Source organism: Actinokineospora fastidiosa (genome assembly GCF_014648415.1).
Classification (GTDB): domain Bacteria; phylum Actinomycetota; class Actinomycetes; order Mycobacteriales; family Pseudonocardiaceae; genus Actinokineospora; species Actinokineospora fastidiosa.
Genome location: NZ_BMRB01000005.1, coordinates 230,429 through 285,464 on the forward strand (window position 1 = coordinate 230,429; position 55,036 = coordinate 285,464).

At 73.6% G+C, this 55,036-nt stretch carries 62 protein-coding genes (2 of these 62 cut by a window edge); 39 read left to right on the forward strand and 23 right to left on the reverse strand.

What is annotated here, in order from left to right; all coding sequences use genetic code 11:
* Positions 1–419, forward strand: partial view of an ArsR/SmtB family transcription factor gene (locus IEY98_RS25465; protein WP_229787431.1) — the 3' portion only. 94 nt of this gene lie to the left of the window's left edge; only the last 419 of its 513 coding nucleotides appear in the window; its start codon lies beyond the left edge, outside the window; the stop codon is at positions 417–419.
* A 132-nt stretch (positions 420–551) separates the two neighbouring features.
* On the opposite strand, the gene IEY98_RS25470 is transcribed toward IEY98_RS25465, so the two are convergent.
* The 3 genes from IEY98_RS25470 to IEY98_RS25480 all read right to left on the reverse strand — a co-directional run bounded on the left by IEY98_RS25470 (position 552) and on the right by IEY98_RS25480 (position 4,681).
* Complete coding sequence (locus tag IEY98_RS25470; protein WP_189213153.1) at positions 552–2,414, reverse strand: ABC transporter ATP-binding protein; 1,863 nt, start codon at positions 2,412–2,414, stop codon at positions 552–554.
* Between the two features lie 241 nt (positions 2,415–2,655).
* On the reverse strand, positions 2,656–2,865 hold the full coding sequence (locus IEY98_RS25475; protein ID WP_189213154.1) for a helix-turn-helix domain-containing protein: 210 nt from the start codon (positions 2,863–2,865) through the stop codon (positions 2,656–2,658).
* Between the two features lie 187 nt (positions 2,866–3,052).
* Positions 3,053–4,681, reverse strand: a complete 1,629-nt coding sequence (locus tag IEY98_RS25480; protein ID WP_189213155.1) for an ABC-F family ATP-binding cassette domain-containing protein — start codon at positions 4,679–4,681, stop codon at positions 3,053–3,055.
* Between the two features lie 176 nt (positions 4,682–4,857).
* On the opposite strand from IEY98_RS25480, the gene IEY98_RS25485 reads away from it, so the two are divergent.
* On the forward strand, positions 4,858–5,628 hold the full coding sequence (locus tag IEY98_RS25485) for an SDR family oxidoreductase (protein WP_189213156.1): 771 nt from the start codon (positions 4,858–4,860) through the stop codon (positions 5,626–5,628).
* 431 nt (positions 5,629–6,059) lie between these two features.
* Here IEY98_RS25485 and IEY98_RS25490 read toward each other — a convergent pair whose 3' ends face one another.
* Positions 6,060–7,181 (reverse strand): M23 family metallopeptidase, encoded by a 1,122-nt coding sequence (locus IEY98_RS25490; protein ID WP_229787433.1) that lies wholly within the window; start codon positions 7,179–7,181, stop codon positions 6,060–6,062.
* 103 nt (positions 7,182–7,284) lie between these two features.
* A complete protein-coding gene (locus IEY98_RS25495) occupies positions 7,285–8,208 on the reverse strand; it encodes a hypothetical protein (protein ID WP_189213158.1) in 924 nt (307 codons plus the stop codon).
* Positions 8,209–8,272: 64 nt separating this feature from the next.
* On the opposite strand from IEY98_RS25495, the gene IEY98_RS25500 reads away from it, so the two are divergent.
* Complete coding sequence (locus IEY98_RS25500; RefSeq protein WP_189213159.1) at positions 8,273–8,824, forward strand: sigma-70 family RNA polymerase sigma factor; 552 nt, start codon at positions 8,273–8,275, stop codon at positions 8,822–8,824.
* A gap of 163 nt (positions 8,825–8,987) precedes the next feature.
* On the opposite strand, the gene IEY98_RS25505 is transcribed toward IEY98_RS25500, so the two are convergent.
* Both IEY98_RS25505 and IEY98_RS33195 read right to left on the reverse strand, forming a co-directional pair.
* Positions 8,988–10,571 carry a putative PEP-binding protein gene (locus IEY98_RS25505; protein ID WP_229787435.1) on the reverse strand — a complete coding sequence of 528 codons (1,584 nt, stop codon included), beginning with the start codon at positions 10,569–10,571 and terminating at the stop codon, positions 8,988–8,990.
* Positions 10,565–10,696 (reverse strand): hypothetical protein, encoded by a 132-nt coding sequence (locus tag IEY98_RS33195; RefSeq protein WP_258906644.1) that lies wholly within the window; start codon positions 10,694–10,696, stop codon positions 10,565–10,567. Before IEY98_RS33195 ends, IEY98_RS25505 begins: the two co-directional genes overlap by 7 nt.
* Before the next feature lie 190 nt (positions 10,697–10,886).
* On the opposite strand from IEY98_RS33195, the gene IEY98_RS25510 reads away from it, so the two are divergent.
* A complete protein-coding gene (locus IEY98_RS25510) occupies positions 10,887–11,396 on the forward strand; it encodes a cupin domain-containing protein (protein WP_189213161.1) in 510 nt (169 codons plus the stop codon).
* Entirely contained in the window at positions 11,393–12,142 is a 750-nt protein-coding gene (locus IEY98_RS25515) for an SDR family NAD(P)-dependent oxidoreductase (RefSeq protein ID WP_189213162.1), read from the forward strand. The genes IEY98_RS25510 and IEY98_RS25515 overlap by 4 nt, the downstream gene beginning before the upstream one ends.
* A gap of 1 nt (position 12,143) precedes the next feature.
* On the opposite strand, the gene IEY98_RS25520 is transcribed toward IEY98_RS25515, so the two are convergent.
* From IEY98_RS25520 to IEY98_RS25535, 4 genes are all read right to left on the reverse strand, one after another.
* A complete protein-coding gene (locus IEY98_RS25520) occupies positions 12,144–13,844 on the reverse strand; it encodes an ABC transporter ATP-binding protein (protein ID WP_189213163.1) in 1,701 nt (566 codons plus the stop codon).
* Positions 13,844–15,496 (reverse strand): ABC transporter transmembrane domain-containing protein, encoded by a 1,653-nt coding sequence (locus tag IEY98_RS25525; RefSeq protein WP_189213164.1) that lies wholly within the window; start codon positions 15,494–15,496, stop codon positions 13,844–13,846. Before IEY98_RS25525 ends, IEY98_RS25520 begins: the two co-directional genes overlap by 1 nt.
* Before the next feature lie 117 nt (positions 15,497–15,613).
* Complete coding sequence (locus tag IEY98_RS25530) at positions 15,614–15,814, reverse strand: DUF397 domain-containing protein (protein ID WP_189213165.1); 201 nt, start codon at positions 15,812–15,814, stop codon at positions 15,614–15,616.
* 2 nt (positions 15,815–15,816) lie between these two features.
* Positions 15,817–16,677, reverse strand: a complete 861-nt coding sequence (locus tag IEY98_RS25535) for a helix-turn-helix domain-containing protein (RefSeq protein WP_189213166.1) — start codon at positions 16,675–16,677, stop codon at positions 15,817–15,819.
* Positions 16,678–17,051: 374 nt separating this feature from the next.
* On the opposite strand from IEY98_RS25535, the gene IEY98_RS25540 reads away from it, so the two are divergent.
* From IEY98_RS25540 to IEY98_RS25555, 4 genes are all read left to right on the forward strand, one after another.
* On the forward strand, positions 17,052–17,333 hold the full coding sequence (locus tag IEY98_RS25540; protein ID WP_189213167.1) for a hypothetical protein: 282 nt from the start codon (positions 17,052–17,054) through the stop codon (positions 17,331–17,333).
* Between the two features lie 77 nt (positions 17,334–17,410).
* On the forward strand, positions 17,411–19,651 hold the full coding sequence (locus IEY98_RS25545) for a glycosyl hydrolase family 18 protein (RefSeq protein WP_189213168.1): 2,241 nt from the start codon (positions 17,411–17,413) through the stop codon (positions 19,649–19,651).
* A gap of 38 nt (positions 19,652–19,689) precedes the next feature.
* On the forward strand, positions 19,690–20,022 hold the full coding sequence (locus IEY98_RS25550; RefSeq protein WP_189213169.1) for an ArsR/SmtB family transcription factor: 333 nt from the start codon (positions 19,690–19,692) through the stop codon (positions 20,020–20,022).
* Positions 20,019–20,651, forward strand: coding sequence for an SRPBCC family protein (locus IEY98_RS25555; RefSeq protein ID WP_189213170.1), 633 nt, complete (start codon positions 20,019–20,021; stop codon positions 20,649–20,651). The genes IEY98_RS25550 and IEY98_RS25555 overlap by 4 nt, the downstream gene beginning before the upstream one ends.
* Here the strand turns inward: IEY98_RS25555 and IEY98_RS25560 are convergent.
* Entirely contained in the window at positions 20,633–21,016 is a 384-nt protein-coding gene (locus IEY98_RS25560; RefSeq protein WP_189213171.1) for a VOC family protein, read from the reverse strand. The two genes, IEY98_RS25555 and IEY98_RS25560, sit on opposite strands and share 19 nt — an antisense overlap.
* Positions 21,017–21,122: 106 nt before the next feature.
* Here IEY98_RS25560 and IEY98_RS25565 point away from each other — a divergent pair, with 106 nt between their 5' ends.
* Both IEY98_RS25565 and IEY98_RS25570 read left to right on the forward strand, forming a co-directional pair.
* On the forward strand, positions 21,123–21,680 hold the full coding sequence (locus IEY98_RS25565) for a phosphatase PAP2 family protein (RefSeq protein ID WP_189213172.1): 558 nt from the start codon (positions 21,123–21,125) through the stop codon (positions 21,678–21,680).
* Positions 21,681–21,796: 116 nt separating this feature from the next.
* Positions 21,797–21,958, forward strand: a complete 162-nt coding sequence (locus tag IEY98_RS25570) for a hypothetical protein (protein WP_189213173.1) — start codon at positions 21,797–21,799, stop codon at positions 21,956–21,958.
* Here IEY98_RS25570 and zapE read toward each other — a convergent pair.
* Positions 21,955–22,971, reverse strand: coding sequence for a cell division protein ZapE (zapE, locus tag IEY98_RS25575; protein WP_189213174.1), 1,017 nt, complete (start codon positions 22,969–22,971; stop codon positions 21,955–21,957). The genes IEY98_RS25570 and zapE overlap by 4 nt on opposite strands.
* Before the next feature lie 87 nt (positions 22,972–23,058).
* Between zapE and IEY98_RS25580 the strand changes: the two genes are divergently transcribed.
* From IEY98_RS25580 to IEY98_RS25630, 11 genes are all read left to right on the forward strand, one after another.
* Complete coding sequence (locus IEY98_RS25580; protein ID WP_189213175.1) at positions 23,059–23,775, forward strand: pyrimidine reductase family protein; 717 nt, start codon at positions 23,059–23,061, stop codon at positions 23,773–23,775.
* 2 nt (positions 23,776–23,777) lie between these two features.
* Complete coding sequence (locus tag IEY98_RS25585; RefSeq protein WP_373292464.1) at positions 23,778–24,305, forward strand: RNA polymerase sigma factor; 528 nt, start codon at positions 23,778–23,780, stop codon at positions 24,303–24,305.
* Positions 24,302–24,832, forward strand: coding sequence for a hypothetical protein (locus tag IEY98_RS25590; RefSeq protein ID WP_189213177.1), 531 nt, complete (start codon positions 24,302–24,304; stop codon positions 24,830–24,832). The genes IEY98_RS25585 and IEY98_RS25590 overlap by 4 nt, the downstream gene beginning before the upstream one ends.
* A gap of 103 nt (positions 24,833–24,935) precedes the next feature.
* Complete coding sequence (locus IEY98_RS25595) at positions 24,936–25,430, forward strand: Asp23/Gls24 family envelope stress response protein (protein WP_189213178.1); 495 nt, start codon at positions 24,936–24,938, stop codon at positions 25,428–25,430.
* Entirely contained in the window at positions 25,430–25,705 is a 276-nt protein-coding gene (locus IEY98_RS25600; protein WP_189213179.1) for a hypothetical protein, read from the forward strand. Before IEY98_RS25595 ends, IEY98_RS25600 begins: the two co-directional genes overlap by 1 nt.
* A complete protein-coding gene (locus IEY98_RS25605; RefSeq protein WP_189213180.1) occupies positions 25,702–25,929 on the forward strand; it encodes a hypothetical protein in 228 nt (75 codons plus the stop codon). The genes IEY98_RS25600 and IEY98_RS25605 overlap by 4 nt, the downstream gene beginning before the upstream one ends.
* A 16-nt stretch (positions 25,930–25,945) precedes the next feature.
* Positions 25,946–26,125, forward strand: a complete 180-nt coding sequence (locus IEY98_RS25610; protein WP_189213181.1) for a hypothetical protein — start codon at positions 25,946–25,948, stop codon at positions 26,123–26,125.
* Positions 26,122–26,457 (forward strand): Asp23/Gls24 family envelope stress response protein, encoded by a 336-nt coding sequence (locus tag IEY98_RS25615; RefSeq protein WP_189213182.1) that lies wholly within the window; start codon positions 26,122–26,124, stop codon positions 26,455–26,457. The genes IEY98_RS25610 and IEY98_RS25615 overlap by 4 nt, the downstream gene beginning before the upstream one ends.
* A 3-nt stretch (positions 26,458–26,460) precedes the next feature.
* Positions 26,461–26,997: a DUF6286 domain-containing protein gene (locus tag IEY98_RS25620; protein WP_189213183.1), complete on the forward strand. Its 537-nt coding sequence runs from the start codon at positions 26,461–26,463 to the stop codon at positions 26,995–26,997.
* 133 nt (positions 26,998–27,130) lie between these two features.
* The gene (locus IEY98_RS25625; RefSeq protein ID WP_189213184.1) at positions 27,131–27,712 is read left to right on the forward strand and encodes an alkaline shock response membrane anchor protein AmaP; all 582 of its coding nucleotides are present in this window, start codon (positions 27,131–27,133) and stop codon (positions 27,710–27,712) included.
* Positions 27,713–27,729: 17 nt separating this feature from the next.
* Positions 27,730–28,821, forward strand: a complete 1,092-nt coding sequence (locus tag IEY98_RS25630; RefSeq protein ID WP_189213185.1) for an ATP-dependent DNA ligase — start codon at positions 27,730–27,732, stop codon at positions 28,819–28,821.
* On the opposite strand, the gene IEY98_RS25635 is transcribed toward IEY98_RS25630, so the two are convergent.
* Entirely contained in the window at positions 28,818–29,534 is a 717-nt protein-coding gene (locus IEY98_RS25635) for an EamA family transporter (protein WP_373292458.1), read from the reverse strand. The genes IEY98_RS25630 and IEY98_RS25635 overlap by 4 nt on opposite strands.
* A gap of 751 nt (positions 29,535–30,285) precedes the next feature.
* On the opposite strand from IEY98_RS25635, the gene IEY98_RS25640 reads away from it, so the two are divergent.
* The gene (locus tag IEY98_RS25640) at positions 30,286–31,614 is read left to right on the forward strand and encodes an alpha/beta fold hydrolase (protein ID WP_189213186.1); all 1,329 of its coding nucleotides are present in this window, start codon (positions 30,286–30,288) and stop codon (positions 31,612–31,614) included.
* A gap of 25 nt (positions 31,615–31,639) precedes the next feature.
* Here IEY98_RS25640 and IEY98_RS25645 read toward each other — a convergent pair whose 3' ends face one another.
* Both IEY98_RS25645 and ligD read right to left on the reverse strand, forming a co-directional pair.
* On the reverse strand, positions 31,640–31,843 hold the full coding sequence (locus tag IEY98_RS25645; RefSeq protein ID WP_189213187.1) for a DUF8847 domain-containing protein: 204 nt from the start codon (positions 31,841–31,843) through the stop codon (positions 31,640–31,642).
* A gap of 105 nt (positions 31,844–31,948) precedes the next feature.
* A complete protein-coding gene (ligD, locus tag IEY98_RS25650) occupies positions 31,949–32,992 on the reverse strand; it encodes a non-homologous end-joining DNA ligase (RefSeq protein WP_189213188.1) in 1,044 nt (347 codons plus the stop codon).
* A gap of 116 nt (positions 32,993–33,108) precedes the next feature.
* Here ligD and IEY98_RS25655 point away from each other — a divergent pair, with 116 nt between their 5' ends.
* From IEY98_RS25655 to IEY98_RS25685, 7 genes are all read left to right on the forward strand, one after another.
* Entirely contained in the window at positions 33,109–33,399 is a 291-nt protein-coding gene (locus IEY98_RS25655; RefSeq protein ID WP_189213189.1) for a hypothetical protein, read from the forward strand.
* Positions 33,400–33,409: 10 nt separating this feature from the next.
* On the forward strand, positions 33,410–33,835 hold the full coding sequence (gene msrB / locus IEY98_RS25660; protein WP_189213190.1) for a peptide-methionine (R)-S-oxide reductase MsrB: 426 nt from the start codon (positions 33,410–33,412) through the stop codon (positions 33,833–33,835).
* A gap of 26 nt (positions 33,836–33,861) precedes the next feature.
* Complete coding sequence (locus IEY98_RS25665) at positions 33,862–34,164, forward strand: type II toxin-antitoxin system Phd/YefM family antitoxin (RefSeq protein WP_229787437.1); 303 nt, start codon at positions 33,862–33,864, stop codon at positions 34,162–34,164.
* Positions 34,165–34,578, forward strand: coding sequence for a type II toxin-antitoxin system VapC family toxin (locus IEY98_RS25670; RefSeq protein WP_189213191.1), 414 nt, complete (start codon positions 34,165–34,167; stop codon positions 34,576–34,578).
* A gap of 255 nt (positions 34,579–34,833) precedes the next feature.
* Complete coding sequence (locus IEY98_RS25675; RefSeq protein ID WP_189213192.1) at positions 34,834–35,733, forward strand: TIGR04222 domain-containing membrane protein; 900 nt, start codon at positions 34,834–34,836, stop codon at positions 35,731–35,733.
* Between the two features lie 28 nt (positions 35,734–35,761).
* Positions 35,762–36,562 (forward strand): MbnB/TglH/ChrH family RiPP precursor modification enzyme, encoded by an 801-nt coding sequence (locus IEY98_RS25680; protein WP_189213193.1) that lies wholly within the window; start codon positions 35,762–35,764, stop codon positions 36,560–36,562.
* Complete coding sequence (locus IEY98_RS25685; RefSeq protein ID WP_189213194.1) at positions 36,559–36,885, forward strand: SCO6045 C-terminal-like domain-containing protein; 327 nt, start codon at positions 36,559–36,561, stop codon at positions 36,883–36,885. Before IEY98_RS25680 ends, IEY98_RS25685 begins: the two co-directional genes overlap by 4 nt.
* 161 nt (positions 36,886–37,046) lie before the next feature.
* On the opposite strand, the gene IEY98_RS25690 is transcribed toward IEY98_RS25685, so the two are convergent.
* From IEY98_RS25690 to hemE, 4 genes are all read right to left on the reverse strand, one after another.
* On the reverse strand, positions 37,047–37,802 hold the full coding sequence (locus IEY98_RS25690; RefSeq protein WP_189213195.1) for a VOC family protein: 756 nt from the start codon (positions 37,800–37,802) through the stop codon (positions 37,047–37,049).
* A 74-nt stretch (positions 37,803–37,876) separates the two neighbouring features.
* A complete protein-coding gene (gene hemQ / locus IEY98_RS25695) occupies positions 37,877–38,569 on the reverse strand; it encodes a hydrogen peroxide-dependent heme synthase (protein ID WP_189213196.1) in 693 nt (230 codons plus the stop codon).
* Between the two features lie 18 nt (positions 38,570–38,587).
* Positions 38,588–39,976: a protoporphyrinogen oxidase gene (gene hemG / locus IEY98_RS25700; RefSeq protein WP_189213197.1), complete on the reverse strand. Its 1,389-nt coding sequence runs from the start codon at positions 39,974–39,976 to the stop codon at positions 38,588–38,590.
* Positions 39,973–41,073 (reverse strand): uroporphyrinogen decarboxylase, encoded by a 1,101-nt coding sequence (gene hemE / locus IEY98_RS25705; protein ID WP_189213198.1) that lies wholly within the window; start codon positions 41,071–41,073, stop codon positions 39,973–39,975. The genes hemG and hemE overlap by 4 nt, the downstream gene beginning before the upstream one ends.
* 117 nt (positions 41,074–41,190) lie before the next feature.
* Between hemE and IEY98_RS25710 the strand changes: the two genes are divergently transcribed.
* Together IEY98_RS25710 and IEY98_RS25715 are read left to right on the forward strand one after the other, a co-directional pair.
* Complete coding sequence (locus tag IEY98_RS25710; RefSeq protein ID WP_229787438.1) at positions 41,191–41,751, forward strand: DUF3000 domain-containing protein; 561 nt, start codon at positions 41,191–41,193, stop codon at positions 41,749–41,751.
* Positions 41,752–41,782: 31 nt separating this feature from the next.
* On the forward strand, positions 41,783–42,415 hold the full coding sequence (locus IEY98_RS25715) for a type 1 glutamine amidotransferase family protein (protein WP_189213199.1): 633 nt from the start codon (positions 41,783–41,785) through the stop codon (positions 42,413–42,415).
* A gap of 48 nt (positions 42,416–42,463) precedes the next feature.
* Here IEY98_RS25715 and IEY98_RS25720 read toward each other — a convergent pair whose 3' ends face one another.
* Positions 42,464–44,881: a M14 family zinc carboxypeptidase gene (locus IEY98_RS25720; protein ID WP_189213303.1), complete on the reverse strand. Its 2,418-nt coding sequence runs from the start codon at positions 44,879–44,881 to the stop codon at positions 42,464–42,466.
* A 178-nt stretch (positions 44,882–45,059) separates the two neighbouring features.
* Positions 45,060–46,121, reverse strand: a complete 1,062-nt coding sequence (locus IEY98_RS25725) for a dipeptidase (protein WP_189213200.1) — start codon at positions 46,119–46,121, stop codon at positions 45,060–45,062.
* A 257-nt stretch (positions 46,122–46,378) separates the two neighbouring features.
* Here IEY98_RS25725 and IEY98_RS25730 point away from each other — a divergent pair, with 257 nt between their 5' ends.
* From IEY98_RS25730 to IEY98_RS25745, 4 genes are all read left to right on the forward strand, one after another.
* Entirely contained in the window at positions 46,379–47,095 is a 717-nt protein-coding gene (locus tag IEY98_RS25730; protein ID WP_035282988.1) for a response regulator, read from the forward strand.
* Positions 47,096–47,193: 98 nt separating this feature from the next.
* The gene (locus tag IEY98_RS25735) at positions 47,194–48,423 is read left to right on the forward strand and encodes an HRDC domain-containing protein (RefSeq protein WP_229787439.1); all 1,230 of its coding nucleotides are present in this window, start codon (positions 47,194–47,196) and stop codon (positions 48,421–48,423) included.
* A 559-nt stretch (positions 48,424–48,982) separates the two neighbouring features.
* Positions 48,983–50,362: a Gfo/Idh/MocA family protein gene (locus IEY98_RS25740; RefSeq protein ID WP_189213201.1), complete on the forward strand. Its 1,380-nt coding sequence runs from the start codon at positions 48,983–48,985 to the stop codon at positions 50,360–50,362.
* A gap of 11 nt (positions 50,363–50,373) precedes the next feature.
* Positions 50,374–51,327, forward strand: a complete 954-nt coding sequence (locus tag IEY98_RS25745) for an NEW3 domain-containing protein (RefSeq protein ID WP_189213202.1) — start codon at positions 50,374–50,376, stop codon at positions 51,325–51,327.
* A 204-nt stretch (positions 51,328–51,531) separates the two neighbouring features.
* On the opposite strand, the gene IEY98_RS25750 is transcribed toward IEY98_RS25745, so the two are convergent.
* Complete coding sequence (locus IEY98_RS25750; RefSeq protein WP_189213203.1) at positions 51,532–51,966, reverse strand: nitroreductase family deazaflavin-dependent oxidoreductase; 435 nt, start codon at positions 51,964–51,966, stop codon at positions 51,532–51,534.
* A gap of 102 nt (positions 51,967–52,068) precedes the next feature.
* On the opposite strand from IEY98_RS25750, the gene IEY98_RS25755 reads away from it, so the two are divergent.
* The 3 genes from IEY98_RS25755 to IEY98_RS25765 all read left to right on the forward strand — a co-directional run.
* Positions 52,069–52,734 (forward strand): TetR/AcrR family transcriptional regulator, encoded by a 666-nt coding sequence (locus IEY98_RS25755; protein WP_189213204.1) that lies wholly within the window; start codon positions 52,069–52,071, stop codon positions 52,732–52,734.
* Positions 52,735–52,832: 98 nt separating this feature from the next.
* Positions 52,833–54,053, forward strand: a complete 1,221-nt coding sequence (locus IEY98_RS25760) for a thiolase family protein (RefSeq protein WP_189213205.1) — start codon at positions 52,833–52,835, stop codon at positions 54,051–54,053.
* Positions 54,053–55,036, forward strand: partial view of a 3-hydroxyacyl-CoA dehydrogenase NAD-binding domain-containing protein gene (locus IEY98_RS25765; protein ID WP_373292460.1) — the start only. The gene runs 1,122 nt beyond the window's last position; 984 of the gene's 2,106 nt are visible here — the first part of the coding sequence; its start codon is at positions 54,053–54,055; its stop codon lies off the right edge, out of view. The genes IEY98_RS25760 and IEY98_RS25765 overlap by 1 nt, the downstream gene beginning before the upstream one ends.

The window sequence follows — 55,036 nt, forward strand, 5'->3', positions numbered from 1 at the left end:
TGACCAACAAGCAGCTCGCCGACCGGCTCGGCCGCGATCCCGGCACCGTCCTGTTCCACGTCCGCACGCTCATCAACGCGGGCCTGTTGGAGCAGGCCCCCGTCCGGACCGGCGAGAGCGGGGCGCTGGAGAAGCCCTACCGCGCCAAGGCGCGCTCCTGGTGGCTGGACGACCCAGCGGACACCGGCGCCGACGCCGCCTTCGCCCCCATCGACGCGCTCCAGGAGGAACTGCGCGCCGCCGGACCGGAGTCGGTCAGCACCTTCGCGCGGTTCGCCCTGCACCTCTCCCCCGCCGACGCCGCCGAACTGGACCGCCGCATCCGCGCGCTCCTCGACGAGTACGTCACCACCGACGACGAGCGCCGCGACCAGCCCGCCCACGGCGGCGTGATCGTCATCCACCGCCTCGCCGAGTAGGCGGGCGAGCGCCGCCACGCCCGCATCGGGTGGTCGCGCACGCGAATCGGGATGCCCGGTCACGGGCGCCGAGGTGACCGCGGGTGCACCCGGGACCTGCTCTCCTCCCGCGTCGCGTGGCGGGACGGCTGGCTAGGCGGCGGCGTCCTCGGCGAACTGGGTGCGGTACAGCTCGGCGTAGCGGGCGTCGGCGGCCAGGAGGTCGTCGTGCGTGCCCTGCTCGACGATCCGGCCGTCCTCGACCACCAGGATCTTGTCGGCGGCCCGGATGGTCGACAGGCGGTGGGCGATCACCAGGGCGGTGCGCCCGCGCAGGGCGTCGGCGAGGGCGGCCTGGACTGCGGCCTCCGACGACGAGTCCAGGTGGGCCGTCGCCTCGTCCAGGATCACCACGCGCGGCTGGGCCAGCAGCAGGCGGGCGATGGTCAGCCGCTGGCGCTCGCCGCCGGACAACCGGTAGCCGCGCTCCCCGACGACCGTGTCCAGCCCGTCCGGCAGGGACGCGATGAGCGCGTCGAGGCGGGCCCCGCGCAGGGCGTCCCACAGCTCGTCGTCGCCAGCGGACGGGCACGCGTACGCCAGGTTCGCCCGGATGGTGTCGTGGAACAGGTGCCCGTCCTGGGTGACCACGCCGACGGCCTCCCGCAGGGACGCGAACGACAGCTCGCGGACGTCCACCCCGGACAGCCGCACCGCGCCGGAGTCCACGTCGTACAGCCGGGGCACCAGGGTCGCGATCGTCGACTTGCCCGCCCCTGAGGACCCGACCAGCGCGACCATCTCCCCCGGCTCGGCCGTGAACGAGACCCCGTGCAGCACCTCGACCCCGCCGCGCCGGTCGAGCACGGCGACCTCCTCCAGCGACGCCAGCGACACCTTCTCCGCCGCCGGGTAGCCGAAGCGCACGTCGGCGAACTCGACCGACACCGGCCCGGGCGGCAGCGCGACCGGGTCCGGCCGCTCCTCGATCATCGGCCGCAGGTCCAGCACCTCGAAGACGCGCTCGAACGACACCAGCGCCGTCATCATGTCCACACGCGCGTTCGCCAGCGCCGTCAGCGGGGTGTAGAGGCGGGTCAGCAGCAGCGCGAGCGCCACCACCGTCCCCGGCGCCAGCTCACCGCGCAGCGCGAGGTAGCCGCCGAGCCCGTACACCAGCGCCTGGGCCAGCGCGGACACCAGCTGCAGGCCGGTCATGAACCACCGGGTCGCCATCGCCGTGCGCACGCCGATGTCGCGGACGCGGCCCGCCCGCTCGGCGAAGTCGGCCGACTCCGCGTCCGGGCGGCCGAACAGCTTGACCAGCGTCGCGCCCGGGGCGGAGAAGCGCTCGGTCATCTGGGTGTTCATCGCCGCGCTCAGGCCCGCCGCCTCGCGCTGCAGGTCGGCCATCCGGCGGCCCATCCGGCGCGCGGGCAGCACGAAGACCGGCAGCAGGACCAGCGCGAGCGCCGTGACCTGCCACGACAGCGTCATCATCACGGCGAGGGACAGCACCAGCTGGATGACGTTCGTGACCAGCCCCGCCAGGGTCGACGTGAACGCCCGCTGTGCCCCAAGCACGTCGTTGTTGAGCCTGCTGACCAGCGCGCCGGTGCGCGTCCTGGTGAAGAACGCGACCGGCATCCGCTGGACGTGCTCGAACACCGCCCGGCGCAGGTCGTAGATCAGGCCCTCGCCGATCCGCGCCGACTGCCAGCGCTCGGCCACGCCCAGTCCCGCCGCCACCACGGCCAGCGCGGCGATCACCACGGCCAGCCAGACCACGGTGGACGTCGACGACCCCGCCACGATCGCGTCGACGACCCGGCCCGCCAGCAGCGGGGTGGTCACGGTCAGCACCGCCGACAGCACGGTCAGCGCGAGGAACCACACCAACCGGCCCCGGTGCTGCCTGCTGAAGACCAGCACCCGGCGCAGCGTCCCGGTCCGCAGAGCCTTCGGCGTGTCCGCGGCCCGCATCGAGCCGCGCAGGAAACTGCGCGCGTTGTCCATCGGCCGACTCCCCTCGCCCCGACTCGACTGCGACGCCGGGAGCGCCTGGAATCATCCCAGGACCCCCGGGCCCGGCCCGGGGTGCGGGGGAGCCGGTCCACACCGAGCCGGCGGGGACCGGGGAACGATCATGCGGTTTCGGCTCGCGGATTCCGACTCCGATTCGACTGATCGAACCGGTTTCCGCAGCGGATTCCGATGCCGGCACCACACCGGGAACCCGCAGCGCGGCCCTCGCGGGCTACTTCTTCTTCGTCCGGGTGGCCCCGCCCCGACCCCGCAGGGTCACGCCCGACTCGGAGAGCACGCGGTGCACGAATCCATAGGACCGGCCCGTGCTTTCCGCGAGGGCGCGGATGCTCGCGCCCTTCTCGTACTTCTTCTTCAAGTCGGTGGCCAGCTTGTCGCGCATGGCGCCGGTGATCCGCGCGCCTTTCTTGAGGTCAGCCACGTTGTCCGCCTTCCGTCGCGAGTGGTGGGGGCCACGGATGACCCCTACCGCCGCAATGATCGAACACGGTGGCGCGGAATGCCAGACGAGATGACTAAAACGTGTCTAACCTGGCGATCACGGCGGATACCGAAGTGGGGACGGTGCGTGATCCGGCTTTTACACCCGCCCAGGAAAACGGCGATTTTCACGCAAGTTGCACGAGTTCGAGGTACTCCGGCGACCAGTGATCCTCGGTCCCGTCGGGCAGCAGGATCACCCGCTCGGGTTGGAGCGCCTCCACCGCGCCGGGGTCGTGCGTGACCAGGACGACGGCGCCGGTGAAGCGGCGCAGCGCGTCGAGGACCTGCTCGCGGCTGGCCGGGTCGAGGTTGTTGGTCGGCTCGTCGAGCAGCAGCACGTTGGCCGCGCTGGAGACCAGCCCGGCCAGCGCGAGGCGGGTCTTCTCGCCGCCGGAGAGCGTCCCGGCGGGCTGGTCGAGCTGCTCGCCCTGGAACAGGAACGTGCCCAGCAGCGAGCGCAGCTGCTGCTCGGGCACGTCCGGCGCGGCGTGGCGCACGTTCTGCCACACGCTCGCTGCGTGGTCGAGCGTCTCGTGCTCCTGGGCGTAGTAGCCGATGCGCAGGCCGTGGCCCGGGACGACCGAGCCGGTGTCGGGCTTCTCCATGCCGCCCAGCAGCCGCAGCAGTGTGGTCTTGCCCGCGCCGTTGAGGCCGAGGATGACGACCCGCGAGCCGCGGTCGATGGCCAGGTCGACGCCGGTGAAGATCTCCAGCGAGCCGTAGGACTTGCTCAGCCCCTCGGCCGTCAGCGGTGTCTTGCCGCAGGGCGCGGGGTCCGGGAAGCGGATCTTGGCGACCTTGTCGGCCTGGCGGACCTCGTCCAGCCCGGCGACCAGCTTCTCGGCGCGCTTGATCATGTTCTGCGCCGCGACGGCCTTGGTCGCCTTGGCGCGCATCTTGTCGGCCTGGGCCAGCAGCGCCCCGGCCTTCTTCTCGGCGTTGGCCCGCTCGCGGCGGCGGCGCTTCTCGTCCGCTGCGCGCGCGTCGAGGTAGCGCTGCCAGCCCATGTTGTAGAGGTCGACCTCGCCGCGGGTGGCGTCGAGGAACCAGACCTTGTTGACCACGTCGCCGAGCAGTTCGACGTCGTGGCTGATCACGACCAGCCCGCCGTTGTGCTGCTTGAGGAAGCCGCGCAGCCAGCCGATGGAGTCGGCGTCGAGGTGGTTGGTGGGCTCGTCGAGCAGCAGGATCGTGCCCGAGCGCCCGCCCGCGCCCGCGTCGGAGGCGGCGAAGAGGATGCGCGCCAGCTCCACGCGGCGGCGCTGGCCGCCGGAGAGCGTGCGCAGCGGCTGGACCAGGATGCGGTCGGCCAGGCCGAGGTTGGCGCAGATGCGGGCGGCCTCGCTCTCCGCGGCGTAGCCGCCGAGGGCGGCGAAGCGCTCCTCCATGCGCCCGTACTTGCGCACGGCGCGCTCGCGCTCGGCGTCGTCGGCCAGCTCGGCCATCGCCGACTGCGCCTTCTCCATCTCGCGGGCGAGCTCGTCGAGGCCGCGGGCGGAGAGCACGCGGTCCTTGGCCGTGACGGACAGGTCGCCCTCACGCGGGTCCTGCGGCAGGTAGCCCAGCTCGCCGCTGCGGCGGACCTCGCCCGCGTACGGCTCGCCCTCGCCCGCGAGCACGCGCAGCGTGGTGGTCTTCCCCGCGCCGTTGCGGCCGACGAGTCCGATGCGGTCGCCCGGCTGGACGCGCAGCGCGGCGTCGGCGAGCAGGATGCGCGAGCCCGCGCGCAGTTCCAGGTCAGTGGCGGTGATCACGTGGATTCTCTCCGAGATTGGGTGGTCGCCGGGCAGGGGTCAGCGGCCCACGAGCCGCTCGCTCGCGGGCGGACCCGCCGTTCAGTCGGTGAAGACCACGACCCGAGTGTAGCCCCGGTGGTCGACCGGATTTCACACCCTCGCGGCTAAGCGCTTGCTTAGCTACAGTGCCAGCCATGACTACTGCCGAGTACACCGGGAAGACCGCGCTGGTCACCGGGGCGAGCCGGGGCATCGGCCTGGCGATCGCCACCGAGCTGGCCCGCGGCGGCGCCGCCGTCACCCTCACCGCGCGCAAGGCCGACGCGCTGGAAGCCGCCGCGGCCCAGATCCGCTCCGCCGTGCGCAGCGCGCGGGTGCTGACGGTCGCGGCCAACACCGGGCGCGACGAGGACCGCGACGAGGTCGTGCGGCAGACGATGGCGGAGTTCGGCAGCCTCGACGTGCTGGTCAACAACACCGGCATCAACCCGGTCTACGGCTCGCTCGTCGACATGGACCTCAACGGCGTGCGCAAGATCTTCGACACCAACGTGGTGGCCGCGCTGGGATACGTGCAGCTGGTCGTGAAGGCGTGGATGGGCGAGCACGGCGGCTCGATCGTCAACATCGCCTCGGTGGCCGGGCTGCGCTCCACCGGCGTGATCGGCGCGTACGGCGCGTCGAAGGCGGCGCTGATCCGGCTGACCGAGGAGCTGGCCTGGCAGCTGGGGCCGAAGGTGCGGGTGAACGCCGTGGCGCCCGGGCTGATCAAGACCCGGTTCGCCGAGTCGCTGTACGCCAGGGGCGAGGAGGAGACGGCGCAGACCTACCCGCTGAAGCGGCTGGGCACGACGGAGGACGTGGCCGAGCTGGTGGCGTTCCTGGCCTCGGACCGGGCAGGGTGGATCACCGGCGAGACCGTCCGCGTCGACGGCGGCCTGCTGGCCACGGGCACGCTGGGCTGACCGGCCGGGGCTGGGCCTGGCAGGCCGAACTGCCGGGGCAGGCTGGCCGACCGGCTGCCGGGCCGGGTCGGCGGGCCGGGCTGCCGGACTGGCGGATCGGACTGGCTAGATCGGGCTGGCGGGCCAGCGGGCCGTGCCGGGCCGAGCTGGCCGACCGGCTGCCGGGCCGGGTCGGCGGGCCGGGCTGCCCGGCCTGCCGAACCGGCTGGCCGAGCTGCGGACTGGCGGATCGGACTGGCTAGATCGGGCCAGCGGGCCGACGGGCCGAACTGCCGGGCCGAGCTGGCCGACCGGCTGCCGGGCCGGGTCGGCGGGCCGGGCTGCCCGGCCTGCCGAACCGGCTGGGCGAGCTGCCGGACTGGCGGATCGGGCTGGGTAGGTCGGGCTGACCGGGCTGGCGGGCCGGGCGACCGACCCGCCACCCCTGGTGGTCAGCAGTAGCCGGAGATCGGGCCGTTGACGCCGGTCCAGAGGTAGGCGTCGCTGATCCAAGTGCCGTCGCTGAGCCGGTCCCACAGGGTCGTGGCGCCGTAGCGGCCGGTGTGCGAGGTGCCGTTGGCGGAGCAGGAGACGGTGACCGTGGCGCCGTCGGCGACGGAGCCGACCACGCCGTAGCCGGTGCCGGGGCCGGAGCGCTTGTTGAGCGTGCCGCCGCCGTTGGTGTCCACGACGCCTTGGTTGAAGCCGAGCGGGCCGTAGTTGTAGACCGAGCCGCCCGCCGCGACCCGGGTGCTCCCGTGCAGCGCGGAGCCCTGGTAGGCGGCGCCGCCGTTCTGCGGCACCCACTTGCCGACGTTGTGGCCCGCGATGCCGACGTAGGCGCTGTTCTGACGGAGTGCGAAGTGGACGTGCCTGCCGAACGCGGAGCCGCCGCAGGTGACGTCCGTGCCGGTGTCGCCGAGGTAGGCGCCCTGGGCGACGGCCGCGCCGTTGACGTTGATGTTGTTCCAGAGGTGGTAGTAGTCGGTCGCGTAACCGCGGTCGTGCACGACGCGGATCCAGCCCTTGCACATCGTGTAGGCCGTGCCGCCGCGCGCGGCGCGGACGCGCTGGTCGCCGCCCGCGAGGTCGAGCGAGCTCCACGGCGTGGGCGTGCCGGACCAGCCGTGCGGGCCGCCGGGCATGCCCCAGGTCTGGCCGGTGGTCCACGGCATGGCCATGCCGGTGCGGAAGTCGCCCGCCGCCTGCAGGCCGTTCTGCTGGGCGAACAGCGGTTTCTCGGCCTCGGTCACCACGGGCGCCTCGGCGGCGAGGCCAGCGAACCCGGGCTCGCCGTCGAGGGCGACGCGCCAGCCGTCGGGGGTGCGTTCGGCGAGGAACAGCCACCCCTCGGGCATCCGGTCGGTGCCGGGCACGCCGAGCGCGACGGCGGTGCCGAAGGCCCAGTCGCCGTCCCGACGGGTGATGTCGATCTTCGGCGCGGCCATGACGGCGGGCTTCCGCGCGGTCATGGCCGCGGTGACGGCGGCGGTGGGGTCGGCGGCGACGGCGGTCGGCTGGGCGGCGGTGGGCTGGGCGATCAGGGCTCCGGCGGCGAGGACCGAAGCGGCCAAGACGGGGATTCGTAAGGCAGGGGACACGAATCGACCTCCTGTGAGCGGGTGATCGCGCACAGTATGCGGAGGTCTTGTTGAGAAGTCACCAGGTGTTGCCTCTTTAGGCCGCCGACTTTCGGCTGACCGGCCGCAGGTGGGCGCGGCGGACGTGCTCGCGGTGCTGGCGCTCGGTCCGGCCGGGACCGCCCACCCGCTCGTCCGGCGCGAGCCCGGCGCGGTGCGGGCCACGGCGGATGCTGATCAGCAGGCCGACGGCGAGCACCAGGATGGCGTGCGAGGCGACCCTGCCGACCGTCGCGGCCCCCGTGGCCAGGTCGATGACGGCGAACGGGCTCAGCACGGCGAGGAACCCGGTCGTGGTGATCAGCACCCCCGTCGCCACGGCGGGCCGGAAGGCGGCCCACGCCATCCCGATCCCGAGCGCGATGGTCCACGCCGACGACTCGTTGAGCAGGTGCGCGGTGGCGTGGGGGTCGACGTGGCCGGGATGCGGGTGCCCGGTGACGCCGAGCAGCTGGGCCATGCCGAGGGTCAGCTGCGCCACGGCCACCATGCCCAACGCCAGCCTCCGCCGACCCGCGGGCTCAGGGGCATCGGGGCTCACCGGCCCGGACAGGACACCCGCCGCGCCTGCCATGGAACGACTCGCGGACTCCACGCCGTCCGGGCTCGCCGTGGACCTCGTCGCCGGGTGGGGAGTGGCGCGGCGGTGGGTCGGCCTCAGCCGGAACAGGAACGAGGTCACTCGCGAGGGCCGTCGGCTGGCGACGGGTAAATCACCCGATTCGGTGGAGTTCTCGTCCGGGGCCGGGTGAATCTCAGGCGGCAGGGCCGCGAGGACGGCGGTGGTCAGGTCCGGGGTCGGGAGTACTTCGCGGACGCGCAGGAGGCGGGTCAGGGTGACGGCCTCGGCGGCCCACTCGCGGCAGACGGCGCACTCGGCCAGGTGGGCGTCGGCCCCCGGCGGCTCGGTCTCGCCGTCCAGGCGCGCGGATACCGCTTCTCGGCATGTTTCGCAGTCCACGCCCTGTTTGGTCGGACGCGGGACTCTCAGAGTTCCCTTGGGTTTCTTCGCTACCCTCGGGCCCGTGCCGACCCCGGAAAGTGACGACGTGACCGCGTGGGCCCTGGCAGCGGGCTCCGGCGACCGCGCCGCCCTGGAGCGTTTCGTCCAGGCCACCCAGCGCGACGTCTGGCGTCTGGTCTCCCACCTGACCGAGCCGCGCATGGCCGACGACCTGACCCAGGACGTCTACCTCCGCGCGCTGCGCAGCCTCCCCGCCTTCGCGGGCCGCTCGTCGGCGCGCACGTGGCTGCTGTCGATCGCCCGCCGGACGGTGGTGGACCACCTGCGGGCCAGGGGCGCCCGCCCGGTGGTCGCCCACTCCGTGGACTACCAGGCCGCCGCCGACGCGCGCGCGGTCGGGCGGACGGGCTTCGAGCAGGTGGTGGAGGTCGGCCAGCTGCTCGCGGGCCTCGACCAGGACCGCAGGGAGGCGCTGCTGCTGACCCAGGTGCTCGGCCTGTCCTACGCCGAGGCTGCCGAGATCTGCGGCTGTCCGATCGGGACGATCCGCTCCCGGGTGGCCAGGGCGCGCGAGGACCTGATCGCCCAGAACGGCCACCGGGACGTGGGCTAGGCGGCCCCGATCAGCGCCGCGGCGGCCTCGGCGCCGTCGCCCTCGCAAGCAGAACGACCTCCTCGGCGCGGCCGATCGGGAGCCCGACGGCGAGCCTGGTCGCGGTCTCGACCAGCGGGCGGACGGGTCGGGCGCGCAGGCCGACCGGCGAGCACGGGCTCCTTCACCGGACGGCCGCCGCGGCGAGGTCCGCGCACTCGGCGAGGGTGTGGGCGCGCAGGGCGGCGCGGACGGCGGGGACCAGCGCGGCGGGCATGGACAGGCTCGTGACGCCCATGCCCGCGAACACCGGCGCGAGGCCGGGGTCGCCCGCGGCCGTGCCGCAGACCCCGACCGGCTTGCCCGCCGCGCGGCCCGCCGAGGCGACGGCGGCGACCAGGGACAGCAGGGCGGGCTGGCGCGGGTCCAGCAGGTCGCCGAGCTCGCCGAGCGTCCGGTCGGCGGCGAAGGTGTACTGGGCGAGGTCGTTGGTGCCGACGCTGACGAAGTCGACCTCGGCGAGGATGGCGGCGGCGCGCAGGGCGGCGGCCGGGATCTCGACCATCACCCCGACCGCGGCCAGGCCCGCTCCCCTGGCCGCGGCGGCGAAGGCGGCGGCCTCGGCCGGGGTGGCGATCATCGGCGCCATGACCCGCACGTCGGCCCGGCACTCGGCGGCGGCCGCGGCGATCGCGGCCAGCTGGGTGTCCAGCAGCGCGGGGTCGCGCCGGGCGATCCGGTAGCCGCGGACGCCGAGCGCGGGGTTGGGCTCGTCGCCCGCCGTGGCGAAGGGCAGCGGTTTGTCCGCGCCCGCGTCGAGGGTCCGGACCACCACCGGACGACCCGGGTAGGCGGAGAACACCGCGCTGTAGGCGGCGCGCTGTTCGTCGAACGACGGCGCGGTCGCGCGGTCGAGGAACAGGAACTCCGTGCGGAACAGGCCGACGCCCTCGGCGTCCACCGCTCCTCCCGCGTCCCCGCCGCCGACGTTGAGCAGCAGCGCCACCGGGTGCCCGTCCGCCGTGCGGCCCGGCCCGGTGTGCGCGGCGAGGTCGTCCGCCCGCTCCCGCGCCGCGGCGCGGACCCGCGCCACCTCGGAATCGGACGGGTCCACGGCGACCGTCCCCGCGCCGCCGTCCACGATCACCCGCGTGCCCTCCGCCACCGCGGCCACCGCGGGGCAGGCGACGACGGCGGGAATCCCCAGCGACCGCGCGACGATCGCGGTGTGGCTGGTCGGCCCGCCCTTCTCGGTCACGATCGCCAGCACACGCGCCGGGTCCAGCACGACCGTGTCGGCGGGCGCGAGGTCGACGGCCGCCAGCACGTGCGGGGTGTCGTCCGACGGCGGGCCGGGCCGGGGCAGGCCGAGCAGGACGGCGACCGCGCGGTCGCGCAGGTCCGCGAGGTCGCCGACCCGCTCGCCCAGGTAGCCGCCCACCGCCGACAGCGCCTCCAGGTGCACGTCGAACGCCTCGTGCACCGCCCACGCCGCGGGCAGTCCCCGCTCGACGGCCGCGCGGACGCCCGCCGCCAGGGCCGGATCGCGGGCCATCATCACCTGGGTGTCCATGATGTCCCGGAGGTCCCCGGACAACCCGGCCGCGCGACCCTCCAGTTCGGACACAACGGTGTCCAGAGCCGCCATGGCGCGCGCGTGCTCGTCCGGGCCGGGCTCGGGACGCTCGGCGGGCAGCACCGGCGCGGGGGCGAGCCGGGCCAGCGGGCCGACCGCCGTCCCCGGGCTCGCCGGGACCCCGCTCAGCATGGCGGCTCGACGGCGCATACCCCCGCCGTGGGCGAGCGGTCGGGCGCCCGGCTCGCCTGCTCGCCCGGCTCGGGGTCGTCCCCGCCGCGCCGGTCGCCGGGGGCGGGGAAACGCGCCACCGTCACTGGTCTCGCTCCTCCTCTCGCCCGACGGCCACGATCGTCGCGGCACGGGCCGCCGTCGGCAGCGCGGCGGCCCGGTCGGGATCGGTGCTCATCCTCCTCCTTACACCGCTCCCCCGGTGACGACCCCGCTGTCACCTGGCCCGCGAGCGTTCCCCGGGCCGCTTCCGGGAGTTCACGTACTGTGATCCCCATGGAGGTCACCGCGGACGACATCGCCGCCCGGTTCGGGCTCGTGCCACTCCCCGCAGAAGGCGGACTGTACCGGCGGACCTGGGCGGGCGCGGTCTCCGCCGGCCGTCCCGCCGGTTCGGCGATCCTGGTGCTGCTGACCGAGGGCGACGGGTTCTCCGCCATGCACCGGCTCCCGGTCGACGAGGTCTGGCACCGCTATCTCGGCGATCCCGTCGAACTGCTGCTGCTCGGCTCGGACGGCCGCGTCGAGGTGCTCGGCCCCGACGTCCTCGACGGCCAGCACGTGCAGTTCACCGTCCCCGCGGGCACCTGGATGGGCGCGCGGGTCAGGCCCGGCGGCAAGTGGGCGCTGTGCGGCACCACGATGGCCCCCGGTTTCGTGCCGTCCGACTACAGCGGCGGCGACCCCGAGGTCCTGGCACTGGCCTATCCGCGGCACGCCGACCTGATCCGCGCCCTGTCCCGCACCGGCGCCCCGACCGCGATGCCGCCGGGGGTGGACTCGTGATCGACCTGCGCGGCGCCACCGTCCTGGTGACCGGGGCGAGCGGCGGGGTCGGGGCCGGGATCGCCCGCCGGTTCGCCAAGGCGGGCGCCGCGGTCGTGGCCCACTACCACCGCAACCGCGCCGCCGCCGAGGCGCTGGCCGCCGACCTGGGCGTGCGGGCCGTGGCGATCGGGGCGGACCTCGCCGTCGAGGCCGAGTGCGCCCGGCTCGTCGCGGAGGCGGCGGGCTGGGCGGGCCGCCTCGACGCCGTGGTCAACAACGCGGGCATCCAGCCGGACCTCGCGCTGGCGGACATGACCGCGGCGGACTGGCGGTCCGTTGTGGACACCAACGTCACCTCGGCGTTCGCCTGCACCCAGGCCGCGGCCAAGATCATGGCCCGCGCGGGCGGCGGGTCGGTCACCCACATCGCCTCGATCCAGGCGCACGCGCCCGCCGAGGGCCACGCCCACTACAGCGCGTCCAAGGCGGCCCTGGTCATGCACGCCCGCGCGGCGGCCCTGGAGTACGGGCGCGCGGGCATCCGGGTCAACACCGTCTCCCCCGGCCTCATCGACCGACCGGGGCTGGCCGACGAGTGGCCGGAGGGCGTCGAGCGGTGGCGGGAGACCGTGCCCCTGGGCAGGCTCGGCACGGCGGCCGACGTCGGCGACGTGTGCGTGTTCCTCGCCTCGCCCCTCGCGTCGTTCGTCTCCGGGCAGGACATCGCGGTCGACGGCGGGATGACCGCGCGCCCGCCCTGGTAGCTCACCCGTGCCAGGACCGCCACAGGCTCGCGTACGGGCCGTTCGCGGCCATCAGCTCGTCGTGTGAGCCCAACTCGGTGATCCGGCCGTGGTCGACCACGGCGACCCGGTCGGCGTCGTGCGCGGTGTGCAGGCGGTGCGCGATCGCGATGACGGTCCGTCCACTCAGGACCGCCGCGACGGCCCGCTCGGTCGCCCGCGCCGAGCGCGGGTCCAGCACGGAGGTCGCCTCGTCGAGGACGACGGTGTGCGGGTCGCGCAGGACGACGCGGGCCAGGGCGAGCAGCTGGGCCTTGTCCGGCGGCAGGCCCTTCAGCGGCGCGTCGAGGTCCGCCTCCGGCCAGCCGACCGTCCTGAGCGCGGCCAGCAGCGCGGCGTCGTCGGCGTCGGGGTCGGCGATGGCCAGGTTCTCCCGCAGCGTCCCGATGAACACGTGGTGCTCCTGGGTGACCAGGACGACCAGCCGGTTGCGCTCGGCGGGGTCGATGTCGGCCACCGGCGCCCCGCCCAGCAGCACCCGCCCCTCGCGCGGCCGGTCGATGCCCGCGATGAGCCTGCCCACGGTGGACTTCCCGGCCCCGGACGGCCCGACGATCGCCAGCCGCTCCCCCGGCCGCACCGCGAGGTCGATGCCGTGCAGCACGTCCCGCCCCGGCACGTAGGCGAACCGGACGCCGCTGAGCCGGACGCGGTCGTCGTGGGGAACCGCGCCGCCCGCGGGCTCCTCGGGCGCGGCCACCCCGGCGATCCTGGCCATGGCGGCCATGCTCGCCTCGATCTGCTCCAGCCACAGGCCCACCCGGCTGACCGGGTCGGCGAGCTGCCAGACGTACAGGACCGCGGCGACGAGCTCGCCCAGCCCGACCCGGCCAGCGAAGTACATCGAGCCGCCCGCCGTCAGCACCACCAACTGCGGCGTCACGTGGCCCAGGTTGACGGTGAGGAACACCCGCAGCCGCAAGGCGAGCGTGCGATAACGCGTGTGGTAGACCGCGTCGACGGCTTGATCGCAGTCCCGCACGCGCTCATCGGCCAGGCCGTACGCCTCCGCGGTGTGCGCGCCCTCCGCGGTGGCCGACATCGACTCGGCCACCGCCGAGCTCGCCCGCCCGTGCTCCAGGTACGCCGGACGCGCGCGGCGGCGGTACCACCGCACCCCGAGCGCCACGATCGGGAGCCCGGAGACGGCGGCGAGCCCGAGCACCGGGTGCAGGAGGAACACCGCGCCGAGCACGAGCAGCACCTGCGCCGCGGCGACCAGCAGGTCCGGCGCGGCGTCGCGCAGCGTCGCCCCGACCGCGGCGACGTCGGCGGTCGAGCGGGTCACCAGGTCGCCGGTCCCGGCGCGCTCCACCACCCCGGTCGGCAGCGCGAGGACGCGGTCGACCAGGCCGTCGCGCAGCCGGGCCGTCGCCCGCTCCCCCATGCGGTGCGCGGCTCGCCGCGCCAGCCGGGTCAGCACGAGTTGCAGCAGCGCGAACCCGACGATCGCGCCCGCGAGCGCGTCGACCGCGTCCGGGGTCGCCCCGCCGTCCTCGACCAGGCCGATGATCCGGCTGAGCAGCCAGGGCGCGACCAGCCCCGCGGCCGCCGCGGCGACCGTCAGCGCCAGCACCCCGGCCATCGGCCACCGCTCGCCCCGCAGGAGTTCCCGCCGGGCCCGGCGGGACGCGCGCCGGTCCGCCACCGGGAACGCGGTCATCACGCCTCCCTCTCGACCAGAGCGCGGTAGTCCGCGTCCGCCAGCAACTCGGCGTGCGTGCCCTCGACAACCCTGCCGTCGTGGGCGAAGCACACGCGGTCGGCCTTCTGGAGCAGCAGGGGCGATGTCGTGACCAGCACCGTCGTGCGGCCCTTGCGGTAGTCGGCCACGCCGTCGGCGATCGCGGCCTCGGTGTGCGCGTCCACCGCCGACGCAGGCTCGACCAGGATCAGCACGTCCGGGTCGGCGAGCAGGGCCCTGGCCAGCCGCAGCCGCTGGCGCTGGCCGCCGGAGAGGTTCCTGGCCTGCGTCTCCACCACGGTGTCCAGCCCCTCGGGCAGGGCCTCCACGATGTCCTCGGCGGCCGCGGCCCGGATCGCCGCCGTCGGCTCGTCGCCGCCGAGCACCGCGCGCAGCGGACCGGGGAACAGGTAGGCGGAATCGTCGGACACCACCACCCGCGCCCGGAGGTCGGCGACGTCGGGCACGGGGACGTTGCCCCAGCACGCGCCGGGCGCATAGCCGCCCAGGCGCTCGACCACCGGCGTCGGATCGGTGCTGACCAGGGCGGTCAGCATCCCGGGCTCCACGCGGACCCCGGAGGGATCGGTCAGCGGGGCGCACACCGGCGCGGGCGCGGTGTTCTCCCGTTCCGGGACCGGCACGGACAGCACGGCGACCACCCGCTCGGCGGAGACCAGACCGCGGGAGATGTCGTCGGCGCCCTCGATGAGGAAGCTCACCGGGACGACCAGCACGGCGACATAGCCGTAGACGGCGACCATCTCGCCCACCGTGATCGTGCCCGCCGCGGTCAGCCGCGCGGCGATCCAGGTGACGGCGGCGAGGAAGACGACCGGCAGGCAGGCCCCGACGGCCTGCACCCAGCTGGTGATCGCCCCGACCCGGTACCCGTCGGCGCACAGCGCGGCGGAGTCGGCGTGGTAGCGCCGGGCGAAGACGTCCTTGCCGCCGATGCCGCAGAGCACGCGCAGCCCGGCGACGATGTCCGCCGTCCGCGCGGTGAGCGCGCCCTGCCGTTCGCGGTAGCCGCTCTCCCGGCCGCGCAGCCCCCGCAGCAGCGGGCCGAGCGTCACCGCCATCACCGGCACCCCGAGCAGCACGACGACAGCGAGCAGCCAGGAGACGTCGAACAGCACGACCGCCGTGAGCGCGTACGCCACGACCGCGCCGACGCCCGGCCCCGTCGAGGTCATCACCCAGGAGATGCGCTGCATGTCGGTGGCCTGCACGCTGGCCAGCTCGCCTGCGGAGAGCCTACGCGGGAACTCCGCGCCGAGCCGGACCACGTGCCGCACCACGACCTGCACCGTGCGGTACATGGCGTCGCCGCGCACCAGCGTCATGGTGCGGTGGCGCATCCAGGCGACCGCGGCGTCGAAGAGCCCGGCCGCGGCGATCGCGGCCGTCCAGCCCAGCAGCGCGGACCGGTCGCCCGCGCGCAGGCCGTCATCGATCGCGCGCTGCACCAGGTACGGCGGGAGGATCAGCCCGCACATCCAGAGGGTGCCCCAGAGCGTGCCCTGGGCCGACTGCCGCCACTGCGCGATCGCGAGCCACCACAGGAACCGTCCGGGGCCGCGGATGTCGGGTCGACCGGGATCGGCATACGGCACGCGACGCTCCCCCATGGCGTCAACCTACCGGCTGGCGGGTCACCGAATCGTGAGGCATCATCGGTTTGGGCGTCCGGCCACCGAGTGCCCCGGTCCACGCAGCGTGTGGACCGGGGCACTCCACGACCTGCCTCAGCGCAGGCTGACGGTGAACTCCGACCACGCGGGACGCGGGAACACGAGCACCGGGCTCACCGCGCCCAGTTTCGTGTCCCGCACGCCGACGGCAGCAACGGACGGTCCAACCTCGACACACCCGTTCTCGGCGCTGTACGTCGACTTGCGCCACCGCGTCATGGCCGGGAGGCCACCGGCGACCTCCTGGAACCTCATGCTCACAACTCCTTCGCTATCCGGTGGATGTACGCCGGAGACTCCGCCGGGCTGATCGCCTGCACCCGCAACCTCGACAAAGCGTCGCGGTACCGGGTGATCTGCTCGGGCTCCTCGTAGTAGTAGCCCTTCACCCGCGTCTCCGCGAAGACCACCCCTTGGTCGTTCTCCAACTCAGCCGGGAACGTCAGCAGGCTGAACGTCCCGTCGACCCCGATGTGCGCGCCCGCGGAGAACGGCAGCACCTGGAGTTCGATGTTCGGCTTCTCGGCCAGTTCCAGCAGAGAGCGTAGCTGTGCACGCAACGTGTCCCGGCTGCCTACCTCCCACCGCATCGCGGGTTCGGCGATCACCCGCCACACCACCGGCGGTGACTCAGCGTCGAGCACCTCGTGCTGCCGGGCGAGCCGCAGCTCCACCTGCTGGTCGATCTCCGCCTCCGACAGTCCCGGCCGGAGCCCGCGGAAGACCGCGCGGGCGTAGTCCGGGGTCTGGAACAGACCCGGCACGATGTGGGCGTCCCAGCTCTCGATCTGCCGCGCGCTGCACTCCAGGCCGAGGAACAGGAAGAAGTAGTCGGGCACGACGTCGCCGAAGCCGATCCACCAGTCCTTGCCCTTCTTGGCGCGCAGCCGCAGCTCCCGCCAGAACTCGATGCGCTCGGGCACGCCGTAGAGCTCCAGCAGGCGCTCCAGCTCCAGCGGCCCGGGCAGCGACCGGCCGACCTCCATGTGGCCGATGTTGGTGACGCTGCCGTGGATCGCCGCCGCGGCCTGCTCGCGGCCGATGCCCGCGCGCTCGCGCAGCCTGCGCAGCTCGAACGCGATCCACCGCTTCAGGACGGTGGGACTGCTGGCGACCACAGTGGACCCCCTTCGTCGAATGGCTGCGCTCAGCTTGCCGCATCCGCAAGGAATGGGAGTTCACCCAATCGAAGGACTCGCCAATGTAGTGCACTACAACCTAGCGTTTCCCGCGTGGGAGCACGCCTCCCGCCCGGGGAGCCCCGTCCGCTCCCGGACGCCCAGTCGCGCAGGCGGGCGCTCCCCGGCCACCAGCGTTCGGAAAGGGGCTCGCGGGTGACGTTCCAGAGCCCGAAACCCGCTCCGAACCCCGACGCCGCCTCCCTCGCTCGGCGGCGTCCGCGTGGCCGGTCCGCACGCCGCGCCCCCGACCGCCGCCGCCCGCGGCGGTGCGACCAGCGGACCGGCCACCCCGCGACCGGAGAAGGACCGCCATGCCCGCCGCAACGCCGACCGTCGCCGACTTCACCGACTTCGTCCGCCACCTCATGGCCGAGGGGTGGTCCCGCCTGCCCACCGAGTTCGCCGGGTTCCTGGCGTGCCGGGTGTGGTCGGACGACTCAGCGGACACCGTCGTGGTGTTCGACCTCGACCACGTGCACGCCCGGCGCGAGTCCGCGGACGGCACCGTGACCTGGCTGTTCGACGGCGACCTCGGCTCGGTGCGGCACGCGCTGGCCGGGCTCGCCCCGCCGATTGACGCCGGATTGGTCTAGACCCGCTGCGCTCGACCTCGCTACATTCGGCACATGGTCTAGACCATGTTGCTGTTTCCGCGAGGGGAGCACAGCCCATGAACCGCGTTCGCAGACCGCTCATCGCCCTGCTCGGCCTGATCCTGGCCACCCTGGTCGTCCCGGCCGTCCCGGCCGCCGCCGACGGGAGCCTGCGGGCCACGCTCGCGCTCACCGGGACCACCGGCGAGTACACCGTCACCAACACCGGGTCCGCCGCCGTAACCGGATGGGCCATCACTTTCACCCTGCCGGCAGGCGTCACCGCCAGCACCGGATCGCACGCCACCGTGACGCAGACGGGCAACCAGGTCACGCTGAAGCCCGCGTACTACATCAACACCGTGCACCCGGGCCGGTCCACCTACCCCTACAGCCCGACGTTCCGGCTCAGCGCGGCGGCGCAGCCGACCCAGTGCCGCATCGACAACGCCAACTGCGACGGCACGCCGGACACCCCGCCGACCGCGCCCACCGGCGTTCGCGCGACCGTCAAGACGACGAAGTCGGTGACGCTCAGCTGGACCGCGTCCACGGCGGGATCGCTGCCGGTCGCGGGCTATGACGTCCTCCAGGGCGGCGCGGTCGCGGCGTCGACGACCGGGACGTCGGCGACCGTGTCCGGCCTGACGCCAAACACGTCGTACACCTTCACCGTGCGGGCGAAGGACACCAAGGGCACCGCGTCGCCGGACAGCGCGCCGCTCGCGGTGACGACGAACAACCCGGCCGACGACACCCAGCCCCCGACCGTCCCGACCGGGCTGCGCTCCACGGCGGCCGACTCCGGCAGCGTCACGCTGAGCTGGAACGCCGCCACCGACAACACCGGCGTGGTGGGCTACGAGGTGCTGCGGGCGGGCGCCGACCCGGTGACCGCCGCCGGGACGAGCGCGAAGATCACCGGCCTCGCGCCGTCCACGTCCTACAGCTTCTCCGTCCGCGCCAAGGACGGCTACGACAACCTCTCAGCGGCCAGCCCCGCCGTCACGGTGTCCACAGGGGACATCGTGGACGGGTACGCGCGGGTCGCCTACTTCGTCCAGTGGGGCATCTACGGCAGGCAGTACTTCGTCAAGAACCTGCACACCTCCGGGGCCGCCGCCAAGCTGACCCACCTGCTGTACGCGTTCCAGAACATCGATCCGGTGAACCTGACCTGCCTGTCCGGGGTCACCAAGGGCACGACGTCCAACCCGCAGGACCCGAACCAGGGCGACGGCGCAGGCGACGCCGAGGCCGACTACTCCCGCCCGTTCTCGGCTTCGCAGTCGGTCGACGGCGTCGCGGACACCGGCTGGGAGCCGTTGCGCGGCAACCTGAACCAGCTGCGCAAGCTCAAGACGATGTACCCGAACCTGAAGATCCTCGTCTCGCTGGGCGGGTGGACGTACTCGAAGTACTTCTCCGACGTGGCCGCGACCGACGCCTCCCGCAAGAAGTTCGTCGCGTCCTGCGTCGACACCTGGATCAAGGGCAACATCAAGCCCTACGGCGGCGCGGGCGGGCCGGGCACGGCCGCGGGCATCTTCGACGGCATCGACGTCGACTGGGAGTGGCCGGGCAGCCCCGACGGGCACCCCGGCAACCACTGGAGCCCGAACGACAAGCGCAACAACACGCTGCTGATGGCCGAGTTCCGCCGCCAGCTCGACGCGCTGTCGGCCACCACCGGCAAGCGCTACGAACTGCACGCCTTCACCCCGGCCGACCCGGGCAAGGTGGCCGCGGGCTGGGAGGTCCCGGAGATCTTCCAGTACCTGGACGTGGCCAACGTGCAGGGTTACGACTTCCACGGCTCAGGCAGCGACAACTCGTGGGAGCCCAACCGCACCGGCCACCAGGGCAACCTCTACGTGGACGCCGATGACCCGTATACCAACAAGTTCAGCGTGGAGACGGCGATCAACGCCTACACCGACGCGGGCGTCGACCCACGGCGGCTGACCGTCGGACTGGCGTTCTACGGACGCGGCTGGCAGGGCGTGCCCAACGGCGGCCGCAACGGCGAGTGGCAGTCCGCGACCGGCGCGGCGCCCGGGCAGTTCGCCGAGGAGGCGGGCACCCGGGGGTACGGGAACCTGCTGGCCATGGTCCCCAACTGCACGATCCACCACGACACGGCAGCGGTGGCGACCTATTGCTACAACGGCAACCAGTGGTGGACGTTCGACGATCCGTGGGCGATCGCCAGGAAGACCGCGTGGGTGCGCGAACGCGGCCTGCTCGGGGTGATGGCCTGGGAGATGTCGGGCGACACCGGCGTGCTGATGAACGCCGTCGACGCCGGTCTTCGGTAGCGGTTGCTTATATAAGTAGCGGCTGATAGCTTGGCGCCGTGCACGCGTTCGACGTCCTCGGCGACCCCGTCCGACGCCGCATCCTGGAACTGCTCGCCGACGGCGAGCGGACCTCGGGTGCGGTGTCGGCGGCTATCCAGGCGGAGTTCGGCATCAGCCAGCCCGCCGTCTCCCAGCACCTGCGCGTGCTGCGGGAGAACGGGTTCACCACCGTGCGCGCCGCCGGGACGCGGCGGCTGTACTCGGTGAACTCCGCGCCGCTGCGCGACGTCGACGCGTGGCTCGACCGCTTCCGGCGTTTCTGGACGCCGCACCTGGACGCGCTGGCCACCGAGCTGGCCCGCGGCCGCCGTGAGAGAGGAAAGCCATGACCATCGATGTCGACCACCAGATCAACGCCGTGTCGCGCACCATCGGCTCGCGCACGCTGGAGGCGGGCGAGGCCCGCGTCCTCACCGTGTCGCAGACCTACAAGGGCGAGGTCGAGGACGTCTGGGACGCCCTGACCAACCCCGAGCGCCTGCCGCGCTGGTTCCTGCCCGTCACCGGCGAGCTGCGGCTGGGCGGGCGCTACCAGCTGGAGGGCAACGCGGGCGGCGTCGTCGAGCGCTGCGACCCGCCCACGTCCTTCGCCGCCACCTGGGAGTTCGGCGGTGACGTGAGCTGGATCGAGGTCACCCTGACCCCGGTGGAGGCGGGCGTGCGGTTCCAGCTGGAGCACGTCGCCCACGTCGACGACGAGCGCTGGGCCGAGTACGGCCCCGGCGCGGTGGGCATCGGCTGGGACCTCGGCATCATGGGCCTGGCCGAGCACCTGTCCGGCTCCCCCGCCGTCGAGCCGTCCTCGGCGGCCGAGTGGACGGCATCGGCGGAGGGGGTCGCCTTCATGCGGGCCTCGAACGAGCGCTGGCGCGAGGCCAGCGTCGCCGCGGGCACGGACCCGGCCGAGGCCCAGGCGGCCGCCGACCGGGTGTTCGCCGCCTACACCGCTGCCCCGTAGGAGCGGGTCAGCACCTCGAGGTTGTGGCCGTCGGGGTCCTCGAAGTAGAACCCCCGGCCGCCGTCGTTGGTGTTGATCCGGCCCGCCTCGCGGTGGTACGGGTCGGCCCAGTAGGTGAGGCCCCGGTCGACGACGCGGGCCAGCACCGCGTCGAAGTCCTCCTCGGTCACCTTGAAGGCGTAGTGCTGGCTGGTGATCGGGGCGGGGGTCTCGTAGTAATCGAGGGTGAGGTCGTGGGCCAGCGGGACGGTCATGAACGGCCCGTACGGGACCGGCTCCGGCAGCCCGAGGATCTCGGTCAGGAAGCGCGCCGACGCCGTCTTGTCGGTGGCGTTGACGATGGTGTGGTTCAACTCGACTGGCACTGTTTCCCCTTTCGCCTGTGCGATCAAGGCTAATAGCTCCAGTTAACTGGATGTCCAGGGTTCGACCGGCTCCGCCGAGGCCCCGGCCGTCGGCCACACTGCACCCATGCTCATCTGGGCACTGGCCTGCGCCGTCGCGGCCGTCGTGCTGGGGATCGCCGTGGGCGAGGGCCCCACGGCCGTCGACACCTGGATCGCCGCGCGCCTCGGCGGGCCGTCGGCGCTGTGGGACACGCTCAGCCTCACCACGCACCCGGTCGCCACGCTGTCCGTCATCGCCGCGACGGTCGTCCTGGCCCGCCGCCGCCTTTCGGTCGCGCTGATGGCGGCGGCGGGCCCCGCGATCGCGGTCGCGCTCAACACCTGGGCGCTCAAGCCCGCGTTCGGCCGCGTCCACGGCGACCACCTCGCCTATCCGAGCGGCCACACCACCGCCCTCGCGGCCATCCTCGCCGTGCTGGTCATCGCCGCGGGGCCGAGGTGGATCGCGGCCGCCATCCCGCTGATCGCCGTCGCGGGCGCGGCGATCGTCGGCATGGGATACCACTACGCGACCGACATCCTCGGCGGCGCGCTCTGGGCGTCGGCGGTCGTCACCTTCCTGTGGGGGACGCTCGCGCGACGGCCCCGCGAGCGCGATGCCACGGAAAACGCCGCTGCGTAGCCGTTCACCCGGGCGGATCACCCGACGTAGCTACCGGACCACGCTGCGCCGTTACCCGAGCGAGGGCGTACCGTGCGTAACCTGGGCTCAGGACGATCAACGGCGGAAGGACGGCGGTGACCGACACACCCATCTACGACCAGGTCCGACGCGAACTCACCGAACGCGGCGAACCCGAACGGGCCGGTGCGCGGGCCCGCGAGGACGGGTCGGGCGTGTCGGTGTGGGCGCTCATCGACGAGCACAAGAGCCGCGAGGGCCGCCGCCGCAGGCCCTAGGCGGCGACGGCGTCCCGGGACAGCGCGACCAGGCGGCTCACCGCGCGCAGGTACTTCTTGCGGTAGCCGCCGCGCAGCATCTCGGGGGTGAACAGCTCCGAGACCGGCGCGCCGGACACCACGACCGGGACGGCCCGGTCGTAGAGCCGGTCGGCGAAGGCGACCACCCGCAGCGCCACGTCCTGGCCCGAGAGCGGCAGCACGCCGCGCAGGTGCACGGCGGCCACGCCGTCGACCAGCCGCCCGTACTTCGACGGGTGCAGCCGGGCCAGGTGCGCGCACAGCGCGTCGAAGTCGTCCAGAGTGGACCCGGGCAGCGCGGCGGCCCTGGCCGCCAGCTCGGCGTCGGACACCGGGTCGGGCGCGTCGGGCAGGCCGCGGTGGCGGTAGTCGGGGCCGTCGACCCGGACGACGTCGAAGCGCGCGGAGAGCGCCTGGATCTCGCGCAGGAAGTCGTCGGCGGCGAAGCGGCCCTCGCCCAGCTTGTCCGGCAGGGTGTTGGACGTCGCCGCGACGGCCACGCCCGCGTCGGTCAGCTCGGCCAGCAGCCGGGTCACGAGCATGGTGTCGCCCGGGTCGTCCAGCTCGAACTCGTCGATGGCCAGCAGCCGGTGCCCGCTGAGCCGCCGGACCGTCTCGGCGAAGCCGAGCGCGCCCACCAGGTGGGTCAGCTCGACGAACGTGCCGTACGCCTTCGGGCCGGGCGCCGCGTGCCACAGCGAGGCCAGCAGGTGGGTCTTGCCGACGCCGAACCCGCCGTCGAGGTAGAGGCCCGGCTTGCCGCGCTCCTCGCGGCCGAACAGCCGCTGGATGAGCGAGCGGGGCGCGGGCGCGCCCACCCGTGCGGCGAACGCCCGGCCCTCGGCGACCGCGGCCGCCTGGCTGGGCTCGTCCGGGTTGGGCAGGTAGGTGTCGAACGAGACCGCGCCGAAGCGGGGCGGCGGGGTCAGCGCGGCGACGAGTTCCTCGGGCGCGAGCACGGGCTCGCGGTCGGCGAGGCGGGACGGCGGCATGCGGGCAGCGTAGCGGCGTGCTGGGATGGACCGGTGCACAAGCTGTGGCCGCTCCCCCCTGTTTCCCCAGGTCAGCCCCCTCCCGATGTGGTGGACGACACCGACCTGGAAGATCTCTACGACTACCCGCCCGACCTGACCGCGCCGTTCGTGCAGGTCAACTTCGTCGCCAGCGCCGACGGCGGCGCGGAGCTGTCGGGCAAGTCCGTCGGCCTGTCCAGCCCGGGCGACCGCAGGATCCTCGCCCTCGGCCGCGACCTCGCCGACGTGGTGCTCGTCGGCTGGGGCACCGCGCACGCGGAGGGCTACCGCGGCATCAAGCGCAGGGAGCTGCGCGACCGGCGCCGGTCGGCGCGCGGGCTCGGCGAGGTCCCCCCGATCGCGGTGGTCAGCGGCCGCTGCTCCGTCCCGCCGGACTCCCCGCTGATCACCGACACGCTCGTCCCGCCGATCGTCATCACCGCCGAGTCGGCCGACGCGGGGCGCAGGCGGGCGCTGGCCGCCGCGGGCGCCGAGGTCGTCGTCGCCGGGCACGACCAGGTCGACCCGGCGGCCGCCATCGCCGCGCTGGGGGAGCGCGGCCTGAACCGCGTGTGCTGCGAGGGCGGGCCGGAGCTCTTCGGCGCGCTCGTCGCCGCCGACCTCGTCGACCAGCTCAACCTGACCGTCTCGCCGATGCTCGCCGGTGGCGGCCCCAGCCGCATCGCCGTCGGCACCCGGCCGCACCTGCCCACCCGGCTGCGCCTGGAGTCCCTGCTGGTCGAGGACGGCTTCCTGATGCTGCGGTATCGCCGGGGGCAGTGACGGTGTCGGACGAGGCGCTGGCCGCGCGCGCCGCACAGGGCGACGCGGCCGCGTTCGACGCGCTCGTGCGCGCCCACACCGACCGGATGTACCGGGTCGCCCTGCGCGTGTGCGGGGACCCGGCCGACGCCGAGGACGTCGTGCAGGACGCCTGGATCGCCGCGTGGCGGGGCCTGTCCGGCTTCCGCGGCGAGGCGAAGGTGTCCACCTGGCTCTACCGGGTGGTGAGCAACACCGCCGTCGCCCATCTGCGCCGCCGCAGGCCGACCGCGTCGCTGACCGGGGTCGAGGTCGTCGACCAGGGGCCGACGCCGGAGGGCCAAGCGCTGCTGCGGGAGCGGGCCGCTGCCGTGCACCGGGCGATCGCCGCGCTGGAGCCCGGCCAGCGCGTGCCGCTCGTGCTGCGCGAGTTCGAGGGGTTGAGCTACGCCGAGGTCGCCGAGGTGCTGGGGGTGGAGGTCACGGTCTTGCACCGCAGGCTGCACCGGGCGAGGGTGGCCCTGTTGGCGAAGCTGAGGGAGCTGCGATGACCGCCATGCCCTGCGGGCGCCGGAGCGAGGACCTGCTGCGCCTGGCCGCCGACGGCCCCGCCGCCGACCCCGACCTGGCCCGCCACGCCCGCGCCTGCCCGCACTGCGGCCCCGAACTCGCCCGTCTCGACAACCACTGGGACGACGTGCGCGCCGCGGCGGCCACTCCGCCGCCCGCCCCGCCCGGGCTCGCCGAGCGCATGGTCGACGTGCTGCGCGGCGTGCGCGGGACGGGCGGGACCTATCACGGCGTCGCCGAGGGCGTCCGGGTCGCCGACCACGTCGTGGTGATGGTCGTGCGCCGCGTCGCCGCCGACGCGGTCGCGGGGCTCGGGCACGTGCGCGCGGTGCGCACCGAGGCCGACACGATCCACATCGGACTCGCCGTGCGCTACGGCGTCGCGGCGGACGCGCTGGCCGAGCGGGTCCGCGCGAGTGTCCTCGCCGGACTGGCCGAGCGGGTCGGGCCGGTGGCGACCGGGGTCGACGTCCGGGTCGTCGACGTGGTTCCTCCCCCGATCGGGTGACTTGCCGGGAGATCCACGGATGCTGTGGCATCACAAGGGGTGCGGACGGCGGAACCGGCCGGCCGCAGAGATCTCTCCGACGCCGTAGAGGGAGCCGCCGACCATGGCACAGCCCAGCACCACATCCGACACCCCGGCGACCGAGTCCGCCGGGTCCGTCCCCAGCACCCGTGCGGGCGGCGTGCCCGCACGCCTGGGCGACGAGCAGTCCCAGGGCAAGACCACCATCGCCTCCGGCGTCGTGCAGAAGATCGCGGGCATGGCCGCCCGCGAGGTGTCCGGCGTGCACGCGATGGGCGGGGGCGTCTCCCGCGCCTTCGGCGCGATCCGCGAGCGCATCCCGGGCGCGGGGACGGTGTCCACCTCCGGCGTCGCCGTCGAGGTGGGCGAGAAGCAGGCCGCGATCGACCTCGACCTGGTCGTCGAGTACGGCGCCGGGATCGTCGAGCTGGCCCGCGCCGTGCGCCGCAACGTGATCACCGCGGTGGAGCGGATGACGGGCCTCGAGGTGATCGAGGTCAACATCTCCGTCAACGACATCCACCTGCCCGACGACAACGGCAGCGGGGACGAGACGGCGCAGGCCCGGGTCGAGTGATGCCCGACATCGCCGACCGGCTCGCCGCCGCGGTGCTCGCGCACCCGGCGGTGGTGCGGCTCGACGGCGGTCCGTTCGGGACCGTCGCGACCGCGCTGCCCGGGCGGCGCGTCGTCGGGGTCGGGGTGGACGCCCGGGGCGGGGTCGAGGTGGCGGTCGTGCTGACCGCGGACCGGCCCATCCCCGCCGTCACCGCCGAACTGCGCGAGCTGGTGCGCGGTGTCGCGGGCGGCGTGCCGGTCGACGTGCACGTGTCCGACGTGGAGGCACGGTGACCTGGCGCGCGGAGTACCGGGAGTTCATCAGGCGCAACCACCCGGACCGAGGGGGCGACCCGGAGGCGTTCGCCGCCGGGCTCGCCGAGCTGCGGGCGCGCCGCGACGCCCGCTTCGACGCCCCGGTCGTCGGGGGCGCCGACCCGCCGCGCGGGGTGCGCGGCGCCGCGCGCCGGGTGCGCCGCTGGTACACGCGGCGCTTCCGCAAGCCCAGGGTTCGCTGATCCGCAAAGGGGAATCATGAACGCCACCCAGACCGGCATCATCGCCGGTCTCATCCTCGGCCTCGCGGCCACCCAGGGTTTCATCGCCTTCCTGGTGACCCTGGCCGTCGGGTTCGTCGGCCTGGTGATCGGCAGGGTGATCGACGGCGAGCTCGACCTGTCCGACGTGTTCGCGGGCCGGGGCAAGGACAAGTGAGCCCGGAGGACCGCGGCACGCTCACCATCGCCCCGTCCGTCGTGCGGCGGGTCGCCGAGCGGGCCGCGGACAGCACCCCCGGCGCCGCCCGCACGGCGGGCGCGCTCGGCATGGGGCGGCACGGGGCGGCGGCCGACGTCGACGGCGACGGCCCCCAGGTGCGCCTGCGCGTCGAACTCGCCCTGCGCTACCCCGCCGAGCTGCGGTCCGTGGCCGCCGCGGTCCGGGCCAGGGTCGCCGACGAGGTGGAGCGCATCACCGGCTATCAGGTGCGCCGTGTCGAGGTCGTGGTCACCGGCCTGGTGGCGCCGACAGGGAAGCGGGTGGAGTGAGCCGTGCGCGTGGTCGTGAGGATCGTGGCGGTGCTGCTGGCCCTGGCCATCGCCACGGCGGGCGCCCTGCTGGCGGTGGAGGTGGGCTGGCGGTGGCTGCGTCCGGACGCGGGCCCGCTGGTCGTGCCGTGGCCGCGGTGGCGGGCTGAGCTGAGCACGCTGACCTGGGAGAGCACGCCGGTCCGGGTGACGGCCCTGATCACCGCGGTCGCTGGCCTGCTCCTGCTGGTGGCCGCGCTGGCCACGGGCAGGCGGGACGTGGCGCTGCTGGACCCGGCGCCGGGGGTGACGGTGCGGACCTCGCCGCGGTCGCTGGCCCGCATCGTCGGGACGCGGGTGCGCGCCCAGGACGACGTCTCCGGCGCGACGGTCAGCGCGTCCCGGCGGAAGGTGCGGGTGCGGGCGTCGAGCGCGATCGAGCCGGAGGCGCGGCTGCGGCCGCGGCTGACCGGCGTCGTCGGCGCGGTGCTCGCGGACCTGCCGCTGGCCCGCACACCGCGCGTCAGCGTCGTCGTCGACTCGCCGAGGGACCGCCCATGAACCCGCTCGTGCGCCTGCCATTGACCTGCCGACCGCACCTAAGGGGAACGAGACGCAGGCCAGCCACGGAAACCCCCGCAGCCTGCGGATGCCTGCCCAACGTGCCCACCATGGTTGATCCCGGGGAGGCGGAGTGACGCCGTCGTTGCGGGCCGTCGCCCGCTCCTATCGCGCTGAGCGCGGCCTGACCGGCGTCGTCGGGCTGCTCGCCCTGCTCGCCGGGGCGCTCGCCCTGGTCGTCGCGGCGGGCTGGCTCGGCCGGTTCCGGGCGGCCCGGCCGGTGCTCGACCCGGTCGCGCTGGACACCATCGCCGCGTGGCCGCTGATGGCCAGGATCGCCGCGATCGTCGCGGGCGTGCTGCTGCTCGTGCTGGGCCTCTGGCTCGCCGCGCGGGCGCTGCGGCCGGAGGCGCACCCGGACCTGCGCCTCGACGACGCCCTGACGGTCACCTCCGGCGCGCTCTCCTCGGCCATCGCCGCCGACGCCGAGCGGGTGCGCGGGGTGGACCGGGCCAAGGCGGCCGTGGTCGGCGAGCGGGACGCGCCCGCCCTGCGGCTGAGCCTGTGGCTGGCCGAGGGCGCCGACGTCAAGGCGGTGTGGCAGGAGCTGGACGGCTCGGTGCTGCGCCGGGCCCGCGAATCGCTCGGCGTCGACGCGCTGCCGACGGCCGTGCGCGTGGAGTTGGGCGCGGCGCGGCGGACACGCGTGCGCTGATCAGGCAGGATGGGCGCGTGGCCCTTCCGCTGACCCCGCCGGTCCAACCGATGCTGGCCAAGGCCGTGCCGTCCATCCCGGACGGGGACGACCTGGTCTTCGAGCCCAAGTACGACGGCTTCCGCTGTCTGGCCTTCCGCGACGGGGACGAGGTGTTCCTGCAGTCGCGGTCGGGCAAGCCGCTCAACCGGTACTTCCCAGAGGCGGAGGCCGCGCTGCGGGCGGCGCTGCCGGAGCGGGCGGTCGTCGATGGCGAGCTGATCGTCGACATCGACGGCAGACTGGACTTCGACCGGCTGGCCGAGCGCATCCACCCGGCGGCGAGCCGGGTCGCGCTGCTGTCGGAGACCACGCCGTCGCGCTACATCGCCTTCGACATCCTGGCCCTGGGCGACGACGTGCTGCTGGAGACGGCGACGGTGCGGCGCAGGGAGATCCTGGAGGGCGCGCTGACCCTCGGCGAGCGCGTGCACCTGACCCCGGTGACCCGCTCGGCCGACCTGGCCCGCCGCTGGTTCGAGATCTTCGAGGGCGCGGGCCTCGACGGCGTGATGGGCAAGCCCGCGGACGGCGAGTACACCCCGAACAAGCGCACGCTGCTGAAGTTCAAGCACTCGCGCACGGCGGACTGCGTGGTCGCGGGCCTGCGCTGGTACAAGGACACCGAGCCGGGCGAGGCCGTCGGGTCGCTGATGCTGGGGCTCTACGACCACGAGGGGCACCTGCACCACGTCGGCGTGGTCGGCTCGTTCCCGGCGGCGCGCCGCCGCGAGCTGGCCGCCGAGATGGCCCCGCTGATCCCCGGCGGCCGGGAGAACCACCCGTGGGCCGCCGCCGACGCCGACCACGACGCGCTGCGGATGCCTGGCGCGGTCAGCCGGTGGCGCACGACCGAGCAGCCGTGGGTGCCGCTGCGGCTGGAGCAGGTGGTCGAGGTCGCCTACGAGCACACCGAGGGCGGCTACCCCGGGCGGTTCCGGCACACCGCGCAGTTCCGCCGCTGGCGCCCCGACCGCGAGCCCGCGTCGTGCACGTACGAGCAGTTGGAGGAGCCCGCCCGCTACGACCTGGACGCGGTGCTGCGGGGCGAGGTCAAGGAGCGGTCCTAGCCCGCCCGGGTGACGCCGACGGAGGCGGCCACGACCAGGCAGACCGCCACCCACTGGACGGGGTGCAGCAGCTCGTTCAGCACGACCATGCCCGCGATCGCGGCCACGGCGGGCTCGATGCTCATCAGCACGCCGAACACCCTCGGCGGGATCCGGCGCAGCGCCTGCAGCTCCAGCGAGTACGGGATCACCGACGACAGCAGCGCCACGGCCAGCCCGGCCAGCAGCACGGTCGGCGAGAGCAGCGCCGAGCCCGCGTCGGCCACCCCGAACGGCACGGCGACGACCGCGCCGATGGCCATGCCGAGCGCCAGCCCGCCCCCGCCGCTGGTCCGGCTCCCCATGCGGTGGCTGAGCAGGATGTACCCGGCCCAGCAGACACCCGCCCCGGCGGCGAGCAGCACCCCGACGATGTCGACGTCCCCTCCGGCCCGCGCGAGCAACACGACACCGGCGGCCGCCATCAGCGCCCAGACGACGTCGAGCACCCGGCGAGACCCCACGAGCGCGACGGCCAGGGGCCCGAGGAACTCGATGGTCACCGCGACCCCGAGCGGGATGCGCGCGATCGCCAGGTAGATCAACAGGTTCATGGAGGCCAACACAAGCCCGTAGGCGACGACGACCCCCAACGCCTCCCGCTTGACGCGCGGCCGCCACAACAACAGCAGAATGCCCGCCGCGAACACCAACCGCAGCGTCACGACCCCCATCGGCCCAGCACTGGCGAACAACGTCTTGGCGACCGCCCCACCAACCTGAACGCTGATAACCCCCAGCAACACCTGAACGGTGGGCGGCACAGACCCCACAAGCCGCGGCACCCCCGAGACGACCCCCCACCACCGTCCCGACCGCCCCAACCACTCCGCACGCGCCATGACCACGGAAACATCCTACGTATGGGGTGGGAGGAGTCCTACTAGGCCTGTCCTCGGCTGCGCTGGTTCCCAGGCTCGGACCAGGTTCAGCGGCGAGTCCACGCGGACGCACCTCACCCCACCACCGAACACGACCTCCCCCCGGCTCGGCTATGCCTGCGGCCCAGCCCGGCCTCCGCCTCAGCCCGAGATCCCTCCGCCAGCCCGAGATCCCTGAACCAGCCGATCCCTCCACCAGCCCGAAGTCTCTGTCCCCCGCCAGCCCGAGGGCCCTGTCCCCCGCCAGCCCGGGTTCCCGTCCCCTCCCCCGCACCACCAGCCGCCGCGGGGGCGCGGTTGCCATTGCCCCCGTTCACCCGGTCCTCACCGGGGGGATGGCAGGGTGGCGGCAGTGTCGGGAGGTGGGTGTTTGAGGCGTCTGGTCGCCTGCGTGATGGTGGCGGCGTTCACGGTTTCGTGCACCGCCGGGCCGTCCAGCAGGCCCGCCATCGTCGTCCGGGGTGGGGATACGTTCGCGCCGCCTTCCGCTGAGGTGCCGGGGCCTGCCGGGGTGCCGCCGTTGGGGAAGCCGGGTGCCGGGTCCGTGCGGTGGAACGAGTGCGGGCCCGAGATCGGCGAGCGGTTGGGCGAGTTGGCGTTGCCGCAGGACCTGGAGATCGCCTGCGGGCGGGTCAACGGCGTCCTCGACTCCCCCTACGCCCCCGGGCGCGGCACCATGCGGATGCAGGTGCTGCGGGCGGGCAGCGGGGAGATCCCCATCGCCGTGTTCAACGACATCGACGGCCTCCCCGGCACCCTCTACGCCGCCCAGTTGGCCGCGCGGATGCCGAAGGAGTTCCTCGCCGCCTTCTCCCTCGTCGGCGTCGACCGCCGGGGTACGGGCAACTCCGACGCCGTGCGCTGTGTGCCATCCGACGTGCGCCAGGACCTTCTCGGCGCGGACCCGCGCGCGCTGGAGGTCACCGACTGGATCGACCTGGCGCGCAGCGCCGGGCAGAACTGCTCGATCGCGCTGGAGTCGCGGCTGCCCGCGCTGGACACCTGGCGCACGGCGGCCGACGCCGAGGCGGTGCGGGTCGGGTTGGGGATGGAGCACCTGCACGCCATCGGGCACGGCGAGGGCTCGCGCGTGCTGTCGGTGTTCGCCGAGCGCTACCCCGACCGCGTCGGCCGGATGGTCCTGGACGGACACCCCGACCCCGACGAGGACGCCCGCGTCGTCGTCACCGGCGTCGCGGCCGGGGCCGAGGCCACGCTGGACGCCTTCGCCGAGGACTGCGCCGCCCGCTCGTGCCCGCTGGAGCCGGGCGCGCGCGAGGTCGTCTCCGAGGTCCTGACCGGCCCGGGCGCCGGGATCCTGCTGCGCGCGGTCCTGCACGGCCTGCGCGACCGCGCCGACTGGCCCGAGCTGGCCACCGCGATCGCCGAGGCCCGCGACGGCTCCTACGTCGCCCTGGGCGGGTTCGTCGACCAGGTCGCCGCCGACACCGGGGACCTGCCCGCCACGTTCGACGGCACGCTGGTCGTCCGGTGCAACGACACCAAGTCCCGCCTGGCGACCGAGCAGATCGAGCAGACCACGCGCGAACTGCACGACCGCTATCCAGTCTTCGGCGCACTCTCTGCGCAGTGGTTGGCGCTGTGCGGGCCGTGGCCGGTGTCGTCGAAGCCGGTGCCGCAGGCGACCGCCAAGACGGCCCCGCCGATCGTCCTGCTGTCCACCGCGGCCGACCCCGTCACGCCCATGGAGGGCACCGAGCGCGCGTTGCAGCGCATGGCGACCGGGGTCGGGGTGGCCTGGCAGGGGTCAGGACACGGCGCGCTGGCGGTGTCGCCGTGCGCGACGGAGGCGGCGACGGCGTTCCTGCGCGACGGCACGGTCCCGCGCGACGGCACGGTCTGCCCGCCCTGACCCGGGCGTTCCACTCTGGACCGGGTCAGCCGCTGGCGCTGTCCTCGCGCAACCGGTACTCGCAGCCGAGTTCGACCGCGTAGGACAGGTCGTAGTGGTGGACGATCTTGGGCCCTTCGTGCAGGTGCACGTGGGTGACCGTCTCCCGGGGCTCGGTCGGCGCGGTCAGCGTGTCGACCCGCCCGTCGAGGGGCCCGCCGACGTAGCGCACCAGATAGGGGTCGGTCACGTCGAGCCTCCTCTCCTCCGAGATCGAGTGTAGGCACGGCGACCGACTTTTTGCCTGCCTCCGTTTGCCGGAAGTGTCCTGTATTCGACCGGATGGAGCAGCCGGTCAGTCGTCCCGGGCCCGCGAGGGCTGCACGCGCTTGGGCTCGCCCGCCATCTTCGGGTACTCCGGCGGGTACGGCAGGTCGCCCTCGCCGCGGTCGCGCTCGTCGCGCTCGAACATCTCCAGCAGCCGCTCCAGGCCGAACGCGTGCTCGTTGACCGGCGCGTGCAGGTCGCCGACCTCGGCGAACCGGGCGGGCATCGTCAGCACGGAGAAGTCCTCAGGGCGCGCGTCGGCGAGTTCGTCCCAGGTCAGCGGCGCGGACACGAGCGCGCGCCTGGTCGGGCGGACGGAGTAGGCGGAGGCGATCGTGCGGTCGCGGGCCATCTGGTTGTAGTCGAGGAAGATGCGCTCGCCGCGCTCCTCCTTCCACCACTTCGTGGTGATCCGGTCGGGCCTGCGCCGCTCCAACTCCCGGCCGAACGCGATCACCGCCCGCCGCGCCTCCACGAACGTCCAGCGCGGCTCGATGGGCACGTAGAGATGCACCCCGCGGCCGCCGGAGGTCTTGGGGAACCCCTGCATCCCGAGTTCGTCGAGCAGCGCGCGGGCCTCGTGGGCCATCGCCACGGCGTCGGCGAAGTCGGTCCCCGGCTGCGGGTCGAGGTCGATGCGCAACTGGTCGGGGTGGTCGACGTCGGCCCTGCGGACGGGCCAGGGGTGGAAGGTCAGCGTGCCGAGGTTGGCCGCCCAGGCGACGACGGCCAGCTCGGTGGGGCAGACCTCGTCGGCGTGGCGGCCGCTGGGGAAGGCGATGCGCGCGGTCTCGACGTAGTCGGGGGCGCCCTTGGGGACGCGCTTCTGGTAGAAGGCGTCGCCGCGGTTGTCGGCGCGGGTGGAGAGCTTGGCGCCCTCGAACACCCCGCCCGGCCAGCGCTCCAGGGTCGTCGGCCGCTCGCGCAGCGCGCCCAGGATGCCGTCGCCGACCGAGAGGAAGTACGTGACGATGTCGCGCTTGGTGAGGTTCAGTTCCGCGAAGTACGGTTTGTCCGGGTTGGACACGCGCACCGCGCGGCCGTCGACGGTGATCTCCTCGGCTGCTGCCACCCCGGCAGACTACCGTCGCCGGGGCGGCCGAGCCGGTCCGCGGACGTGCTCGTCCGCGCCGGGAAACCGTCGCTCGGGCGACGACATCCGCGGCCCCGGCGGGCTACCGTGAACCCATGGCCCCGGACGAACCGCACGACCGGTTCAACGACGACCTCATCGGGCTCGACCGCGACGACCCCGAGGCGCAGGCCTTCGCCGAGCACCTGGACCGGCTGGAGCGCGTGCGCCCCGGCTACACCGTCGAGGGCTACCTCGGCGGCGTCTCCGACTTCGCCGACTCGGCCAACCGGCTCGGCGGCCACTACCGGCTGATGGCGGCCATCGTGGCCATCCTGATCCTGCTGGGTGTGGCCATCGCCGCGTGGGACGCCGTCGTGTTCATCGTGACGACCCTGCTGGGCTAGCGTGGAGGGCATGGAACCGGTCGTCGGCGCCACCCCCGCGGTCGTCAAGTCCGAGGAGCAGTGGCGCGCCGAGCTCAACCCCGCCGAGTACCGCGTCCTGCGCGAGGCGGGCACCGAACCCGCCTGGACGGGCGAGTACACCGAAACCAAGACCACCGGGGTCTACCACTGCCGGGCGTGCGGGGCGGAGCTGTTCCGCAGCGAGACGAAGTTCGACTCCCACTGCGGCTGGCCGTCGTTCTTCTCGCCCCTGGCGGGCGACCGCGTCATCCTGCGCGAGGACCGCTCGCACGGGATGGTGCGCACCGAGGTCCTGTGCGCGACGTGCCACAGCCACCTGGGCCACGTCTTCGAGGGCGAGGGCTACCCGACCCCCACCGACCAGCGCTACTGCATCAACTCCATCTCCCTGCGGCTGGTCCCCGACGAGGCGTAGGTCACACATGTGGTAACATGTGGGACATGTCTGCTCCGGCCGAGAAGGAAACCGTCCGCCCGACCGTGGGGATGCGCGAGTTGTCCCACCACACGGCCCGGGTTCTCGGGCTGGTCAAGGCGGGGGAAACCGTCGAGATCACCGAACGCGGCAAGACGATCGCCCGCATCGTCCCGGCCGCCGACGACCGCTACGCCCAACTGGTCGCAGCCGGGCTGATCCGCCAGGCGCAGGAGCCGTTCAGCGTGGCCGACCTGCCCGAGCCGGTGCCGAACCTGACCGACCGGACCACCGACGAGTGGTTGGACGAACTCCGCGGAGACCGCTGAATGCCGACGCTGATCTACTTCGACACCTCGGCATTGGCCAAGCTGTTCGTCGCCGAACAGGAGTCGCCGGATCTGCGTCACTGGCTCACGGGTCGGCCGGAACCGCGCTTGGTGTCGTCGGCGCTGCTCGGCGTGGAGCTGATCCGGCTCCTGGGCAGGACGAACCCCAGCGCGGTCCCGGTCGCTGAGCGCTTCCTGGTCAAGAAGGTGGACCTGGTCGAGATCACGCCGCCCGTGCTCGCCGACGCGACCACCCTGCCGCCGCCCAGGCTCGGGACCCTGGACGCGATCCACCTGGCCACGGCGATGGACGTCGCCGACAGCGTCGACTGCATGGTCACCTACGACAAGGTGCTCGCCGACGCGGCGCGGTTGGCCGGAATGGCCGTATCCTCGCCGGGTGCCCCGACCTGAGGCGCGTGCCGCTCACGCGATCTTCGCGCGGTCCGTTTCCCGGCAACGGCAAGCCTAAATCCTGCCCAGGGCTTCCCTAAGTCTTGCTCAAGCTGTCTTGTGCCCGCCATCACACCCCCAGAGCATGGTCCTGCCCGGTCGATCCTGATCGGACAGCCGGAAAGTATGGATGGGCGGTGTGGTCCGTGTCGTGACCAGCGGCGGCGAGAGCCACCCGGGCGCGTAGGGGACCGCCTGCCCGGCAAGGGGGACGCAATGGAACCGTGGGGCATTTCCGGGCCCGACTTCTTGCGGATCTACCTGGTCGGTTTCGTGTTCGTGCTGCTGTTCGCCGCGGCGGTGCGGATCGCGATCAGGGCGGGGACGCCGGTGGGCCGGTCGACGGCGGGGTTGATCAGCGCCGACCAGCTCTCCGTGCACGAACTGGCGTATCTGGCCGGGGGGCCGAGGCGGGTGGTGGAGACCGCGGTGGCCCGACTGCTGGATCTCGGCAAGCTGAAGGCGAGCCGCAACGGGACGGTCCGGGTGGTGGCGGGGGCCACGGCGACGGACATGGTCGACCGGGCGGTCCTGACGGATGCGAAGAGGTACTCGAACCGAACCGTGGGCCTGCTGGTCGACCGGGTCGGCCGCGACGACACGGTGCGCGCCGTGCGGACGTCGCTGGCCGTCAAGGGGCTGCTGGTCGACGGGGGCGCCATGCGGGCGCGGCTCGCCGCGGTTCCCGCGCTGGTGCTCCTCGTGGTGGGCGTGGCTCGGTGGGTCAACGGCATCTCGAAGGGCTACCCGGTCGGCTGGCTCACCGTGGGGCTGATCGTGACCGCGGTGGTCACCGTCGCGCTCTACCGGGCGCCGCTGTCCGAGCGCACCTACGCCGGTGAGCGGGTGCTGGGCCAGGCGAGGGGGAAGTCACGGCCCGGCGCGGGCACCGAGGCCGCGCTGCTCGGCGGGGCCACGACGGCCGTGCTGTTCGCGGGCCTGACCGCCTACCCGGACCCGGAGATCAGCACGGCGCTGGCCGCCACCCGCGCGAGCGGCGCGGGCTTGGGGTCCAGCGGGTCGTCGGGATACGCGTGCTCGGGCGCTTCCTCGTGCTCCGGCGGGGGCAGCAGCAGCTGCGGGGGAGGCGGCTGCGGCGGCGGAGGCGGCGGCTGACGCGCGAAGCGGGGGCATGATGGACGCCATGGGACCTGTGGGGGTGGGCATCGGCTGGCGGTCGGAGATCGATCTGACGGTCGAACGGCTGCCGGGAGTCGATTTCGTGGAGGTCGTCGCGGAGAACATCCACCGCGGCGAACTCCCCGACTCCCTGCGGGTGCTCCGGTCCCGTGGCGTCCCCGTGCTCCCGCACGCCGTCTCGCTGTCGCTGGGCGGGGCCGACCCGGTGGACACCGCCCGGGTCGAGCACCTCGCCGAGGTCGCCGCCATGGTCGACGCGCCGCTGGTGAGCGACCACGTGTGCTTCGTGCGGGCGGGCGGGCTGGACTCCGGGCACCTGATGCCGGTCCCCCGCACCCGCGCCGCGCTGGACGTGCTCACCGAGAATGTCGTTGCGGCGCAATCGATCCTGGGCGTCCCGCTGGCGCTGGAGAACATCGCCGCGCTGCTGGAGTGGCCGGACGCGGAACTGACCGAGGCCCAGTTCCTCACCGAGCTGGCCGAGCGCACCGAGTGCCTGCTGCTGCTCGACGTGGCCAACATGTGGGCCAACGCCCGCAACCTCGGGCACGACATCGACGCCCTGCTCGACGGCCTCCCCCTGGAGCGCGTCGCTTACGTCCACGTCGCGGGCGGCTACGAGCACGACGGCGTCTACCACGACTCGCACGCCCACCCGGTCCCGCAGGAGGTCTTCGACCTGCTCGCCGACCTCTGCGCCCGCCGCAAACCCCCGGGCGTCCTGCTCGAACGCGACGACCACTACCCGGCCGACGAGGACTTCGCCGCAGAACTCGCCGTGATCCGCGCGGTGCTCGCCCCATGACCCCCGACCCGCGCGCGGACCTCGCCCGCAGGCAGGCGGACCTCCTGCGCGCCGTGCTCGCCGACGGCCCACCCCCACCAGGTTTCGACGAACGCATGCTGGCCATCGAGGCCACCGCCCTCCTGGCCAAACGCCGCCGGGTGAACGCCATCGTCGACCCGGACACCGCGGCCGAACTCGGCGACCGCTACCGCGAACTCTTCGACACCTGGGCCAAGGCCCACCCCCGCCCCGCGGGCACCCGCGCCCGGGCCGACGCCGCCGCCTTCCGCGAGTGGGCACTACCGGCAAAACGCCGCCGCCGATGGTGGCAGCGCCGATAAGCCGGAACGCCCCAGCTATCGCGCTCCCCGAGCAGACACCAACACCGTCGATGGGGGCGCCGAAAGCCACACTCCTGCCGTGCTCCCCCAGCAGGCATCCCCGAACGCCCGCAACGGGCGGTAGAGCCCGGAACGCCCCCGCATTCCGGGCTCTGGGCGGGTCACTGCTCCGGGACGTTGGCCATCACGTGGAAGCGCGTGCCCTGGTCGTCGGCGAGGGTGAGCATTCGGCCGAACGGGGTGTCCTCGATCGGGGCGAGCACCGAGCCGCCCAGCTTCTGGACCGTGGCTGCGGTGGTGTCGGCGTCCTCGGCCTGGAAGTAGACCACCCAGCCCGGGCCGTCGCCGTCGCCGATGCCTCCCACGGGCTGCTCGGCGTTGGGCACGTTGATGGTGAAGTACGTGTCCATGCCGTCGACCGCGCCGTAGGTGTAGTCGAAGACCTTGGCGTAGAACTCCTTGGCGCGCGCGGAATCGGCGCTCATGTGCTCGTTCCACACCAGCGCGCCCGGCTCGTTCGCCAGGTCGGCTCCGGTGTTGGTGCCCGCCTGCCACAGGCCGAACACGGCGCCGACCGGGTCGGCGGCGATGACCATGCTGCCCTTGTCGTGGACGGCCATCGGCTCGAAGAGGAGCTTGCCGCCCGCGGCGACGACGGCCTCGGCGCTCGCGGCGACGTCCTCGGTGGCCAGGTAGGTGGTCCACACCGCTGGCTGATCGGGCGACTGCCTGGGCCCGATGCCCGCCACGGGGTGGCCGTCCTTGCTCGCGATGCCGTACCCGGCGAACTCCTCGCCGCCGGACTCGAAGGTCCAGCCGAACAGCCCGCCGTAGAACGCGACGGCGCGGTCGACATCGGTGCCCAGGTCGACCCAGCAGGGCGTGCCAGCGGGCCACGCGGTCTTGCGAACGACCATGATCGTGCCTTTCGGGAGAGGGATTGGCGGAACCGGGCCCAAGCTAGACCCGGTCACCGACAATCGCTTCCCGACTAGGGCAGGTTGGCCACCAGCTCGGCGGCGGGCAGCCGGGTCCCGGTGTAGAACGGGATCTCTTCGCGCACGTGCAGCCGCGCCTCGGTGCCGCGCAGGTGGCGCATCAGGTCGACGATGCGGTGCAGCTCGTCGGCCTCGAAGGCGAGGATCCACTCGTAGTCGCCGAGGGCGAACGACGCCACGGTGTTCGCGCGCACGTCCGGGAAGTCGCGGGCCTCCTTGCCGTGGTCGGCCAGCATCTTGCGGCGGTCGGCCTCGGGCAGCAGGTACCACTCGTACGACCGCACGAACGGGTAGACGCACACGTACTTGCGCGCCTCCTCACCGGCGAGGAACGCCGGGATGTGGCTGCGGTTGAACTCCGCGGGCCGGTGCAGCGCGACCTGGCTCCACACCGGCGTGGACGCCCGGCCGACGGCGGTGCGGCGGAATCCGGTGTAGGCCGCCTGGACCTCCTCGATGGCCTCGGCGTGCCACCAGATCATGTAGTCCGCGTCGGCCCGCAGGCCCGCGACGTCGTAGACGCCGCGCACCTCGACGCCCTTGTCCGCGAGCGCGTCCAGGTAGGACTGCGCCTCGGTGGCTGCCGGTCCCCGGTCGGCGGGCAGCGCGCCGGGCGTGACGCGGAAGACCGACCACATGGTGTACCGGATCGTGTCGTTGAGCTCGGTGTAGTTCAGGCGGGCCATACCGCCATCGTCCCACCCTCAGCGCGCGGCGAGCAGGTGGGCGGCGACACGTCGGGCGGCCGCGTCCCCGGTGGCCGCGCAGGCCGGGAGGCCGACGCCGTGCAGTGTGGCGCCCGCCACCGCCAGCCCCGGCGTCGCGGCGACGGCGCGCTCGATCCCGGCGACCAGGTCGGTGTGCCCCACGGCGTACTGCGGCAGCCCGCCGCCCCACCGCTGGACGACGGCGTCGAGCGGGCCTGCGGTCACGCCCGCCAGCTCGGCGAGGTCCGCGCGGACGACGCGGACCAGCTCGTCGTCGGTGAGGCGCAGCGCGCCCGGGTCGCCGAAGCGGCCGACGGACCCGCGCACCAGCACCGGACCGCCGCGCCCCCACTTCGTCGCCGAGTAGGTGAACGCCTTCACCGCGAACGGGGCGCCGTCGGCGCGCCGCTCGCCCGCGCCGACGAGGACGCCGGAGGTGCCGGGCAGCTCGGTGCCCTCGGGGAAGGCGAGCGCCACGACCGCCATGGAGGCCAGTTGCACGCGCGCGTACGCGGCCGACGCCTCCGGTACGACGCCCGCCAGCAGCTTGCGTGCCGACGGCGCCGGGACCGCGAGCACGACGGCGTCAGCGCGCAGGTCCGGGAGGGCGTGTCCGGGCGCGGCCGCGCCGAGCGCGAGCCGCCAGCCCGCGCCGGAGCGCTCCAGCTCTCGGACGACCGTCCCGGTGCGGACGTCGGCGGCGGCCGCCAGCCCCCGGACCAGGCCGCTGAGACCGGTCTCCAGGGTGGCGAACACGGGCTCGCCGGTCGCCGGGCGCACGACCCTGGCCGCGGCCTCGGTCAGCGAGGTCGCGCCCGCGTCGAGCGCGGCGGCGATGGGGGCCATGGTGGCGCGCAGGCCGAGCCCGTCGACGCTGCCCGCGTAGACGCCGCCGAGCAGCGGGTCGACCAGGCGGTCGGTCAGCTCGTCGCCGTAGCGCTCGCGCAGCAGCGGGCCGAGCGGCGCGTCGCCGTCCAGCCGGAGCGGCCGCAGGCCCGCCTCGGCCTCGACGCGGCGCAGCCCGTCGGCGGAGAGCACGTCCGCGACGGCGGCCGGGTCGGCGGGCAGGCCGAGCATGGTGCCGCCGGGGATGGGCCGGGTGGTCGCGCCCGCGCGGACCGTCGAGCGGGCGCCGGTCGGGTGCACGACACCGCCGAGCCCCAGCTCGGCGACCAGGTCGGCGACCTCGGGCCTGCGGTTCAGCCAGGCCTCGGCGCCGACGTCGAAGCGCGTGCCCGCGATGTCGACGGTGCGCAGCTTGCCGCCGACGCGGTCGGACTGTTCCAGGACGACGATCCGCGCGCCCGGCCCGAGCAGCGCGCGCAGCCGGTGCGCCGCCGCGAGCCCGGCGATCCCGCCGCCGACGACCGCGACGTCCGCGGTCATCGCACCGGCAGCCTGTGCACCAGCTCGACCAGGCGGGTCAGGACGTCGGGGTCGGTCTGCGGCAGCACGCCGTGCCCGAGGTTGAAGACGTGGCCGTCGGCCGAGCGGCCCTCGGCGACGATCCGCTCGGCGTGCGCGCGCACTGCCTCGTCGCCTGCGAACAGCACGGCGGGGTCGAGGTTGCCCTGCACCACCGGTCCGGCGGCGAACTCCCCCGGCGCGGCGGCGACGCGGCGCACGGCCTCGTCCAGCGGGGTGCGCCAGTCGACGCCGACCACGTCCGCGCCGGCCTCGCGCATCGCGCCGAGCAGGGCGCCGGTGCCGACGCCGAAGTGGATGCGCGGGACACCCGCGTCGGCCAGCCCGGACAGCACGCGCGCGGAGTGCGGCAGCACGTACTGGCGGTAGTCGCGTTCGGACAGCGCGCCCGCCCACGAATCGAACAGCTGCACGGCGTCCACGCCCGCGGCGAGCTGCGCGCGCAGGAACGTCAGGGTGATGTCGGCGAGCCGGTCCAGCAGCGCGTGCCAGGTCTCCGGGTCGGAGTACATCAGCGCCTTGGTGTGCTCGTGGTTGCGGCTGGGCCCGCCCTCGACCAGGTAGGACGCCAGGGTGAACGGCGCGCCGGCGAACCCGATCAGCGGGGTGTCGCCGAGCGCGGCGGTGAGCAGCCGGACGGCCTCGGCGACCGGCGCGACGGCGGCCGGGTCCAGGGTCGGCAGCGCGGCGACGGCGTCCGGGGTGCGGACCGGCTCGGCCACGACCGGCCCGGTGCCCGCGACGATGTCCAGGTCGACGCCCGCGGCCACCAGCGGCACGACGATGTCGCTGAACAGGATGGCCGCGTCGACGCCGTGGCGGCGCACCGGCTGCAGCGTCACCTCGCGGACCAGCTCGGGGTCGAAGCAGGCGGCGAGCATGGGCACGCCCTCGCGCACGGCCCGGTACTCCGGCAGCGAGCGGCCCGCCTGCCGCATGAACCACACCGGCACGCGTTCCGGGATCCCGCCTCGGGCGGCCACCAGGAACGGGGCGTCGGGAAGGTGCCTGCGGGCGGCCGTCGGCAGGCCCGCCTGGATGTCCGCTGTGTCAGTCATGGCACGTCCAATCGTGCCACGCGCCCCCCGGACGGTGGCTACTCGCACCGTGGGTTGCGGTATTGGTCGGCGCGCCATCCCCGCTCACCGTCTCGGGTGGTCTTACAGTTACCAGTCGTGACCGAGACGCCAGCGCCTGAGATCTTCGTCCGGGCCGTCGCGGCGCTGCGGTCGCTGCGCCCGCGTCGGGAGCTGCAGCTCGCCGAGGTCCGCGCTCCGCAGCGGCTGGCCCCGTTCGCGTACGCGCTCACCGCCGAGGCCGACGGCCCCGGCGACGTGCACGCCACCGGCAGGCTGATCCTGCTGCACGACCCGGAGGGCCAGCAGGCCTGGGACGGCGTGCTGCGCCTGGTCGCCTACGTGCGCGCCGAGCTGGACGCGGAGCTGGCCGACGACCCGCTGCTGCCCAGCGTCGGCTGGTCGTGGCTCACCGACGCGCTGACCGCCGCGGGCGCGGAGCACACCGCGCTGGGCGGCACCGTCACCGACACGTCCTCGGCCCGCTTCGGCGACATCGCCGGGCCCGCCCGCACCGACGACCTTGAGCTGCGCGCGTCGTGGACGCCGGTGTCGGAGGACCTGGTGGCCCACGGCGAGGCGTTCTGCGACCTGATGGCGAGCGTGGTCGGCCTGCCGCCGGTCGGGGTGGCGCTGTTCAGCCAGCGGCAGGGCGACTGAGGATGTCGGTGGGCACGGCTAGCGTGGGGGCATGACGAACGCGCACCTGTACGTCCTGGACACCATGGCCGACTGGGAGGTCGGCCACCTGATCGCGGAGCTGAACACCGGCCGCTTCTTCGCCGAGCCCGGCACCGCGCTCCCCGTGCGCACCGTCGGCGCCACCCGCGCCCCCATCCGCACGATGGGCGGTCTGACCATCGCCCCCGACCTGGCCATCGATGAGCTCGCCCCGCAGGAGAGCGCGCTGCTCATCCTGCCCGGCTCGGAGATCTGGGACGCGCAGGAGCACGCCCCCGCCGCGGCCAAGGCGGCGGAGTTCCTGGCCGCGGGCGTGCCGGTGGCCGCGATCTGCGGCGCCACCGTCGCCCTGGCGGCCGCTGGCCTGCTCGACACCCGCATCCACACCAGCAACGACCCGAACGCGCTGGCCGCGCTGGCCCCGAACTACCTCGGCGCGCACCTCTACCGCAACGAGCCCGCCGTCGTCGACGGCGACCTGATCACCGCGAGCGGCGTGGCCCCGCTGGAGTTCGCCCGCGCCGTGCTCTCGCGCCTCGGCGTGTTGAGCCAGCCCGCCCTGGACGCCTGGTACGGGCTGTTCTCCACGCACGAGCCGCACCACTTCCACGCGCTGATGGCCGCGGTGCCGCAGCCCGCGTGAGAACGGGGTCCGCGGCGGCTCGGGGATGGCCGCCGCGGACCGCTCCGGCTAGCGCTTGGCCCGCCGGGCGCACACGTCGCCGACATCGGCGGTCTGCCCGCGGTCGACGAACACCTCGGTGACGCTGACCAGCCTGCCCCTGGGATCGGAGCAGGTCAGCGTGTACGCCTCCTTCGGACCGTAGAGCGGCGGCAGGGGCGAGGCGAAGTCGACCCGGAGCCCGGACCAGTCGTCCGGCCCGGACGGGCGGGCCTGCTCGTAGTGGACCACCACGGCCCGGTACTCCCCCGCGGGCGGGTCGAACATGACAGCGGCCTCGGAGTCGGTGCCCGCCGTCTCCGACGCGGCCACGATCGCGCCCGAGGCGTCGAGGACGTAGAGGTCCCAGTCGCTCGCGGGCGTCCCCCACCGGACCGACACGGTCATCTTGCCGTTGTCCACGGGCGGACCGTCCACTCGGAACGGGATCACCTCGGCAGTCTGATCCGCCGGGTAGTCGGTGTTCACCGCCGGGACGCCCGGCGGGTTCGCCAGCTCGATGGGCTGCTGCGCGGGTCCGCGCGGCTCGCGGCCGTGCCGCCCGGCGACGAACGGCCGGGTCGAGGGGTTGACCGCCCAGGTGAACCGCCCGCCGGGCGCGGCGAGGGTCGAGGTCAGCGTGTCGGTCACGGAGAGGGGCGACCCGACGGACCCGTCCGGCAGCACCACGGGCGAGGTCGGGGTCTGGAACGTCTTGCGCAGCTGCAGGCTGTGCCCGCGCGGCGCGGAGCCCACGAGGGTGGAGTGCGCGGCCGGGTCGGCGGTGTTGGCCAGCATGTCGAGGAACGCCGCCCGGTTGCCGCCGCGTCCGGCGCCCGCGGCGGGCGCCAGGCCCGCGTACTCGGCCACGACCCCGGTCTCGAACGGCGGGTGGAACTCGTCCGGCCCGATCTCGATGGTGAAGCCCCAGCCGCCGGTGGCGAAGTAGGACCAGTCCTCTGTGGTCCCGGTGGCGTCGTAGAGCCGCCAGGACGGCTGGCTGACATAGCCGTTGCGCGCGGCCAGCCGGTCGCCCAGCGCCTTGTACTCCGGTTCGTCGAGCGGCGGCCGGACCGCCGCGACGCCGGGCACGCGCAGCACGAGGTTCGAGTAGGTGTGCAGGGTGAGCAGGTTGGTCACCTGCCGGGTCGACACCAGCGACCGGATGTTGCGGGTCTCCGGCTCGGAGAACGGGGCCGAGCCGCGGAAGACGTCGCTGGACCAGGTCGGCGAGGCCCCGGCGCCGCCCCAGAAGCCCGGGTAGTTGCGGTTGGGGTCGGTGCCGCGCAGCCGCCCGGCCGGGTTGGCCGCGCAGGCGCCGGTCCGCAGGTCCTCCGGCGAGTCGGCGACGGCGCAGTTCTTGCGCTTCATCTCGTAGTCGAAGCGGGTGAGGTCCCCGCGCGGCTCGGCCTCCCGGGAGACGCTGAAGCCGTCCGGGTTGACGATCGGGACGACGATCGTGCGGGTCCGCGCCACCAGCGACCGGATCGCGGCGTCCCCTCGGTACCCGGCGACCAGTTCGTGGGCCCACTCCATCGCGTGCTCGCCCGCGGGCCATTCCCGGGCGTGGTGCACGCCCATCACGAGGCTCACGGGCTTGCCGTCGGCGATGGCGTCGACGTCGGCGGCGATCTCGGCCCCGACGACGTCGCGCCCCTCCCAGGTCCGCTCGGGCAGCGTGAACGCGCGCACGAGGCCGGGGTTGCGGCGGGCGAGGTCCTTGATCTCGTACTCGTAGTCGTAGAGGTGGCGGTAGGCGGTGCGGCCCGACGGCAGCGGCGAGCGGTCGACGCGGGCGGCGTAGTCCCGGTCGGCCCGGGCGTTGGCGACCGAGCGCGCGGAGACGTCGGGGCGCACGACGGTGGTGTCGAGCCCGGCGGCCGCGAGCGCCCTGCGGTCCTCGTCGGTGGCGAGCACGACCTCGACCCCGGTGGCGTCGGCCTTCTCGGTCAGGTCGAGGTCCAGGGCCAGCAGCCGGTCCTTGTGCGCGCGGGTCGGCGTGTGGACCCGCACGATCTCGGCCCGCTGCCCCTCGCCGTCGACGGGCACGGCGAGGAAGTCGACGCCGAGGCGGACGGACCGGGCCGTCCCCGCGTACCGGCAGGCCTGCACGACCAGCTCCTGGCCGTCGGCGACGAAGCCCTCGGCCAGCTCGACCGACCGCAGCGCCGCCGACGCGGCCACCAGTTCGCCGGTGGCCCTGTCGAAGACGGCCACGTCCCAGTCGCCGACGCCGGGACCGTCCGGGGCCAGCCTGACCTGGACGAGCCCACCCGCGCCCGCGGTCACCGCGCGGTGGGCCGTGCCCGGGGCGCCATCGGGCAGGGGCTCGGCCGCGCACTCCCTGGCTATCGCCTGATCCGCCCGCAGGACGCCGTCGTCCGCGGTCGCGGGAGGGGATGCGAGGCCTGCGAGCACGGCCCCGGAGAGAGCGAGCGCCGCGGTCATGCGGAGCGCGCGAGCGGTTCGGTTCACGCCCGGTGTGTCCTTCCGACGATCCTTCGGCGCGGCCTGCGCGGCCGGTGCCGATCACCCGGGAAGGACTTACCGGTTGCCAGTTGCCGGGTCGGGGAGGCGCACCGGCACTTTTTACCTGTTGCCAGATTTCGACGTTGCCCGTTGCCGCTTACGACCGTGCGGCGGCAGCGTCTTCGGCCGCGCGGAGCACACGTAGGACGTTACGGCCAGCAACCTTCGCGCAGTCGGACGCACTCCATCCGCGCTCCAGCAGAGCGGCGAACAGCCTCGGGTAGGCCGACACGTCGGGCAGTCCGTCGGGCATGCCCACGCACCCGTCGTAGTCGCCGCCGATGCCGACGTGATCGACCCCGGCGACCTCGCGGGCGTGCTCGATGTGGGCGACGACGTCGAGCAGCGTGGCCCGCGGCGGCGTCCCGCCCGCCCTCGGGTCCCAGTCGGCCACGGCCTGCGAGACGAAGGCCGGGACGAAGGTGATCATGATCACCCCGCCGTTGCCGGGAAGGCGTTCCAGCACGTCATCGGGCACGTTGCGGACGTGGTCGGTGATCGCCCTGCAGGACGAGTGGCTGAAGACGACCGGCGCGGCGGCCGCGTCCAGCGCCGCGTGCATCGTGGTGGCGGCGACGTGCGAGAGGTCGACCAGCATGCCCAGCCGGTTCAGTTCGGCGACGACCCGCACGCCGAACCCGGACAGCCCGCCGACCACGGGTTCGTCGGTGGCCGAGTCCGCCCAGGGCGTGTTGTCGTTGTGGGTGAGGGTCAGATAGCGGACGCCGAGCCGGTGCAGCGCGCGCAGGACGCCGAGCGACCCGGCGATGCAGTGGCCGCCCTCAGCGCCCAGCAGGGAGGCGATTCTGCCCTGGTCGAAGGCCTGTTCCACGGAATCAGCCGTTCGGGCGAGCGCCAGGTGCTCCGAATGCCTGCCGACGATCTCGTGCACCAGGTCGATCTGCTCGAGCACGGCGGTGACGGCTTCGTGTCCGGTGAGCGAACTCGGGACGTACACCGACCAGAACTGGGCGCCCATCCGGCCCCGGCGCAGGCGCGGCAGGTCGGTGTGCAGGTCGGGGTGTTCGGCGGTGAGGTCTACGGCGTCGAGGTCGGATCCGAATCGGTCACGGAGCGTCCACGCCAGGTCGTTGTGGCCGTCGACCAGGGGGACGCTTGCCAGTAGCCGGAGCGCGCGATCGAGCGGGCTGTCCGCCACTACCCGTGACTCCGTTTCATCGCGTAGCTAGGCCCTTCCGTTACGTCACCACGTGGTGACTCACCCGAACGTGTTACTAAAACTGCCGACTGTCACAACCCGATCGGATACATACCCGATTGATCGTCCCGCTAACCCGCTTGGGCGGCTAGGCTGCCCCTGTCGACACCACTTTCGGTCCAACGGCGGCGCGGCTGTTCGGTCGAAAGTCCCAGTGCCGGTCGGGGGGCAACGACCGACTCCAGGGAGGTAGTGACGTGGCTGCCGTCGGCTTAGGTCAGGCCGTTCGAACCACGCCAGCCGGCTCCTTGCCGGCGAACATGGTCCCGCACCCGCGGGAAGAGCTGTTTTCCGTGCTGGTGGTCGATGACCACCCGCTCTTGAGGGAGGCGATAGCAGCCCGACTCACCCAGATGGGTGCGGGCACAGTGCACGAGGCCGCCACGGTGGCCGAGGCGAGAGCGCGAGCGCAGGCCACTGGTCCCTGCGACCTGGCGATTCTCGACCTGGGTCTGCCGGACGGCAGTGGGATTGAGCTGGTCACGGAGCTCCGCAGCCACGGTTGGCCGCGGATCGTCGTGCTGGCCTCGTCCGACGACCCCTACGCCGTCCGATCGGCCTTCCAGGCGGGCGCTCAGGCCTACCTGCTGAAGTCCGCTTCGCCGGTGGTGGTGACCGACGGGGTCCGTCGCGTGCTCGAAGGCGGCGTCTACGCCGACCCGAGCGTCGCGCCGGTCCTGGCGACGGGCACCCGGGTGCCGGGCACCGACAACACCCCGCGCGAGCTGTCGGCGCGCGAGGTCGAGGTGCTCCAGCTGGTCGCGGACGGGCAGTCCAACAAGGAGATCGGCGAAGCGCTGAACCTGTCGGCTCTGACGGTGAAGTCGCATCTGTCGCGGATCGGCCGCAAGTTGGGCACCGGCGACCGCGCCCAGATGGTCGCGCTGGCCATGCGGGCCGGGGTGATCCGCTAGACATCAGCAGTCGTGTGGCTGGGCTGGGCATGGCCCAGCCACACGACTGCTGCTGATCCGCACGCCTGGTCGGCGTGCGTGCCGTAGGGTCTTGCGCCGTGACCACACCCGGCCAAGGACCCGATGTCTCCCCGGTGCTGCTCACCGAGCCCGCGGACGGAACGCCGGACGTGGTCACGGACGACGCCGCACTGCTGGACGCCGCCGCCGCGCTCGCCGCGGGCGCAGGCCCCATCGCCATCGACACCGAGAGAGCGTCCGGCTACCGCTACTCCCAACGGGCGTACCTGGTGCAGGTCCGCCGCGAGGGCGCGGGCACGTTCCTCATCGACCCGGTCGCGCTCGACGACCGCATCGACCCGCTGATCTCGGCGCTGGCCGACGAGGAGTGGGTGCTGCACGCCGCGTCCCAGGACCTGCCGTGCCTGGCCGGGCTCGACCTGCGGCCGTCGCGGCTGTTCGACACCGAGCTCGCGGGCCGCCTCGCGGGCTTCGAGCGCGTCGCCCTGGGCACCCTGGTGGAGCGGTTGCTCGGCTACCAGCTGGAGAAGGGCCATGGCGCCGCCGACTGGTCCCGCCGCCCGCTGCCCCTCGACTGGCTGAACTACGCGGCGCTGGACGTCGAACTGCTCGTGCCGTTGCGCGACGCGCTGGAGAAGGAGCTGCGCGCGCAGGGGAAGCTGGACTGGGCGCTGGAGGAGTTCGAGGTTCTGCGCACCGCTCCCCCGGCCCCGCCCCGCAAGGAGCCGTGGCGGCGCACGTCGGGCATCCACGGCGTGCGGACCGCGCGCGGCCTGGCGGCCGTGCGGGCGCTGTGGGAGACGCGGGACTCGGTGGCGCGGCAGCGTGACCTGGCTCCCGGCCGGGTGCTCCCGGACAGCGCGATCGTCGCCGCCGCCGTGGCGGGCCCCGAGGACGAGGCGGCCCTGCTGAAGCTGCCCGTGTTCCGGGGACGCGCGCAGCGGCGCATGTCCGGGACGTGGATGCGGGCCCTGCGCACCGCCGCCCGACTGCCCAAGAGCGAACTGCCCGACCCGTCGCCCCCGAACGACGGCCCCCCGCCGCCGAACCGCTGGGCCGACAAGGACCCCGACGCCGCCGCCCGCCTCTCCGCGGCCCGCACGGCCCTGACGGCGCTCGCCGAGGCGAACCGGCTGCCGGTGGAGAACCTGCTGCAGCCGGACCTGGTGCGCCGCACCTGCTGGCAGCCCCCGGAGCCCGCCGACGCCGACACCGTCGCCGCCACCCTCCGCGCGGGCGGCGCGCGCGAGTGGCAGATCGCGCTCGCGGGCCCGGACCTGACGAAGGCCCTGCAGGCCCGCGCCTGACGCCCCAAACCCCTGGCCGCGCAGGACGCCCCAACCCGGGCCACGCCGGACGCCCCAAACCTCTGGCCGGGCCGGACGCCGCAAACCCCGGGGCCGCGCCGGACGCCGCAAACCCTGGGCCGGGTTGGGCACCGCCCGACCCGGCCTCCGGGGTTCAGATGATGCGACCATCCGGATGATCAGAACATCTGGATGATGAGGCCATTCGGATGATGTAGCCATCTGAATGATCGCGCCATCCGGATGGTCTGATCATCTGTCATCCGGATGGTCTGATCATTTGAGTGACCGCCTCGCCGAGATGGTCGGATCATCTGGGCGATCGCCAGCCCCTAGATGGTCACATCATCTGGATGGTCAGGCCATCTCGATGATCAGATCATCTGGATGCGCGCGGCATCTGAGCGCTCTCGCCGCTCAGATGATCTGATCATCTCAACGATCTATGGTCTGACCGAAGATGATTGAAGTGCGTTCGCAGCAAGCATGTCTTGACATGGAATGAGCGTCAAGACACAGTTTCGGGCATCCCCTGCGACCCACCTGGGAGTGGTGCTCGATGACCGACCTGCTCAACGTCTCCCGGCGCTCGCTGTTCGGCGGCGCCCTGGCCGCGGGTGCGCTCGCCGCCCTGCCAGCGTCGGCCTCGGCCGACGACGCGACCGCCGATCCCCGCAGGCGCCGCGATCAGCGCACCATGATCGGCGTCCCGTTCGAGGAGCACCGCACGGTGCGCGTCGGGCTGGTCGGGCTGGGCAACCGGGGCATGGGCATGCTCGACGGTTGGGCGGCCGTGCCCGGGTGCGTGGTCACCGCCGTCCACGATGTCCGCGCCGACCGGGCGAACCGGGCCGCGGACCGGCTGGTCTCGCTGGGCAAACCGCGGCCCGCGGTCCACGCGACGGACCGGTCGCTGTTCGCCGCCGACGACGTCGACTTCGTCTACATCGCCACGCCGTGGGAGTTCCACTACGCGCAGGGCAAGGGCGCGCTGCTGGGCGGCAAGCACGTCGGCGTCGAGCTGCCCATCGCTACCGAGCTGGCCGAGCTGTGGGACCTGGTCGACACCAGCGAGCTGACCCGCAAACACCTGTTCCTGATGGAGAACTGCAGCTACGGCCGCAACGAGCTGGCCATGCTGAAGATGGCGCACGAGGGCGTCTTCGGCGAGATCACCAACGGCCACGGCGGCTACTTGCACGACCTGCGCGCGCTGCTGTTCTCCGACACGTACTACACCGACGCCTGGCGCAGGAAGTGGCACACCCGCAGCATCGCCAGCTTCTACCCGATGCACGGCCTCGCCCCGATCGCGGCGTGCATGGACGTCAACCGCGGCGACCGGTTCACCTACCTGCGCGCGACCGCCACCGCCCCGCGCGGCCTGGCCGACTACCGCGCGCGGCACGTGCCCCAGGGGCATCCGTCGTGGAACGAGACCTACATCAACGGCGACCTGGTCACCTGCCTGATCGACACCGAGCGCGGGCGGGTGATCCGGGCCGAGCACGACGTCAGCTCGCCCCGGCCGTACAGCCGGATCAACAGTCTCGCGGGCAGTCGCGGGATCGTGGAGGACTACCCGGCTCGCGTCTACCTGGAGCCCGACCACGGCGGGCACGCCTGGCAGGACTTCCGCCCGTACCGCGACCGCTTCGACCACTGGCTGTGGAAAGAGGTCGGCGACGAGAACAACGGCGGGCACGGCGGCATGGACTACGTGCTGCAGTGGCGCGTCGTGCAGCAGATGCGCGCGGGTCTGGTCCCCGACATCGATGTCTACGACTCGGCCGTCTGGTGCTCGCCGGTGCCGCTGAGCGTGCGGTCGCTGGAGCGCGACGGCAAGCCGGTGCGGGTGCCGGACTTCACCCGAGGGCAGTGGATGACGCCCCGCGTGGGCCTCGACTCCCGTCCGTCGGCCATGCCCGCGACCGTCTGAGGAGGACAGCGATGCGCTCCAGACTCCTGCTCCTGCTCGCGGTCCTCGGTCTGCTCGCCGCACCGGTCCCGGCGTCGGCGTCGGCCGCCGTCGCGGTGACGATCGGCGCCGTCGACCTCGACGGGCCCGCTGTGTCCACTGTGGAGGTGACGGTGACCAACGGCGGCTCGGCGCGGCTGTCGCGGCTGTCGGTCTCGTTCGCCGGGCCGATCGGCTGGACGTCGTACCCGGCGTCGCGGTCGGTGAAGGAGGCGCTCGCCCCCGGCGCGTCGGCCACGGTGGAGTTCCTGATCCACGTCCCGGAGAAGCCCGCGTCGTTCACGGTGCGCAAGTTCACCGCGACCGCGTCCTACCGGGGCGGCGACGGGGCGGGGACCGCCACCGGAACCCGCCTCGAGCGGTCCGGCGCCCCGCTGGCCGGGTTGGCGGCCGCGTACAACAACGTGGGCGTCACCGCGGAGTCCAACCCCACGCCCGGGAACTTCGACGGCGAGGGCAACTCGTTCTCCTCGGCTCGGCTCGCCGAGAAGGGCCTGACCCCGGGCGCCGCGGTCACGGCGCTGGGCGCGACGCTGCGCTGGCCGTCCGTGCCGGTCGGGACCCCGGACAACGCCGCGGGCGGCGGCCGCACGATCGAGTTCACCGGGCAGGGCTCCCGCCTGGTGTTCCTCGGCTCGGGCTCCAGCTTCGCCGCGACCGGCACGGTGACGGTCTGGTACTCCGACGGCACCGCCGCGTCGGCCACCCTCGGCTTCCCCAACTGGTCCTTCCAGGACGCAGGCGCCCACGGCGCGACCCTGGTGGCGGCGACGGCCGGCCGCAACCGCCCAACCGGCTACGGCGACGCGGCCTACGAGTACCGCGTCTTCGCCAACTCGATCCCCCTGGACCCGGCGAAGACCGTCGAACTGGTGACCCTGCCCGGCAACGGCGCGGTCCACGTGTTCGACCTCGCCACCGCGTAACCCCACGCGCCGGATCACCCCCCGACCCCCGGGTGATCCGGCGCGTCCCACAACGCAGCAGTCACTCCGGGGACAAGCCCGGGGCGATCACACCGCACGCACTGTCCTCAACACACTCGAGACGCCCGCCCACACATCCACGACGCCATCGCCGTCCAAGCGCGCGGTCAGCGACGACAGCGGGCACCCCCACGACGCGCAGGCTCAGCTCAGGCGGAACACCGGATGGTCCGGGGCGACGCGCAGCAGTTCGGCGGTCGGGGAGTCGGCGTCGACCTTGTCGAAGAAGACGCCCACTTCCCAGGCCCAGCGCTTGAGGTAGGCGCGGAGGACGTCGACCTTGGCCGGGTCGGGCAGTTCGGTCGCGGTGAACGGCTCGGCCTTCTTCCCGAGCCGCAGCTCGCCCTCGCCTGCGACTCGCAGGTTCCGCACCCACTCGGTGTGGCCACGCGGGGCCACCAGGTAGCGCTCACCGTCCATGACCAGCAGGTTGACCGGGGTCGACCGGAGTTGCCCGCTCTTGCGACCGCGCACGACCAGCACCCGCGACCCCGCCACGTTCACCCCGCGCCGCACCAGGAACGCCACGATCGGGTTGAACACGCGCTGGGTGAACGAGCCGGGCTTCTGGTACCGCATGGCGTCTCCTCGACGTTTCTGAGAGCACTGCTCTCCCTGTGCGTCCCAGTAAAACCGAGAGCACTGCTCTCGTCAAGAGCACTGCTCTCGTAGACTCCCCCCATGGCTGAGCACCGCACGACGCGGCACCAGGCGAGGGCCGCCGCGATCCGGCAGATCAAGGACGAGGCCCGCAGGCAGTTGCGCGAGGACGGAGTCCACAACCTCTCCCTGCGCGGCGTGGCCCGGTCCATGGGGTTCGTCTCGTCGGCCATCTACCGCTACTTCCCCAGCCGCGACGAGTTGCTGACCGCGCTGATCATCGACGCGTACGACGCGCTGGGCGAGGCCGCCGAGCAGGCGGACGACCCGGGGGCGCCGCGCGCGCAGCGCTGGGCGCGGGTCTGCCGGGCCGTCCGCGCGTGGGCGCTGGCCAACCCGGCTGAGTACATGCTGATCTACGGCTCCCCCATCCCCGGCTATCAGGCCCCGCGCGACACGGTCGGCCCCGCGACGCGGGTGGCGAAGGTGCTCACCACCATCGCCGAGGACGCGCCCGACTCGCCGCTGAGCCCCACCCTCGCCAAGCAGATGACGGACACCGCGGCGGCCCTGGACAGCCCGATCGCGCCGGGAGCGATGGCACGGGTGGTCCGGGCATGGACACAGGTGTCCGGGATGGTCAGCTTCGAGCTGTTCGGCCAGTTCAGGGGCGCGATCGAGCCCGCGGACGAGTTCTTCGACGCCGCCGTTGCCGACCTGGCCGAGCAGGTCGGCCTCGGCAGCTGACGCGCACCACCCGACCGTGGCACGCCCGCCCGCTGCTACTCGTCGGTAACATCGGCTAGCATCGTTACCGGTCGGTAGTCCAACTCGAAGGAGCACCCGTGGCCGCACCCGCCGCACCCGAGCGGGCCGTTCGGAACGTGGTCTTCGTCGACGGTGTCCGCACACCGTTCGGCAAGGCAGGACCGAAGGGCATCTACGCGGAGACCCGCGCTGACGACCTCGTCGTGAAGGTCATCCGCGAACTGCTGCGCCGCTATCCCGAGCTCCCGCCGGAGCGCGTCGACGAGGTCGCCATCGCGGCGACCACGCAGATCGGCGACCAGGGCCTGACCATCGGCCGCACGGCGGCGCTGCTGTCCGGGCTGCCCAAGTCCGTGCCCGGCTTCGCCATCGACCGCATGTGCGCGGGCGCGATGACCGCGGTGACCACCACCGCCAGCGGCATCGCCTTCGGCGCCTACGACATCGTGATCGCAGGCGGCGTCGAGCACATGGGCCGCCACCCGATGGGCGAGGGCGTCGACCCGAACCCGCGCATCGTGGCCGACAAGCTGGTCGACCCGACCGCGCTGGTCATGGGCCAGACCGCGGAGAACGTGCACGACCGCTACCCGCACCTGACCAAGCAGCGCTGCGACGAGTACGCCGCCCGCAGCCAGGAGCGCTACGCCGAGGCGGTCAAGACGGGCAAGATCGGCCCCGAGCTGGTCCCCGTCGCCACCCGCTCCGCCGAGCTGGGCTGGGGCCTGGCCACCGAGGACGAGCCGCCGCGCCCCGGCACCACCGTGGAGACGCTGGCCGCGCTCAAGACCCCGTTCCGCCCGCACGGGCGCGTCACCGCGGGCAACGCCGCGGGCCTCAACGACGGCGCGACCGGCTGCATCCTCGCCGACGAGGCGACCGCCCGGGAGCTGGGCCTGCCGGTCGGCATGCGGCTGGTCGGCTACGCCTTCGCGGGCGTCGAGCCCGAGGTGATGGGCGTCGGGCCGGTCCCGGCCACGGAGAAGGTGCTCGCCCGCACCGGTCTGTCCATCTCGGACATCGGTCTGTTCGAGATCAACGAGGCGTTCGCCGTGCAGGTGCTGGCGTTCCTCGACCACTTCGGCATCGCCGACGACGACCCGAGGGTCAACCAGTGGGGCGGCGCGATCGCCTGCGGGCACCCGCTGGCGTCCTCCGGCGTGCGGCTGATGACGCAGCTGTCGCGCCAGTTCGCCGAGCGCCCCGACGTGCGCTACGGCCTGACCACCATGTGCATCGGCATCGGCATGGGCGGAACGGTCATCTGGGAGAACCCGCACTGGAACGGGGAGAAGTGATGTTCACCAAGGACGAGGCCGCCGCGGCCTTCCCCGACGAGGTCGTCACCCGCGCGGTCACCCGGCTCGTGCGGGTCCCGGGCGTGGCGCAGCCGGTCGCGCTGATCACGCTGGACAACGGCCACGACCACACCCGCCCGTCGACCTTCGGGCCGCAGAGCCTGGTGAGCCTCAACGAGGCGCTCGACGTCGCCTTCGCCGCCGAGCCCTCGGCGATCGCGGTCACCGGCAAGCCGTTCATCTTCGCCGTGGGCGCCGACCTGTCCGGCGTGGAGCAGGTCGCCCAGCGCGAGCTCGCGCACAGGATCGCCGAGGCCGGGCACACGGTGTTCAAGCGGTTCACCGACTCGCCGGTGCCGACCTTCGCCTTCGTCAACGGCGCGGTGATGGGCGGCGGCGTCGAGCTGGCGCTGTCCTGCCACTACCGCACGCTCAGCGACAACACGGCCGCGATCGCGCTGCCCGAGGTGTTCCTCGGCCTGTTCCCGGGCTGGGGCGGCACGCAGCTGCTGCCGAACCTCATCGGCCCGGACGCCGCGGTCACCGTGATCTTCGAGAACGCGCTGTCGCAGAACCGGATGCTCAAGCCGAAGCAGGCGTTCGAGCTGGGCATGGTCGACGCGCTGTTGGGCTCGGCGGACTTCATCGAGGAGTCGCTGCGCTGGGCCGCCGACGTGCTGGCGGGCGCCGTCACGGTGGAGCGCAGGGAGATCGACCGCGGCGCGGGCTGGGACGCGGCCGTCGCCCGGGCGAGGCAGATCGTCCAGGACAAGACCAAGGGCGCATCGCCCGGCGCACTGCGGGCGCTGGAGCTGCTGGAGCTGGCGCGGGAGAACGACCTCGACCGCGGTTACGCCGCCGAGACCGAGGCGCTCGCCGACGTGCTCATGACCGACGAGCTGCGCGCGGGCCTCTACTCGTTCAACCTCGTGCAGAAGCGCGCCAAGCGGCCCGCGGGCGCGCCGGACAAGGGCCTGGCCCGG

Bases quoted from the DNA above. Each gene is read 5' to 3' on its own strand.
- IEY98_RS25470 (WP_189213153.1), bottom strand. From the start codon at position 2,414: ATGGACAACGCGCGCAGTTTCCTGCGCGGCTCGATGCGGGCCGCGGAC.
- IEY98_RS25485 (WP_189213156.1), top strand. From the start codon at position 4,858: ATGACTACTGCCGAGTACACCGGGAAGACCGCGCTGGTCACCGGGGCG.
- IEY98_RS25505 (WP_229787435.1), bottom strand. From the start codon at position 10,571: ATGCTGAGCGGGGTCCCGGCGAGCCCGGGGACGGCGGTCGGCCCGCTG.
- IEY98_RS25510 (WP_189213161.1), top strand. From the start codon at position 10,887: ATGGAGGTCACCGCGGACGACATCGCCGCCCGGTTCGGGCTCGTGCCA.
- IEY98_RS25520 (WP_189213163.1), bottom strand. From the start codon at position 13,844: ATGACCGCGTTCCCGGTGGCGGACCGGCGCGCGTCCCGCCGGGCCCGG.
- IEY98_RS25525 (WP_189213164.1), bottom strand. From the start codon at position 15,496: ATGGGGGAGCGTCGCGTGCCGTATGCCGATCCCGGTCGACCCGACATC.
- IEY98_RS25530 (WP_189213165.1), bottom strand. From the start codon at position 15,814: ATGAGGTTCCAGGAGGTCGCCGGTGGCCTCCCGGCCATGACGCGGTGG.
- IEY98_RS25540 (WP_189213167.1), top strand. From the start codon at position 17,052: ATGCCCGCCGCAACGCCGACCGTCGCCGACTTCACCGACTTCGTCCGC.
- IEY98_RS25545 (WP_189213168.1), top strand. From the start codon at position 17,411: ATGAACCGCGTTCGCAGACCGCTCATCGCCCTGCTCGGCCTGATCCTG.
- IEY98_RS25555 (WP_189213170.1), top strand. From the start codon at position 20,019: ATGACCATCGATGTCGACCACCAGATCAACGCCGTGTCGCGCACCATC.
- IEY98_RS25565 (WP_189213172.1), top strand. From the start codon at position 21,123: ATGCTCATCTGGGCACTGGCCTGCGCCGTCGCGGCCGTCGTGCTGGGG.
- zapE (WP_189213174.1), bottom strand. From the start codon at position 22,971: ATGCCGCCGTCCCGCCTCGCCGACCGCGAGCCCGTGCTCGCGCCCGAG.
- IEY98_RS25590 (WP_189213177.1), top strand. From the start codon at position 24,302: ATGACCGCCATGCCCTGCGGGCGCCGGAGCGAGGACCTGCTGCGCCTG.
- IEY98_RS25595 (WP_189213178.1), top strand. From the start codon at position 24,936: ATGGCACAGCCCAGCACCACATCCGACACCCCGGCGACCGAGTCCGCC.
- IEY98_RS25600 (WP_189213179.1), top strand. From the start codon at position 25,430: ATGCCCGACATCGCCGACCGGCTCGCCGCCGCGGTGCTCGCGCACCCG.
- IEY98_RS25610 (WP_189213181.1), top strand. From the start codon at position 25,946: ATGAACGCCACCCAGACCGGCATCATCGCCGGTCTCATCCTCGGCCTC.
- IEY98_RS25635 (WP_373292458.1), bottom strand. From the start codon at position 29,534: ATGGGGGTCGTGACGCTGCGGTTGGTGTTCGCGGCGGGCATTCTGCTG.
- IEY98_RS25655 (WP_189213189.1), top strand. From the start codon at position 33,109: ATGGCCCCGGACGAACCGCACGACCGGTTCAACGACGACCTCATCGGG.
- msrB (WP_189213190.1), top strand. From the start codon at position 33,410: ATGGAACCGGTCGTCGGCGCCACCCCCGCGGTCGTCAAGTCCGAGGAG.
- IEY98_RS25665 (WP_229787437.1), top strand. From the start codon at position 33,862: ATGTCTGCTCCGGCCGAGAAGGAAACCGTCCGCCCGACCGTGGGGATG.
- IEY98_RS25670 (WP_189213191.1), top strand. From the start codon at position 34,165: ATGCCGACGCTGATCTACTTCGACACCTCGGCATTGGCCAAGCTGTTC.
- IEY98_RS25675 (WP_189213192.1), top strand. From the start codon at position 34,834: ATGGAACCGTGGGGCATTTCCGGGCCCGACTTCTTGCGGATCTACCTG.
- IEY98_RS25680 (WP_189213193.1), top strand. From the start codon at position 35,762: ATGGGACCTGTGGGGGTGGGCATCGGCTGGCGGTCGGAGATCGATCTG.
- IEY98_RS25685 (WP_189213194.1), top strand. From the start codon at position 36,559: ATGACCCCCGACCCGCGCGCGGACCTCGCCCGCAGGCAGGCGGACCTC.
- IEY98_RS25690 (WP_189213195.1), bottom strand. From the start codon at position 37,802: ATGGTCGTTCGCAAGACCGCGTGGCCCGCTGGCACGCCCTGCTGGGTC.
- hemQ (WP_189213196.1), bottom strand. From the start codon at position 38,569: ATGGCCCGCCTGAACTACACCGAGCTCAACGACACGATCCGGTACACC.
- hemG (WP_189213197.1), bottom strand. From the start codon at position 39,976: ATGACCGCGGACGTCGCGGTCGTCGGCGGCGGGATCGCCGGGCTCGCG.
- hemE (WP_189213198.1), bottom strand. From the start codon at position 41,073: ATGACTGACACAGCGGACATCCAGGCGGGCCTGCCGACGGCCGCCCGC.
- IEY98_RS25715 (WP_189213199.1), top strand. From the start codon at position 41,783: ATGACGAACGCGCACCTGTACGTCCTGGACACCATGGCCGACTGGGAG.
- IEY98_RS25720 (WP_189213303.1), bottom strand. From the start codon at position 44,881: ATGACCGCGGCGCTCGCTCTCTCCGGGGCCGTGCTCGCAGGCCTCGCA.
- IEY98_RS25740 (WP_189213201.1), top strand. From the start codon at position 48,983: ATGACCGACCTGCTCAACGTCTCCCGGCGCTCGCTGTTCGGCGGCGCC.
- IEY98_RS25745 (WP_189213202.1), top strand. From the start codon at position 50,374: ATGCGCTCCAGACTCCTGCTCCTGCTCGCGGTCCTCGGTCTGCTCGCC.
- IEY98_RS25750 (WP_189213203.1), bottom strand. From the start codon at position 51,966: ATGCGGTACCAGAAGCCCGGCTCGTTCACCCAGCGCGTGTTCAACCCG.
- IEY98_RS25755 (WP_189213204.1), top strand. From the start codon at position 52,069: ATGGCTGAGCACCGCACGACGCGGCACCAGGCGAGGGCCGCCGCGATC.